Below are 57671 nucleotides of genomic sequence, written 5' to 3' on the forward strand. Positions count from 1 at the left end.
CAGCTCGTCACCTTCCTTGCCGTAGGTCGAGTAAGTGACAAACTGCGTGCCATCGGTCATCTTGACCGTGATCTGGTGATAGTCGGGATGCAGTTCGGCGTCTTTTTTCATGACCGGTGCTCGTTTATTGAGGGGCCGAGGGTCCAAAGCTGCACGAAACAATGCACAGCACGCCCCGAGAGCGGCGGGATGCCGGCACGGCACGACCCCGAATTTCTGGATGCGCTTCTATAATCGAGATGCCCCAGCCGCACAAGCGTCGAAAAAACGCGCCCTTGCGGTAACTTACCGGGGGCAAAGCCGCCAAATGCGGCGTTAGCGCTCGCCTCCCGTGATTAAAACGCGGCATTCCGCGCCATAAGGCCGGTTGACGTTGACGCAGGGGCCGGATGTCAAGCATGGTCCGGAAGATATTAGCCCCGAACGGGTGCTATTAAGTAAGGGATTGAGCGTGTTCGCCCGTTCGTCCCAAGTAGGAAGCAAAGCGGACGCTCTAGGGAAGCCCAACGCGAAAGACCAAGTCTTGAATTCGACTGAAAATACGCCCGCGCCAGCAAACAAAGAGGCTGCGAGCCCCCTATCGTCAGACGGCCAGGACGCCGCCTCGGGACGGCGCTCGCTGCGCCCCCTTCTTGCGCTCAAGCCTTACCTCCTGCGCTATCCTGCACAGCTAGCAGGCGCAGCCGTAGCGCTTGTGGTTTCGGCGATGGCCATGTTGGCCGTGCCGATGGCGGTACGCCGGATCATCGACCACGGTTTTGGCGCCCACGATAGCGCGATGATCAATCAGTATTTCATGATGATGATCGTCATCGGCTTCATACTTGCGGTCGCAAGTGCCTCCCGCTTCTACCTCGTCAACTGGATGGGCGAACGCGTTGTTGCCGATCTCCGCGCCGACGTTTTCGCCCACCTTGCCCGTCTCGGTCCCGATTTCTACGAACGGACGCATTCCGGCGAAGTGATGAGCCGTCTGACCGCCGACACGACCCAGGTCAAAGCAGTCGCGGGATCGGCCATATCCCAAGCCCTTCGCAATCTCATCATGCTTGTCGGCGCGCTGACGATGATGATCATCACCAGCCCGAGCCTCTCGCTTCTGGTTCTGATCGCCATTCCCGTCATCGTGCTGCCGTTGATCGGCTACGGCCGCGTTGTCCGCCGCCTATCGCGGCGCGCGCAGGACACCCTTGCGGAAGCCTCAGCCTACGCAGCCGAAAACCTCGCCGCCGTGCGCACGATGCAGGCTTTCGGTCACGAGGACGCAGTGGCCAAACGGTTCGCGAGCGCTGTTGAGCGCTCGTTCTCCGCCGCGCGCGAGCGCATGCTGGCACGCGCGGGCCTCACAGGTCTCGTCATTCTTCTCGTCGTATCGAGCATCGTTGCTGTGCTGTGGCACGGCTCCGCGTCCGTGATCAGCGGCGAAATCACCGGCGGGCGCCTCAGCCAGTTCGTCATCTACGCAGTGTTGGCTGCCGCTGCGCTCGGCGAGCTTTCGGAGGTGTGGGGTGAGACGACGCAAGCCGCAGGCGCCGCCGAACGCATCACCGAATTTTTGACGATAGAGCCCGAGATCAAATCGCCTGCGAACCCGATGCCCTTGCCGAAACCCGTCAAAGGCGAGATCGAGTTCCGCACCGTTCGTTTCGGATATGCAGCGCGACCGGGCGTCTCGGCCCTCGACAACGTCTCGTTCCGGGTTTCACCCGGTGAGCGCGTCGCCCTCGTTGGCCCGTCCGGTGCCGGCAAATCTACGATCCTCAACTTGATCCTGCGCTTCTACGATCCGACGAGTGGAAAGATCCTCATCGACGGCATCGATATCGCAACCGTCGCACTGGACGAGTTGCGCGCAACGACCGCTCTCGTGCCCCAGGAAGTCGCCCTCTTTGCCGATACTGTCGCCGAGAATATCCGTTACGGCACGCCGAATGCCTCCGAGACTGACATCATCCGCGCGGCAACAGCCGCACAAGCCGACGGCTTTATCCGCGCTCTTCCGCAAGGCTACAATACGCGGCTCGGTGAACGCGGCGTATCACTCTCGGGCGGCCAGCGCCAACGCATAGCCATTGCGCGCGCAATCTTGAAGAACGCCCCAATCTTGCTGCTGGATGAGGCGACCAGCGCCCTCGACACCGAAAGCGAAGTGGCCGTGCAGCGCGCCCTCGAAAGCCTCACCAAAGGCCGAACGACGATCGTGGTCGCACATCGCCTATCGACGGTCCAGAATGCCGACCGCATCCTGGTGCTCGACAACGGGCGCATCGTCGAAAGCGGTACACACCGCGAGTTGATCCAGCGCAGCGGACTCTATGCCCGGCTGTCCGAATTGCAGTTCGGCAGCGAAGCGGCAGAGTGATTTCCGGATACCACTCGCTAGCTTAGCTCACGGCGTCTCGGTATCCGGGGTCGCTACGGCCGCGGACTGCTGGCCGTGCCGCTGCAGTACGGCGCGCGCGCGCAGAACGACGGAATCCGCAATCGCCGCATGGCCTTCTGCCGTGGGATGGAAGGCCCCCGAATAGGTCGATGCGAGCAGAACCTGGAACCACGAGAAGCTTTGCAGCTTGAGCACCTTCTGCACCACCGAGCCAGCCACATGGAAGTTGCCGGTGAGAAACGCGTCGTTCGGCGTGCGGAACCACCTGAGACGCGCGGCATAGGGTTCGTAATGCGCGGGGTTGTACGGTTTCCAAACACCGTCGTGTCGCCGCGGTAGCCGGAGATCGTCGACCAGTGGCCCAAGGCCATTCGTATGTCCCGCGCACAGCCCGCGCCCGACGAATGTCTTGCGATGATCCTCGGCAAACGTCCAGCCATGCAGCTCGGCGCTCTTCTTCATGATCTGATCGAGCTTGTCGGCGAGCCATGAGCTCGAAAGCGCGGCCTTCTGCGTGATCTTGAACTCGCTGAACACCTCCATGCCAGCCGAGCCGTCGCGGCACATGTTGCCTTGGTCGTCGAGCAGCGCGAACGGCGGATAGGAAGTGAGGATGACGCGATCGCTCTCGTCCCACGGCACATGGAGAATGCCATGAATAGCGCGGTTCATGGCCTTGTAGCGCTGATCGAGACGCGTCAGCAGCTCCTGGCTTTCCTTGTTGCCGTGCACCTGGCCGAACCAACCGCCGAGGTTGCGCACAAGTGATTCATCGGACAGTACCGCGTTCGCCACGAGACGCGCGAAACCGATGTCATTGCCGCCAACCGACAAGAGAACCAGATCGATCTTGCGCGCCTGGTTGGGCGGACACTTCGAAAGAGTAAGACCACCCTGCAGCTCCGGGATGATCCCGTTCATGTGATAGGCTTCGGGCATGTCCACGACGGGAGCATCCCGCTTGCCGCATTGCGCATCCGCTGCCGCGGAGATCTGCGAGAGGTCCGGGGGATTGGGCACCCACTCGTTGCCCTTGTAGCGCAGGAACAGGCCCCACGTGACCTCGGCACCCGAGCAGGCGAACCCCGCAAACGTCACGGCCCGATGTGGATCTTCGACGGCAAGCTCGAGCGCGGCGCGCACCTGATACGAGTAGAGCGACCGGTGGCAAGCCTGATCGAGCCAGCGAGCGTTGCCTTCGACGAAGGCGTCATCCCCCACCTGCTTCCACGGACCGGCGCGCGCCGGATATCCTGTGAGATCGTCGGCCCCGCCGCCCTTGCCGTATTCTACCGTGCGCTCGGGCGAGAACCGCACCGGCACGTCTGGATTGCCTTCGCCGGAACCGAAGCTGTCGCCGATCCCGACGACGAAAATGTCTCGCACCTTGATCTCGGTCGACGCGACCGTGATGCCGCCAACCTCGACGCGCACACCGATCCCCGCGGGATAAGGTGCGGAGAATGTCATCGGTTCCCCACAGGGGCGGGTCACGGCGCTCTCAGCGCCAGGACTGGGGCCAAGCTCGGATGTGATCCATCGGCAATCGACGTTCGGCTCGGTCATGCCCTTGAGCGAGACGATGACCCGATGGCGATCCGGATTCACGTAGTCACTCTTGTCCGGACAAACGTGGCGATTGCGCCGGCCTGCCCAGCAGGTCTTGCGATACATGGTCTCCGCCCATCCGGCTTCGTGGCGCCGCGCGAGCGCGTGTTCGCTCGCAAGCACCGGTGCGGCCTCCCGTTGCTCGGGTGAAAGCGACAGGTACGTAGCGCGATGGACCTCGGTATCTTTGGCGTCAGCGAAGAAGCGGAAAGGATTTTCGACGCGCCAATCGATCTCCACAGACGTGAGCGGCAAGAGCCCGTCAATCCCGGGAGCAGCAGGCTGCGCCGTGTCCGGCAAAGCGTCTTGCGGAAAGGGCTGAGAAGGATCCGGCGGCGCTTGCGGGAACGTGCGGGGCGCAAGCAACGGATCGATCGCGTCGCCAACTGACGCGCGCGGGGTCGTCTGCGGAAATTGAGGCACTGCCGGTTGGGGCTCAACGCCTGGCTGCGCGGGCTCACCCTCGTACTGGCGAAAGCCGTCCGGCGTTTCTTGATCGATAGGCGGCAGCGGCGTACCGACAGACTGCGCCGCCGCAATGCCAACCATCATCGCGCACGACGCGATGAAGGAGACGAAGAGGTGCCGTGCGTAAAACCGAACCATTCGAGCAGGATCCCGATGATTGCTTTCGCGGCCGGAGCCGAAGCTACACACGTCCGCGCCAATGAGCGAACCACAGTCTCATGACACGTGAAAGTGGAGAAATATCAGCAGCGTCGCGCAAAACGTCTCGCTTGGGCTTGAGCACCGCCTTCAAATAAGGCTCAACCAGACAAAGCGGCAAAAATGCGGAGAATGCGCCTCTCGCCAGGTTCTGCTGCCCTGCCCGAAAAGTGGCCAGCTCCTGTATGGCGCCGTCCGCGAGCAACTCGGATAGCCTCCGCGCCGCTGCAGAAGCCTCTACAGGGCCCAAAGAGCGCGGATCTCCAGCTTGCTCTATGAAGTCGACCGGGAGTGGAAGGCGCCCGTGTGCAACGTGCTGCGGAAGCGTAAGCGCGAGACGCGTAAGAGCCAGTGCACGTCCCGCCGGCTCGATGGACGGCTCGGCAGAATTGTTTCCGTCATCTTCAGCTATGGCAAGTGCAAGGCGAATAGCCGCGCCGTCCGTCTCTTGCGCATACTGCGACAGTTCCGGGACGTCTGAAATACCATCCTCATAAAGCTCGCGGGAATAGCCCTCTATCGGAGCCAGTACAAGATCGCTGGAAAGGGACTTCCGTTCCGCGAGCGCAAGTACGGCGTCTGCCACGGGATGCCCGCTCGTTGCGCCAGAAGAAAGCGCATCCCGCCACCACTGGAACTTGATCTCACCGACTTCCGCCTGCCGCGTGCTCAACGGAATACGGGCCAGTTCTCCAAGGTAGGCCGCAAGAACGACGAGATCCTGTTGAGCATCGGCCGGCGCCAGCAGCGCCGACAGGTAGCGGTCTCGGCCATGAGTGCGCGCCGCTTCCAGTACAGGTGTTGCCTCATCCATCTCGTCCCCCTAGTCGACAGCGATCAACGCTGCCGCAATGGGACGGCCTTCGGCAAGGAGGATGTTGTAGGTCCGCGCTGCCGCACCGGTATCCATGATCTCAAGCCACAGGCCGGCTTCTTCCAAAGCCGCTCGCACGTCTTTCGACGGCCGGGCCAGGGCTCGACCTGTCCCCAGGATCAGGAAGTTGATCGTTCCGGCAAGGGGCAGCACATCGGCCAGCGCCGCGCGATCGAGAGCCTCGAGCGACGCAACCGGCCATTCCCAAATTCCCGACGGCAAACACAGGATGGAGCCACGATGGCTCATCCCTCCGAAGCGAAAGCCGCCGTTGCCGTACGCCTCGATTGAGACCTGCTGGGGAAGATGTGCACGCGCGGCCACGGGTCGCCGTACGCCGGACTAGGGGCGCACGGCTGCGCCGCCCGCCCCTGCCTTCGCCGGCTCGTCGCTCCAGTCGCGCTTGATGCCGAGGTAATCGATCAAAGGTGCCGAGATGAAGATCGACGAGTACGTGCCGATCAAAACACCGAACAGCATCGCGAACGTGAAGTTCTGAATCACATCACCGCCAAGGAAAAACAGCGCAAGCAGCACGGCGATCGTCGTCACACCGGTCAAAATTGTGCGCGAAAGCGTCTCGTTGATCGAGAGGTTCAACAGCTCGGTTAACGGCATCTTCTTGTACTTGCGCAAATTCTCACGGATGCGGTCGGCGACGACCACGGAGTCGTTGACCGAGTACCCGAGAATAGTGAGCAGCGCCGCGACAATCGAAAGATCGAAGGCCAACTGAAACAGCGAGAAGATGCCGGCGGTCACAAGCACGTCGTGGAAGAGCCCTATCACGACACCCGCTGAGAATTGCCACTCGAACCGGAACCAAACGTAGAGAACGATGGCCGCAATCGAGGCAAGAACGGCGATCAGGCCCGTCGTCCTAAGCTCACTGGACACCGCTGGCCCGACGACCTCGATACGCCGCTGCTCATATTTATCACCCAGAGTACTGAGAACCTTATTCGCGGCGTCCTGCTGCGCCTCTTCTTCTCCAGGCTGCTGTTCGACACGGATCAATACGTCGGCATCGGAACCGAAGCTCTGAATCTGCACTTCGCCTACGCCCAGCGCATCGAGCTGCTCGCGCATTGCAGAGATGTCCGCCGAACCCGACTTGGCGCGCACTTCGATCAGCGAGCCGCCCTTGAAATCGACGCCGTAGTTGAAGCCCTTGACCATGATGATGCCGAGCGACAGCAGCATCATTACGATTGAGAGGCCAACGCAAAGGTTCTTGTACTTCATGAACGGCAGCATCGTGCCGTGCGGGAAGAAGTCGTGACCCTTGAAGTCGGGCACTAGGAACATGGGAGCTGCCCTTCCTTAAATCGGAACAGTAATCGCGCGGCCTTTGCCCTTCGCGTTCTTGAGCCACATCGCAACGAGCAAACGCGTAACCGTGACAGCGGCAAAGACCGAGGTGAGAATGCCCAGTGTCAGAGTTACGGCGAAGCCGCGGATCGGACCGGAGCCGAGCCAGAACATGATCACGGCGGCGGCGAGCGTCGTGAGCTGGCTGTCGATGATCGTGACGAAGGCCCGCTGGAAGCCGTTTTCGATGGCCGCAATCGCGGTTCGCCCAGCGCGCAATTCCTCGCGTATGCGCTCATAGATCAGAACGTTGGCGTCCACCGCCATGGCGATGGTGAGCACAAAACCCGCGATGCCCGGCAGCGTGAGCGTGGTGCCGATCATCGACATCAGCGCCAGAATGAGCACGGCGTGAACGAACAGGCCGATGACCGCGTACACGCCGAACGTGCCATAGGCATAAACGGTCAGAAAAACGGTTGCCACCAAGCCGACAATGCCGGCGAGTTTGCCGGACTCAATGCTATCGGCGCCGAGCGACGGACCGACTGTACGCTCTTCCACGATCGTCAGCTTGGCCGGCAGCGCGCCAGAACGAAGCTGAATCGCGAGATTGTTCGCCGACTCGACGGTGAAATTGCCGGAGATCTGGCCGGAGCCGCCGAGAATGGCCTCGCGGATCACAGGCGCCGAGATCACCTTGTCGTCGAGAACAATCGCAAACGGCTCGCCGACATGATTTTTCGAGAAGTTGCCGAACTTGCGCGCGCCCGACTGGTTGAAGCGAAAGCTGATGATCGGCGCGTTCGTCTGGTGGTCGAAGCCCGGCTGCGCGTCGACGAGATCGTCGCCCTGCACGACCGGCGTTTCAGCCAGAACGTAGGCCGACTGGTAACCTTCTTCCTTCTCGTCCGCGTCATAGATGCGGTAACCCATCGGCGGACGCGAAGCTTTGGCTTCCTCCACTGAAATCGACGGGTGCACGGCGTGGAAGGACAGCTTTGCTGTCTTGCCGATCAGCTCCTTGAGCTGCTTGGTGTCGGACAAGCCAGGATACTGCACGAGAACGCGGTCGCGTCCCTGCTGCACGACCGTGGACTCCGCCGTGCCCATCGCGTTGACGCGACGATTGATCGTTTCGATCGATGCAGCCGCAGCATGCGAAAGCCGCTCTTGAATGCCGAACGAGGTCGGACGCATCAGGACGAGCCCCGGTTCGGCTCCCTTCTCGATTTCGCTGTCGCTGCCGCTGGTTCCCAGGAGGGGATTGCCGATCGGCTGTACAAGCTTCTTGAGCTCGGTGATCGCTCGATCGGTATCCTCCGGCTTCACCAGCCGCACTTGCACCGCATCGCCCGCGACGCCGATGCCCGAGAAACCAATCTTCGCGTCTCGCAAGGTCTTGCGCGCATCCTCGCGAAGGTTGTTCAGCCAATCGGTCTTGAGTTCCTTCTCGTCGAGCGCGAGCAACAGATGTGCACCGCCCTGAAGGTCGAGCCCCAACGGCATCTGCCGCTTCGGCAGCCAGCTCGGCCAGCTCGCCAGCGTTTCCTTCGACACGAAGTTGGGTAGCGCGAACAAGAAGCCGACGAAGATCGTTCCAACGATTGCGAAGATCTTCCAGCGCTCGAAATGCAACATGTCGGAGCGAACCCCTCCAGAAGGTTTCCTTGAGAAGACGCGCCGTTTCCAGCACGCCTTCCAGATGCGTGGCTTATTTCGTGACGGTGGCGTCCTTAACCGGCTCGCTCTTGGAGCGAACGTCGAGCAGCGTGCTCTTGAGGACCCGAACCTTCATTGTGTCAGTGAGATCGACTTCAATCTCATCCGAGTTTTCTGGCACGCGCGACACCTTACCGATGAAGCCGCCGGACGTGACGACTGTGTCACCGCGGCGTACCCGCTCGATCATTTCCTTGTGCTGCTTCTGACGCTGGTTCTGCGGACGGATGACGAGGAAATAGAAAATCAGCACCATTAGCAGCATGGGAATGAGCAAACCGCTGAACGGATCTGACATCGGGCTGCCTGACTGTGCGTAGGCCGAAGAAATAAACATGGGAAACAGGTCCTCGTCGGAGCGTCTGATAGGGTGCGATAACGCAAATCGCGGCCAGCCTCGACGGAGGAAAACTCCGCAAGCTCGTCCGCCTGAGATCGGCCGCGACTATAGTGCCCGGGCAACGCTTTGCAACCCTTGGAGAACGGGACGGAAACGTTGCTCCAGCGCAATCTGGCCCCCTCCGCCTCTACTGAGGTATAGAGGCGTCGAACGACGCCGGAGGCCGGTCCACGCTAGGATGCCCCACCGGAAACCGTCAGAAAATCAAGGCCAAGCCGATTATGAGCAACGACACTGATCTCTCCGCCCGCCTGGACCGCATCGCCGCCGCCCTGGAACGGCTCGCAGCTCCGCCACCGCCAGTCGCGGATTTCGAAACAGCCGATGCGTTCGTTTGGCACGCGGCAACCTTGTCGTTCCAGGCCGTTCCCGCTGTAAACCGCGTGCCCCGCGTACTTCTCAAAGCCGTCGAGGGCTCGGCACGCCAGCTGCTCGACAACACGCGACGCTTCGCGAAAGGCCTTCCGGCCAACAACGCGCTGCTATGGGGCGCGCGCGGCATGGGCAAATCGAGCCTTGTGAAGGCTGTCCACGCCGAAGTGCAAGAGCAGCTTACCAAAGCAGACAGCAAGTTGGGGTTGAAGCTCATCGAGATCCATCGCGAGGATATCGCTACGCTTCCGGCATGCCTTACGACGCTGCGTGCCTCTCCCCATCGCTTCATCGTGTTCTGCGACGACCTCTCGTTCGATCGCGACGATACAAGTTACAAGTCCCTCAAGGCCGTGCTTGAGGGCGGGATCGAGGGACGCCCCGCCAACGTGCTCTTTTACGCGACGTCGAACCGTCGCCATCTGATGCCGCGTGAGATGGTCGACAACGAGCGTTCGACGGCCATCAATCCATCGGAAGCCATCGAGGAAAAGGTGTCGCTCTCGGATCGCTTCGGCCTGTGGCTCGGCTTTCACAACTGCAGCCAGGAGGACTATCTCTCCATGGTGCAGGGCTACGCGGACTATTTCGATCTGCCGATCTCGCGCGAAAACCTCGTCCGTGAAGCGCTCGAATGGAGCATCACGCGCGGCGGACGCTCGGGCCGTGTTGCGTGGCAGTTCACTCAGGATCTTGCCGGCCGCCTCGGTAAGTCTCTCCCGATCTAAAAAATACGGGGCGCAGCAACCGCTGCGCCCCGCCGACCGCATTCAAATTTCGTAGATCCTAGAGGCGTTCCATGAACGGAGTCGGATCGACCGGCTTCTGGCCTTGGCGCACCTCGAAATGCACCTGAGGCTGATCAACCTGTCCCGTACGGCCTGCCTTCGCGATGACCTGGCCGCGCTTGATCTGATCGCCCCGCTTCACGAGGATCTCGTCGGCATGCGCGTATGCAGTCACCCAACCGTTGTCGTGACGAACCAGCACGAGATTGCCGTAACCCTTGAGCTCATCGCCCGCATAGGCCACGACGCCGCTCTCTGCCGCGTGGATATCGGTGCCCATAGGAGCAGCCAGGTTCACGCCATCGTTATGCGTGCCGTCCGGACGCGGTCCGAAACCGCTGATAATCTTGCCTGCAACCGGCCAGCGCAAACGCGATCCTGCGACCGAGCCCGAAACCTGAGCATTCGATGGCGAGACGGCATCGTTGGCCGAGCCTGGTGTCTCTGCTTTGGCAACGCGCTCGGGGGCCGCGGTGCCATTGCCGTTGAGCAAGGTCGGCTGCTGCGGCGTGGATGGTGCCGCCGATGCGGATGAAGCAGGCGGCGGCGTCACCTCGCCAAGGCGAACTTCACCCGGCGTCGGTGTCGGAGTTTGCTGAGCCAACTCGCGCTCGGGTGCCGCATAGGCGGGCGGCGGCGAGGCGCTTGCGACCGGTGCCGACGTCTCATTGCCGGGCAGCTTCAGAGTCGTGCCGGGCTTCACCTTCCGTGAGTCCGCGATACCGTTGTAGCGCTCGAGATCGGCGAGCTTCACGCCGTTCTGACGCGCAATGGCGTAAAGGGAATCGCCCTGCCGCACGGTGTACGTGCGGTTCCACTCGGACGGAGCCTCGACGGCAGCCTGTACGGGCGCAGCGGGAGTGGCCTCGTAGCTCTCACGCGGCGGCCGAGCAGTGACACTGGCGGAAGCCGACGTCGAGCTGGGTGCCGGGAGACGAAGCTGCTGGCCCGGATGCAGACCGTTGGACGTTAGGCCATTTGCCGACTTGAGCGCGTTGACCGAAACGCCGTGACGCCGCGACAGGCTATAGAGGGTATCGCCGGGGCGCACTTCGACCGTTTCGCCTGAAGCGGTGGCAGGCGCAGGCGGAGCAACGGCATAGCCACCTGGGCTGCCGCCCGAATAGCTATTGGGAGAGCTGTTCGCAGCCGGATAGCCGCCCTGAGGCGGAGCGTAGGCAGGCTGCTGCTGCGCGGCGCTGTAGCTCGGCTGACGCTGCTGACCGTAGCTGTTGTTGTAGGACGGCGGCTGTTGCTCCGGACGGAGCGCCGCCGTCGTGAGCGGAGCTTGGGGTGTCGGAGGCAAATCGGAGCGCGCGACATCGTTGCCGCGCGGCGCAGGCCGATCGTAACCCGCCGAGCCATACTCCGAGTTGTAGGGGCGGCCGCTTGTCCCGGACGAAGCATATCCGGAGCGAGCGCCCTCGGGGCTGCCGAGATCGAAGCGCGCAACATCCGCGCTGCAGCCCGCCAATACTGCGGTGGAGGCAAAGATCGAAACGACCTTTGCGCGCTCGACGCCGCGAATTAGATGACATTTACGCAAGGAACTTAACATGCCACACACCCTGACTACCCTCTCCAGGTAACCCTTAACGAGTTAAGAGAACCTTAACGGGGGCGCGAATCGCGATTCGAATCGCACGGGGATGGCAACGAAGGCAGCCCGGCCGCATGCCGATTAACCGGACCCCGCACACTGTCCACTTACGCTCTGATTGTGCTGCGATGACGGAGAAATCTCGGCGACTTGGCGGCCAAGTCAGTCCACGCACAATGATTGAGTGCGCCCAACAGGCAATCCGAAACAACACCGGGTGCACAAGGAAACGCCGACGTTCAGCCCGGACGATCAGCCGGCATCCTTTAGGCGGCGCGTGCTATCGAGCGAGAGCCTGTCGGCCAACGCTTCGCGCATCGTTTCGTCCGTCAGGTTGAGGTGAAGCGGCGTCACAGAGATGAAGCCGTCTGCAATAGCGCGAAGATCCGAGCCTTGCGGCGGGTCAGAACGGCGCCGCTCGAAGCCAACCCAGAAATAGGGATCGCCCCAAGTATCACTGCGCTCCTGAATGTGGAGTCCACCCTGGTCGCGGCGGCCCTGCCGTGTCGGCACGATCCCGCGTACATCGCCAGGCGCGAGATCGGGATAGTTGACGTTCATCAGCGTCATCGCTGGCCACTCTGTGGCCAGAAGCTGCTCGACGATGCGCGGGCCGTATTCCAGCGGTGTTTTCCAGTGCTGCTTGCCTTCGGGATCGAACCCAATCGTGAGGCTCATGGCGATGGAACGCACACCAAGCAGCGTTCCCTCCATCGCGCCCGCGATCGTACCCGAGTACGTCACGTCTTCTGCAAGGTTCGCCCCGTGATTGACACCGGACAGCACGAGATCCGGCGCCTTGTCCTTCAGCACGTGCTTGATGCCCATGATCACGCAGTCGGCAGGCGTACCGCGCACCGCGAAAGCGCGCTCGCCAACTTCACGATAACGCAGCGGCACCTGCAGCGTCAGCGCGTGCGAGGCGCCGCTTTGGTTCATCTCCGGCGCAACGATCCACACGTCGTCGGACAACGACTTCGCGATCTGATGCAACACGGAAAGACCGTGTGCCCCCGCTCCGTCGTCATTTGTCACCAGGATGCGCATCTTGAATTAGCCAGCTTTCTCAATTTTCGTCAGGCCGCCCATGTAAGGCTGCAAGGCCTCGGGTATTATGACGGACCCGTCGGCCTGTTGATAGTTTTCGAGCACGGCGACCAGCGTGCGTCCGACGGCCAGCCCCGATCCGTTCAGAGTATGGACGAAACGCACGTCCTTCGCGCCCTTGCTGCGGAAGCGCGCGCCCATACGCCGCGCCTGGAAATCCCCGCACACCGAGCAGGACGAAATCTCACGGTAGGCATCCTGCCCGGGCAGCCAGACCTCGATGTCGTAAGTTTTCTGCGAGGCAAAGCCCATGTCGCCCGTGCACAGCAGCATTGTGCGATAGGGCAGCCCGAGGCGTTTCAAGACTTCCTCCGCGCAGCTCGTCATGCGCTCGTGCTCGGCGAGGCTCTCTTCCGGCGTTGTGATCGAAACCAGCTCGACCTTCGAAAACTGATGCTGGCGGATCATGCCGCGCGTGTCGCGGCCGGCGGCCCCCGCTTCCGACCGGAAGCACGGCGTCCAGGCCGTCATGCGCATCGGCAGCTCGGCTTCGTCCAGAATGCGGTCGCGCACAATGTTCGTCAGCGACACTTCCGCCGTCGGGATCAGCCAATACCCGTTCGTCGTCTGGAACAGGTCCTCGGCGAACTTCGGCAGGTTGCCGGTGCCATAGGCGGCATCGTCGCGAACGAGAAGCGGCGGATTGGTTTCGGTATATCCGAACATGCCCGTGTGCAGATCGAGCATGAAAGACCCGAGCGCTCGGTCGAGGCGTGACAGCGCACCTTTGAGGAACACGAAGCGCGCACCCGACACCTTGCCCGCCGTCTCGAAATCCATGAGGCCGAGGCCTTCACCAATCTCGAAATGCTGCTTGGGCGCGAAGTCGAATTCGCGCGGCGTGCCGACGCGACGCACTTCTTTGTTGCCGGTCTCGTCCTTGCCGAGCGGAACATCCTCACGCGGCGTGTTCGGGATAACCGACAGCGCGTCCTGCTGCACCTTGTCGAGGTGCCGCTCCTCATCTTCGCCCGTGGCGATGACGTCCTTGAGCGCGGCCACCTCCGCCATCAGCTTAGAGGCCAGCGCTTCGTCCTTGGCGCCCTTGGCCTTCCCGATCTCTTTCGAGGCGGCGTTCCGGCGCGCCTGCGCCTCCTGCAGCTTCACGAGGTTGGCGCGGCGCTCCTCGTCGATCTTGATCAGCGAAGCCGATTGAGGCTCGAGCCCACGGTTTTTCAGCCCGGCGTCGAAAGCGTCGGCGTTGTCTCTGATCCACTTGATGTCAAACACAGGGATAGTCCTCGGTGGGCGTCGTTTGAGTTGCCCTGTCCTATAAGACCCCGCGCGGCCGAGGTCCAGGCAACCCGCTTACTCCGCAGCGTTGTCCCGCGCTGCTTGCGCCGCAGCCTGCTGTTTCTCGACCCAGGCCACGGCCCAAATCGAAAATTCGTAAAGCAGCGCCGTCGGAAGCGCCATGATGACCATGCTGAGAGCGTCCGGCGGCGTTAGGATCGCCGCAACGGCGAAAATACCGACGATTGCGAAACGCCGCGCACTCCTGAGAGAGGTCGACGTCACGACGCCCGCCCTCGCCAGCAGCGTCAGCACAACCGGCAGCTGGAAGCAAAGCCCAAAGCCGAAGATCAGCGTCATGATCAGCGACAGATATTCCGAGACCTTCGGCATCAGCTCGATCGTCGCCGGCCCGCTCGCGCTTGCCGAATGCGCGAGCCCGATGGAGAACTTGATCAGGATCGGCATCGCGACGAAGTAGACGACGGCAGCGCCCAGCAGGAAGAACACCGGCGTCGCGATCAGATACGGCAAAAATGCTTGGCGCTCGTTCTTGTAGAGCCCGGGCGCAACAAATTTATAGACCTGCGCCGCCACAACCGGGAACGACAGGAACGCCGCCCCGAACATGGCAAGCTTCAAGTGTGTGAAAATTTGCTCGAGGAAGTGCGTGGCAATCAGCCGAACATGATCGCTGCCCGACGCCCAAACGTAAGGCCACACCAGCACGTCGTAGATGTGCCGGGCGATCGTGAAGCACAGAATGAACATCACAAAGAAAGCGCCGACGGCGTAAATGAGCCGTTGGCGTAGCTCGACCAAATGATCGAGCAGGGGCGCTTTCGATGCGTCGATGTCCTCTTGGCCAGGACGCGGCAAACTCTCTTGCATTAAACCGACCCCGGCGAAGTAGAGGGAGGCGCCTTGTCAGGCGTTTCGGCCTCGCCCGAAGCGGCAGACACGTCATTGCCGGAACTGTTTGCGGCCGGCGGAAGTATCGAGGGAGCTGGCTCAGCCGCAGATGCCTCGGGCGCCGCAGGTTCCGACGCTGACGGCAAAGGAGCTGGCCCCGCGTCGAGATCGACTTTCGCGGCATTTTTCGCGGTGTCGATCGATCGCGTCGCCTCGTCGAGCGATGACTTCACGCCGTCGCTCATTGCGCGCATTTCTTTCTGGATTTGATCCATTTCGGCTTCGCGCATGGCCTGTTCGAATACCGCACGGAATTCGTTGGCCTGCCGCCGTACGACCCCGGCGTATTTGCCAAGCTGGCCGAGAAAACGCGGCAACTCCTTCGGCCCCACGAATATCAACGTGACGATGCCGAGGATGAGAAGCTCGCTCCAACTGACGTCAAACATCGGAACGTCCAGCCTAGATCAGGGCGCGCGACACCGCGGCTGGGAAATGAAAACCAAGCCGGCGAGCCTTCGCGTCAGCCCGCTTTTGTTTTATCGCGCTCGGCAGCATCCCGAGCGGCGTTGTCGATGACCTTCGGATCACCGGGGATCGGGTCTTCCTCACTGAGCCCCTTCTTGAAGCTCTTGATACCCTTGGCCACGTCGCCCATCAGGTCGGAGATCTTGTTACGGCCGAACAAGAGCACAACGACGACCAGCAGCAGCAAAAGATGGGTCGCACTCAACCCCATAGAGAGGCCTCCTCTTGGCCAGATCTGCGCAGATATTTTAGATCCGCGCATCGCGCGTAAGCTGAGGCACTATTGCAGAAACCCCTACTTGTCGCAAGCGCGGCCCAGACCGGGGAGCTAGGGATTAATAATATGAAATTCAAGATGTTTTGACGCCGTTCGACGGAAAGATCAGAACCTGCTCGGGGTCGATATGAAGTCGCACCTCGCTTCCCTTTCCGATCTGAAGGCCCGCCGCCGTCCGCACGTTGAGCGGTTGGTCGAAGCCCTGGACCCCGACTTCGTAACGCACGGCGTCGCCAAGAAACTTTGCATCGCGCACACGCCCCATGAGGCCCGTCGCGCTCCCGTAACCACCGTTGCTCGGCGCCGAAACCAGGCCTACGCCACGCTCCCGAATGCAGAGGATGGCGGACGCCCCGTTGTCCAGCCCCGGGGCGGCGACCACGCCGAACGGGGTTACAATTCGGCCAGCATCGACACGGGCTTCGATCTCATTGATCTCCGAAAAGAGCCGCGCGACAAAAAGCTCTGCCGGCCGCTGATAAAGATCCTCGGCCCGCCCCGTCTGGACCAGCTTCCCTGCGCGCATAACCACGATGCGATCCCCGAGACGCATCGCCTCTTCCGGGTGATGCGTGACGATGACTGAGGTCGCGCGCGTCTCCCGGATCAGCGCAAGTGTCTCCTGCTGCATGGCATCGCGGAGCTGCACGTCGAGACCCGAAAACGGTTCGTCCATGAGCATGACTGCGGGACGTGGCACGATGGCACGCGCCAGCGCTATGCGTTGTTGCTGCCCGCCCGACAGAATATGCGGGTATTGGTCGGCATAACGCTCGAGCCCTACGCGAGAAAGAATGGCGAGTGCCTCGCGACGCGCATCCTCCCGCGGCAGCGCCTTGAGACCGAAGGCGACGTTCTCCACGATCGTAAGATGCGGGAACAGCGCGAAATCCTGGAACATGAGCCCGACGCCACGGTCCTCGGGTTGCATGAACCTCTGAGATCCGGCGACCTCGAGATCGTTGATCAGGATCCGCCCGCCGGTCGGCCGTTCGATGCCGGCCGTAACACGCAACAACGTAGTTTTGCCGCAACCCGATGGCCCAAGAAGGCAAACCACTTCACCCGGCGCGACGACCAGGGAGAAATGATCGAGTGCGTTTCGCTCTCCGTAGGTTTTGACCACGTTGTCGAACGTGAGCTCAGCGGCAAACGTCGCACCCGCGCGTGCGCGCCGCGGAACGCCTGTAACGGAAGCGCTATCGGATTTTCTGAAAAGCCAGTTCGCCAAGCGGGACAAAACCTCAAGGGCCGGGCCGTCGCGCCCGGGGAATGATCGACTTCGTTCAAGTCGAGCGGCCTACGCGGGAGTAGCACCCGATCGAGCAACAGGCCGCAACATTCCCGACTTTGATCGTTAAGATCAAGCTTGGAGTGGCAAACAGACGTTAGGGGCGTTGATCGCCGTCCCCATCAGGAGGGCTGTCCTCGGAGGGTTCCTCCGCAGAATCCTCGATCTCCTCCCCGTGTTCGTCCTCGGCGGACGCCTCCTCCTCACCGCCTGCATCCTCAAGCGGCAATTCGTCCGGCATGAGCGAAGCCGCAATAGAGGGATCGGGCACGGTAAACCCGGGGGGCAGATGCCCGTCCAGCAGTCCCTGCGCCTTGAGATCTGCAAGCCCAGGCAGATCCTTGACGCTGTCGAGCCCGAAGTGAGCGAGGAAGCTGTCGGTCGTTCCGTACGTCAGCGGCTTTCCAGGTGCGCGCCGGCGACCCCGCGGCCGGATCCATCCGGCCTCCATCAGAATATCGAGCGTACCCGCTGACGTCGTCACGCCGCGGATTTCTTCGATCTCCGCACGCGTAACGGGCTGATGGTAGGAAATGATCGCCAACGTCTCGAGCGCAGCGCGAGATAGGCGCCGTTCTTCCACCGAGTGCCGTTCCAGCAGGTATCCGAGATCTTCTGCGGTGCGGAATACCCACTTTCCGGCAACGCGCACGAGATTCACGCCGCGCGGCGCGTAGACGGCGGCGATGTCCGACAAAACAGTGCTGATGTTGCTGCCGTGACGCAAGTGTTGCGCAAGCCAGGCTTCGTCGAGCGGTGACGACGAAGCAAACAGCAACGCTTCGACAATGCGCAGATCCTCGAGACGGCCCTCCGCACTCGGAGCCAAGCCGGCCTCCACGGCATCGACTTCAGACAGCGCCCGCGCGAGCTCGACAGCCTCCTGCGCCTCGGGCTCGTCGTGCGCGGGTTCATCCTCCACGCCGTCTCGTGTCACCAGTCTTAGTTTCGGCGGTTCCATGTCGCCTTCCCCATTCAAGTCTCACGCCTGGTACACGTCACGCGCCTGAGGGCTGAGACCCGCCAGCTATGATTTCCAGCCGCTGCCACTCTGCTCCAGCCTCGCAGCGACGCATGTAGATCGGTGAAAACGGCTCATCCTGCCTAAGCTCGACAACGCCTTCGCGCGCCATTTCGAGCGTTGCTCCGAAGGAGCTTGCAAGCACCGTCTTGTCTTCTTCTACGGTTGCCAGATACGTCCTGAGGCAAGCATCGAGTTCGACCCAATCGCCGATTGCCTGGCCGACGAGCGTCTCGAGCTTCGTACGCGCTTGCTTGATCGACCAGACGCGCCGCGCCTTGACGACGTGTGTCACCTTGATCGTGCGCCGGCGCAGATCCGAGTAAGCCTTGAGCAGATCGTAGATCTCCGCCGTCCAGCGCACTTCGCTGACCGTTGAGACCTGTTCCGGCATTCCGCGATGGAACACGTCCCGGCCGAGCCGCTTGCGCGTCATCAGCTCGCCGATCGCACGGCGCATCGCATCGAGACGCATGAGGCGGAAGGCGAGCCGCTGCGCCATCTCGTCGGCCGAAGGCTCGTCCGTGTTTTCCTTCTCGCGTGGCAGGATGAGGCGCGATTTTAGGAACGTGAGCCAAGCGGCCATGACGAGATAGTCGGCCGCGATTTCGATCTTCAGCCGCTGCGCTTCCGAAATGTAAGCAAGGTACTGGTCGACCAGACCCAGGATCGAGATCTTGGAAATGTCGACCTTGTGGGTCCGCGCAAGGGCAAGCAGAAGATCGAGCGGGCCCTCAAAGCCCGCGACATCGACGATCAGAGCTTCGGATGCTGCAGGCGCAAGGTCGCGGTCTGGCGCTTCCCAGCCCACATCTCCCTCAGCGCTCTGTGCGGTATCCTCGATCATTGGCCTCGCGCTCGTCAGGGCCACGCAAGGTAAGCGTGAGCCCAAATATCTTAGAGCGACAGACTACACTGATTCAGCATGACGTCTGCCGGTTCCAAGCGCCAGGGCAAGTTGTGCCTCCGCCCGTGCCGAATCGTAAGAATCCCGGCGTTTCAGGACATCCAGGGCCGTGCGGAAACGCCGCACCGCATCCCCCACAAGAGTCGGTGCTGCTGCCGCAACCTCTTCCATCTCCGCGAGCACACCGCTGCAGTGCAACGCCAGGTCCGACCCCGCCGAAAGCACGGCGTCCGTTCGTTCGGCGAACGTGCCCGTGAGCGCCTTCATGCTGAGATCGTCGCTCATAAGAAGGCCATCGAAGCCGATCTCGCCGCGGATGATATCTCGCGTAAGCTTGGGCGACGTGCTCGCCGGATGGCTCGCGTCGATCGCGGAGAAGACGACGTGGGCCGTCATCGCCGCAGGCATGTCGCTGAGCGACCGGAAGGGGGCGAAGTCGCTTGCCGATAGGACCTCGTGCGGCTCGTTCACGACCGGAAGCTCAAGATGGCTGTCAGCGGTCGCGCGCCCGTGGCCGGGGATATGCTTAATGACGGGCAGCACCCCGCCCGCCATGAAGCCTTCGGCCACCGCGCGCGCCAAAGCAGCCACCTGCACGGGATCACGTCCATACGCGCGATCACCGATGATGTCGTGCGCTCCTTCGACCGGCACGTCGAGAACGGGTGCGCAGTCCGTATTGATTCCAAGGCTCCTGAGATCGTCGGCGACCAGACGCGCAGCGAGAAAGGCCGCATCCTTGGCCAAGTCAGGATCTTCCGCGTAGAGTGACGCGTAAGCGCTGGCGGACGGCAATTCGCGCCCAAGCGGAGGACGTAACCTTTGAACGCGTCCACCTTCCTGATCGATCAGAACCAGAAAATCGTCGGTGCCAACCGCTTCGCGCGCATCACCGACGAGCCGGCGAATCTGATCATGACTGACGCAGTTGCGGCCGAAGAGGATCAGGCCTGCAGGCGCGGCAGATTTGAGAAACGCCGCTTCATCCGCGGAAAGCGTCGCGCCGGAAAGCCCGGTGATAAATGCCGAAGTCATAAGCCGATCAGTACGCCGTAACCCAGCAGCTGCTGTAGCCTTCGGCCTTGAGCTGCGAACAAACGGAATTTGCAGCTTCCCGCGATCCGGGCGGCCCCACAAGCAGCCTGTGGTAGGTGCCCTTCTCGCCGAGGTTGGCCTCCTGAATATCAGGCGTCTTGTTCTGCAGAATCACACCGTATTTTTGCTGCATGTCGGCGAACTGCTTGAGCGCATCGATGCGACTACTTCCCGATGCAGGAACAGAGGCGAGCACAGCCACGTACCCGGCCCCGGTCGGCTTGGGACCGCTCGCTGCGGGTGGCGCCGGATCGAGGGACGTAACCTTCTGCTTCTTGGGTGGCGCCGCTGCTGGAATATCGGCCGCATCGGCCTTGGCCTGCCGTACCGTACCCGTTTCAGACGGGTCCGCGTTTCCAACCAGATTGGACGGCGCTTTTTTCTGCTTCTGCGGCGGCACAACGACCACTGGATCGGCGTTCGACGAGGTCACCATCTGAACCGGCGGAGAGGCCTGCTGTTGCTGCGGCGCCTTTGGAGCAGCCGGACGTTCCGGCGAGGGACCGCCGAGACCGTCGATCACGGTGAGGCCCGGAACCGCTACGACGGCCCGTGTGTCTTCTTGAGATGGCGTTGGAGACGGCGCCTGGATCGAGCCGTCGCGTCCGACGGTCACGACCGACACTTTGCGCACGCCGCTTGGATCCGAGGGATCCTCTGAACCGCCTTCACCGAGGCGGCCCATGACTTTGCTGTCGGCGTGAGCGAATTGCTTCCCGCCCGGATCGGAAGGCTTCACCTTGGACGGGCCAGACGCCCCCTTCACCACCGGGGTGGACTCACCGTTGCCGGAGCCCATGATGCTACTGTAAGCGAATGTCAGCCCGCCTCCGAGAAGAACCGTGCACGCCATAAGCACGGCGACCTTTTTCCACCCCCCGCGGCGCGGCTCGTCCTCATAGTGCACATCATCTTCGGCGTAGCTCTGCTCGAAGGAGGCATGCTGAGCCTCCTCGCCTTGGTAGGCGGCCGAAGCACCGAGAGATGGATCGAGCTGAGCGTCCCCGTAATGATCCATGCCCCACTGGTCATGCGCCCCTTGGGCGGCGTTGCCATAGGCATGTCCGTAATCACGTGCGTCGACGGCGAGGCTTTGTCCCCCACCAAGTGTCTGCTGAGCACCCCACTGATCGGCAATGGGAGCATGGCCGTGGTCAGCCCGCTGGGTCGCGTATCCCACCTGTTGCGCGCCATAGCCGTTGCCGAATGGCGAACTGTGCTGCGGCGGCGATGCAGGCTGCGCATAGGCGCTCTGAGAGGCGCCGTAAGCATAGGGCTGTGCGGCCGCCGGAGGTTGCGCTGCATAAGGTGACGGGGCCGTGTGCCCGCCGAAAGGAGCTGGACCGGTTTGCGCGTAGCTGCCGTTGGCAGCACCATACGGATCCGCCGCCCCAAAAGGAGGCTGCTGCTGGGGCGATGGCTGATACGCGGTGGGCGCACCGTAGTGCTGTTGCGTGGAAGGGGCCTGCGGAGCCGTATAGCCGGAGAGACCATGGTTATCGGCTTGAGGCTGCTGCGGCTGAGAGTAGCCGTAACCGTCCGGCCTCAGTGCGGCATAAGGATCGTGTGCGCCAAGCTGATGGCCACCAGCCTGGAAATCAGGCGCATACCCGCCCTGATCGCCGTATGCGGAGGCTGTGGGGCGCGGGGCACGCGGCTGCGGCCATCCAGGAATTTCACCGTCGGGATAGGTATGTGCGGGCTGTTGGCCGGATCCGGCAGGCCGTCCCTGCGAATTCGGCACCTGGTTAGGCGGCAGAGGATTGCTATACCGTGTCATCTCTCGGAACCCCTCGTCGCACACCGCTCGGGTCGCGATCTCGGCACCAATTGGCCGTCATCCTCACGACGAAATTGCACCGTTGGCGGATGTCACCCGCCAACGCAATTCCGTTACCCCACACGCCGCAAGGCAGTCTTCGCCGACCGTTGCGCCTGACAGAGCCTCCCGAATCAAGACTCTAGCGCATTGCCTCGGGCGCTCCGACACCAAGCACCGTAAGGCCTGAGGATAACACCTGCTGCAGAGACGCGACGAGCGCGCACCGGGCAGATGTTAACGCCCGATCGTCCCCCTGGATAACGCGCAATTGTGGCAAATCATTGCCTCGCGTCCAATGGGCGTGAAAAGCGGAAGCCAAATCATAGAGATAGAAGGCGAGCCGATGCGGCTCGTGAGCGCGCGCCGCCCCCTCGATCAGGGTCGGGTAGAACGCCGCTTTCTTAACGAGGTCGAGCTCTCCTTGATCCGCAAGCAGAGAAAGATCCGCCGTCACCGTGCCGTCGCGACGGAACTCGAGGTCAGGAAACGCCTCACGGGCATTGCGCAGCACGGAGGCCGCACGAGCGTGCGCATACTGAACATAGAACACCGGATTGTCCTTCGACTGCTCCGTGACTTTCGCAAAGTCGAAGTCCAGCTGCTCGAGCTCCTTCCGGTAAAGCATCATGAAGCGCACCGGATCGCGCCCCACCTCGTCCACGACATCACGCAGCGTGACGAATGTCCCCGCCCGCTTCGACATCTTGAAGGGCTCGCCGTTCTTGAACAGCTTCACGAGGTTCACGACTTTGATGTCGAGATCGGCTGAGCCGCCATTCGTATGCCAATGCTTGAGCTTGCCTTTTGCGTCGCGCTCGACCTGCCCGTCGGCGAACGCCGCGACAGTTGCCAGCATGCGCGGGATGTAGCCGATGTGGTCGGCACCGAACACGTTGATCATGTGCCGGAAGCCGCGCTGCAGCTTGTCGAAGTGATAGGCCACATCACCTGCAAAATAGGTGTAGCTGCCATCCGCCTTCATGAGCGCGCGGTCGGCTTCGTCACCGAACTCGCTGGATTTGAACAGCGTCTGCTCGCGGTCCTCCCACTCCTCGTCATCGTGACCTTTGGGCTTATCGAGCCGCCCCTCGTAGATGAGCCCCTTCTTGCGCAGCGCGTCGACGGCCGCCTTGACCTTGTCCGTCCCGCCCTTCGTCAGTGAGGCTTCAGAAAAGAAAACGTCGTGCTTGATATTCAGCGCGGCGAGATCGTCCTTGATCATCGGCATGATCTGGTCGATCGCGAATGTGCGCACGAGTGGCAGCCACTCGGCCTCCGGCATATCGAGCAGCGACTTGCCGCGCTCCTTTGCCAGCGCTTCGCCAACCGGTTTCAGATAATCGCCCGGATAGAGGCCCTCGGGAATATCGCCGATGTTTTCGCCCAGCGCCTCGCGATAACGCAGAAGCACGGAACGCGCGAGCACATCCACCTGCCCGCCGGCGTCATTGATGTAATACTCGCGCGTGACATCGTAACCCGCGAAGACGAGCAGATTGGCCAGCGCGTCGCCGAACACCGCGCCACGGCAATGGCCGACGTGCATGGGGCCGGTCGGATTGGCCGAGACGTACTCGACGTTCGTCCGCCCACCCTTGCCCATGCTGGACGCACCGAAGCGATCGCCGGCCTTGAGAATGGCCACGATGACCGAATGCCAGAAAGAACTTTGCATACGCAGATTGAGAAAGCCCGGTCCCGCCACCTCGGCCGACACCACGTCCGGGTCGGCTTTGAGCGCAGCGGCCAGCGCCTCCGCGATGTCGCGCGGCTTCATCTTGGCGGACTTGGCCAACACCATGGCCGCATTGCAGGCCAGGTCTCCGTGAGACGGATCGCGTGGCTGCTCGACGGACACGGCCCCGAAGTCGAGCCCCTCCGGCAAAGTGCCCTGCTTCTGCAAAGTTGAAAGCGCGCCGAGCACCTTGCTCTCGACTTCCGCGAACACGTTCATGAACGGCGTCCAATCTCATCGTTGCCGCGCGACCACCTTAAGGTAGTGCGCGTATCGTTTCGTCCCGGTATAGGTGGAAAAGTACTGGCCCGGCTATCGCAATTCCGGCGTGGCGTCAAACAAGCGGCGGTGCTCGTCGATGGCGTACCGGTCCGTCATCCCAGCCACGAAATCAGCGATCACCCGCGCCCGGGCACGCTCCGAAAGGTCTCGCTGGGCGACCCGCCAGGTCTCCGGCAAGGTCGCCGGATCGCTGAGATACCGGCCAAAGAGGTTCGCAACCACGTCCTGAGCGTCGTCCATCACGTCCATCACGCGGGGGCTTCGGTAAACGCGCTGCATCAGGAAGGACTTGAGGCGCTTGATCTCCTCCATCACGGGGGTGGAGAAAGCAACCACACCCTCCCTCGCGGCCCGGATGTCAGTCGGCGATACCGGTGCAAGGTTCGCCAGCCGAACGCGGCTCTCGACCACCACATCGGAGATGAGGCGCGTAATCATCCGGCGTGTAACTTCGTAGGTCAGGCGGCCGCGCATTCCCGCGACCTCGGCTGCCGGAAGCGAGGCCACGATGTCGCCCGCCAGCGGCGCCGAGCGCAGGTCCTCAAGCGAGATCAGCCCCGCCCTCAATCCGTCGTCGATATCGTGGCTCACGTACGCGATGTCGTCCGCAAGTGCCGCCGCCTGCGCTTCGCCCGACGCCCAGCGCGCGGGTTCCAGGCTCTGCCACGCATCGAGCCTCCGGATCACCTTCCGTACCGGCTCATGCATCGCATCGACGATCGGGCCGTTGTGCTTGGCGAGCCCTTCCAGCGCCTCCCACGTGAGATTGAGACCATCGAACGCGAGATACTTGCGCTCGAGTGTCATCACGACACGGAGGCTCTGCGCGTTGTGATCGAAACCGCCGAAGTCGGCCATGAGCCGGTCGAGCGCCCGCTCCCCCGCATGACCGAAGGGCGGATGCCCCAGGTCGTGTGCGAGCGCGAGCGCTTCGGCCAGATCCTCGTCGAGCCGCAACTGCCGGGAGATCGTGCGTGCGATCTGCGCCACCTCCAGGCTGTGTGTCAGGCGTGTGCGGAAGTGATCGCCTTCGTGGAAGACGAACACCTGCGTCTTGTGAATAAGGCGCCGGAAGGCGGTCGAATGCAGAACACGGTCCCGATCTCGCTGAAACGGGCTGCGGGTCGGACAATCGGGCTCGGCGAAGTGCCGCCCCCGTGAAGGAATCGCACCGGCCGCGTAGGACGCGGGCGCCCGCTCGCCCGGGCGCAACTCCGCACCGTACCCGCCCGCGCTTGGCCTAATGCCTTGTTCTGCCTTGCCCATACGACCCTGGAAAGCTGAGCCTGCGCCCTCCCGAGAGGCACCGCACCGCATTTGACTTGAACCGCCCGATTACTATCTTCGTATCAGATTTTCATTACACGAGGCGGCCACCGCAAAGACCGCCCTCCGAGGATATCCGATGGCAGCAACCGCCAACGTCACCCTGACAGACCGGGCCGCCCGCCGCATCCAAGAGATCGTGGCCGGCGAGCCCACGAACACGATGCTGCGCATCTCGGTCGAGGGCGGCGGCTGCTCAGGCTTTCAGTACAAATTCGATCTCGTCAACAAATCCGCAAGCGATGACGTGGTGATCGAGAAGAGCGCCGCGCGCGTGCTCATCGATCCGGTCTCACTGGAATACCTCGCCGGCTCCGAGATCGATTTCGTCGATGATCTGATCGGCGCCTCGTTCAAGATCCAGAACCCGAACGCAACCGCATCCTGCGGCTGCGGCACCAGCTTCTCGCTCTAACTTCTCCTTCTCCCCGCCAGTGGGGAGAAGGTTGGGATAAGGGGCAGCAACTTGCCCTGAGTTCTGATCCGGCCCCTCACCCTGCCCCTCTCCCCGTGAGCACGGGAAGAGGGTAAAAGGCTCCCCATGAAAATCACGACCTGGAACATCAACGGCATCCGGGCGCGCATCGAAGGCGCGCTCGCTTACGTGCGCGACACGAAGCCCGACGTCCTGTGCTTCCAGGAGATCAAGACGGTCGACGAGGGCTTTCCCACTGACGCCTTTGTCGATCTCGGCTATCGCGTCGAAACGCATGGGCAGAAGGGCTTCAACGGTGTCGCGCTCCTGTCTCTGCATCCGCTAGAGGATGTCATGCGCGGGCTTCCGGGCGACGACTCCGACGTGCAATCCCGCTACATCGAAGCGACAGTGACGTCGGGTACGCTCTCGGTCCGCGTGGCCTCGATCTATCTGCCGAACGGCAATCCGATCGGCACGGAAAAATTCCCCTACAAGCTCGGCTGGATGGGACGCCTCGAAGCCCGTGCGCGCACCCTCCTCGACACCGAGATGCCGGTCGCGCTCGCGGGCGACTACAACGTCATTCCCGAACCCATGGACGCAAAACGGCCCGCCGCCTGGGTCAATGACGCGCTCTTCCAACCGGAGAGCCGCGGCTCCTATCGCGCACTGGAAAACCTCGGCTATCTCGATGCCATCCGAGCCTGCCATCCAGAACCCGGTCATTACACGTTCTGGGATTACCAGGCAGGCGCCTGGCAAAAAGACGACGGCATCCGCATCGATCACCAGCTTCTTTCTCCGCAAGCCGCCGACCGCCTGGCCGCAGCAGGGATCGATCGCTTCACACGGAGTTGGGAGAAGCCGTCCGACCACGTGCCCGTCTGGATCACGCTCAACTAGACCGTCGCTGGCCGCACCAAAAAGAAAAGGCGGACCGTTAGGCCCGCCTCGTCTCCAAATCGCAATGCCGTCGGCCTAGCGCACCTGAACCTGAGGAGCCGGAGCCGGCGCATTGACATCGCGCAGCTGCGGAGGGTCTCCGCTCATGGTGCTGTAGTTGAAGGTCCGCGACGCGGGAAGCTTCGGCGTCGTCGAAGCTGCGGGCAACACCTCAGTGCGAGACTGAGTTGAGATCACGTCTACCGGCTCTCCATTCTTGCACGTGCGGATCGGGCCGGAAGCAAGTTGCCCAAGACCAGTCCGATCGAAGGTTTCCGTCGGTTTGCGGCCATAGCGGTCACCCCACTGAGCCACGATACCTGTCGCCTGCTTACGCGTACCTTCGCCCGCACCACAGAAGATGTTCTGGTAGATGTCCTCGATCCACATGGCGTCCTGCACGGGCGCGTTGTCGACCGCAACAGCGATCAGGGCCAGCGCGCGAGCCGGATCAGGCTCCACGTGTTTACCACGCCAGAGCAGGTCGGCGAAAAACGCCTGTGCACCAGCGTGACCGTTCTGGCTCAGAACCGACAGCCAATGACGGCCCAGGGCAACGTTCGTCTCGACGCCCTCGCCCTTGAGCTGAAGCTTTGCGAGCTCGAACTGAGCATCCTCGTCGTTGAATGTCGTCGAGGCGTTCTTGAGGTAGAACACTGCCCGCTCGGCGTCCGGAGCAAGACCGATCTCCGGCAATCCGCGCAGCACATAGCCCGCGAGAGCAGTCAGCGCCTTGCCGACATACTTTGCGCGAGGATCATCGGGGTCCGCATCCAGATGATCATCCGCAATCTTCTCGAACAGCGCGTAGGCCTTTGCATGATTGGTGAGAGGCCCCGTGTTATCCTGGTAGATCCTGGCGAGATAGTAGTTCGCCATGAACTCGTCGGCCGCCGCCGCATATTCCAGCGCCGGAACCGCAATTTCGTAGTAGCCGCCCTGATACGCGCTGACGCCCTGTCGGAGCGCTTCGCGCGGAGAGCTGAAGGACGTCGCCGACTGCGCCGCTGCCGCAAGCGGCGCGAGGGCGATCAAGATCATTCCGAGTACCAGCCTAGATGTCCGCATAGCAAACAACTTCCGCCTTCCCGCCTGCGTGGGTGACGGCGCCGTAGCGGGCCGGTCCCACTTGATCCGCGAATTTTCTTATCGCCCCACTCTGATACGCATTTGGCGGGACTTTCCACGCTTTACGCCGGCGCTCGAGCTCGGCCGCATCGACTTCGAGGTCGAGCGTCCCGGCTTCCGCGTCCATCACAATAATGTCGCCGTCCTGGATGAGGGCGATCGGGCCGCCGACGGCGGCCTCGGGCCCCACGTGACCGACGCAGAACCCGCGCGTCGCACCTGAGAAGCGCCCATCGGTGATGAGCGCAACCTTGTCACCCGCGCCCTGGCCATAGAGCGCTGCCGTCGTCGCCAGCATCTCGCGCATGCCGGGGCCGCCCTTGGGTCCTTCGTAACGGATAACGAGAACTTCGCCTTCCTTGTAGGCACGCGCGTCGACAGCGGCGAACGCATCCTCCTCGCAGTCGAAGCAGCGAGCGGGGCCACGGAACTTCAGGTTTTTCAGGCCGGCGACCTTCACAATCGCGCCATCCGGAGCAAGCGTGCCCTTGAGGCCCACGACGCCGCCCGTGGGCGTGATCGGGTTCGAGACCGGATAGACGACCTTCTGATCGGTGTTGAACGTCACCGACTCCAGGTTCTCGGCCATGGTCTTGCCGGTCACCGTCAGGCAGTCGCCGTGCAGGATACCGCCTTCGAGCAGGGCTTTGAGGATCTGCGGCACGCCGCCGATGGCATGCACGTCGGTCGCGACATACTTTCCGCCGGGCTTGAGGTCGGCGATGTAAGGCGTCTTCTTGAAGATCTCGGCCACATCGAAAAGATCGAAATCGATGCCGCACTCATGTGCCATCGCCGGAAGGTGCAGCGCGCCGTTCGTCGAGCCGCCCGTGGCGGCGACCACAATCGCGGCGTTCTCGAACGCCTTCCGCGTGCAGATATCACGGGGACGGATGCCCTGGGCGATGAGCTTCATCACGGCTTCGCCGCTCGCGCGCGCATACTGGTCGCGGCTTTCGTAAGGTGCAGGTGTTCCAGCCGACCCCGGCAGGGCGAGGCCGATCGCTTCGGACACGCAGGCCATTGTGTTGGCGGTGAACTGCGCGCCGCACGCGCCCGCGCTCGGGCACGCGACGCACTCGAGCTCGTGCAGCTCCTTGTCGGACATGCGACCGACCGAATGCATGCCGACGCCCTCGAAGACGTCTTGCACGGTCACATCGTGACCCTTGAATTTACCCGGCAGGATTGACCCGCCGTACATGAAGACCGACGGCACGTTGAGGCGCAGCATCGCCATCATGGTGCCTGGCAAGCTCTTGTCGCAGCCCGCGATGCCGACCAGCGCGTCGTAGCTGTGGCCGCGCATGGTGAGCTCGATGGAATCAGCGATGACCTCGCGCGAGACGAGCGACGACTTCATACCCTGGTGACCCATGGCGATGCCGTCGGTCACGGTAATGGTGCAGAACTCGCGCGGCGTTCCACCGGCTTCCTTCACGCCGGTCTTCGCCGACTGAGCCTGACGCTGCAGCGCAATGTTGCACGGCGCAGCCTCGTTCCAGCACGAGACGACCCCGACGAACGGACGGTGGATCTCTTCTTCCGTAAGACCCATGGCGTAGTAGTAGGAACGATGGGGCGCACGCGACGGCCCCTCCGTCACGTGCCGGCTAGGTAGCTTTGATTTATCGAACGTCTTCGCGTCCATTACTTCACGTCCATTCGCTCTGACTTCTCCCGATGGCGGACGCGGCATGAATTGCCGGCGCGATCGCCAGTCAAGAGCGGGAATTCAATTGTCTTCGGTAAAGCCGCTTCTGGATCGGCGTCGCCCGCAAAAAACGAACGTCCCGCCAGTTCCGAACCTGAAGCCCCCGCAGCTCCCGTTCTCTCCGATCTTTCGTTGCGCTTATTTGTGGCCCAAACGAGGCACGTACGCCTGGATTCCGTTGCGCTCAGGCAACATACCCCATTTGCAGAGCCCAAATTCAGAGCTATCCCTCAGACGTTGCTTTGCGATCACAGTTAACGCCGCACCAATTGGGCGGCAGTCTGGATCTAGCATCTGATCCCGGCCGATGATGGGCCCCAGTGGGGCCGTTCGAGGACCGATTGTGGGACGCCGGTCAATTATTTGGCGAGCCTGCGGCAATCTTTGAAGGGGTCAGCCTGGACTGCCATGTTCTGACGCCGTTCGGCGAAGGCGGCGGCGAGCCAGCCCGAACAGCGCCCTATTGTTGAGGCTTCATCGTCTCGACGCCGGGCTCGGAGGGCCCAAGCACAAACGATGAAGAAATTTCTGATCGCCGCCTCGGCCGCAGTTGTCTTGGCAGCTGCCTACATTGCATCGCCCTTCCTGACGGCTTGGACGATCCGCGAGGCGATCCGGACCGGGAACTCCGACTATCTTGCCGCCAAGCTCGAATGGGAGACTGTACGCGTGTCCCTACGGGACTCATTGACTGAGTACGCCATCGGTCCAACGCCTGTTGCCGCTCCAGGAATTCAGGCGAAGCAACCCGGCTTCTGGCAGCGCATCAAAAACGGGTTGAGCAAGCGCGCAGTAGACAACATCGTCGACGCCTACGTGACACCGGAAGGCCTGCCGCAACTCTTCAACATGCGCCAGCTCTACCGCGAGAACATCTCGAACAACACCGCTGCTCTCGACGCGCTTCCCTGGCACGAACGCGCAAGGAATTTCTGGACGCGCATCAAGCGCGCGGAATTTCACTCCACGTCTGAATTCGAGATCGAGATGGCGGACCGGAATGACCCAACCCGCCACTATATCGGCCTTCTGAAACTCAGGGGGCTGCAATGGAAGCTTGTCGAATTGCGCCTGAAGACGGTTCGCCAAGCAGCCCTTCCTCTCGCGACCGACCCGGCGTAACCGCTTAAGCCTCGATCCGTTTCAGCGCTGCCGTAAGGCGGACGATGCGATCGCTCGCTTCCGTGACCCGCTCGCGGTTGAGCTCCACAACATGCTCCGGCGACTTGGCGACGTTTGCCTCATTCGATAGCCAAGTCGCAGCCTTGTTGCGGTCGCCCTCGGCTTTTTCGATCTCCTTCTGGAGACGGTTGCGCTCGGCACTCATATCGATGACGCCTTCGAGCGGCAGAGCGACAGTGGCTTCCCCGATCACGATCAGAGCTGCACCCTTGGGCTGTACGGCGGCGAACGAAATACCGTCCAGCCGCGCGAGCCGCCGGATGGTTTCATCATGAGCGCGCGCACGCGCCACCGTTGCGTCGCTCGCGCCGGAGATGACCAGCGGGATCTTTGCACCCGCAGGGATGTTCATCTCGGTGCGCACAGAACGCACCTCCGAGACGAGGTTTACCACCCAACCGATTTCCTCGTCGGCGTCGGCGCTGGCAAGGCCGCTGAGCTTGGGCCATTCGGAGAGGCAAAGCAGCGACTGACGCCGCTCGCCGTGCTCGACCATGTGCGCCCATAGTTCTTCCGTGATGAACGGCATGAACGGATGCAGCAGCTTGAGGCACTGGTCGAGCACCCAAGCGGTGCAAGCCCGCGTCTCGACCTTCGCCTGCTCGTCGTCGCCCGCGAGGATCGGCTTGATCAACTCGAGATACCAGTCGCAGTAGACGCCCCAAACGAATTCGTAGATCGCACCGGCCGCTTCGTTGAACTTGTAGGCCTCCAAGCCCGCCGTCACGGCATTTGCGGCGCGCTCGGTCTCACCGACGATCCAGCGGTTCAGCGTGTGCTTGACCTTGTGCGGATCGAATTCGAACTGACGCACGCACTCGTTCATTTCGCCGAAGCGAGCCGCGTTCCAGAGCTTGGTCGCGAAGTTGCGGTACCCCTCGACGCGCGCCGGAGCGAGCTTGATGTCGCGGCCCTGCGCCGCCATCGCCGCTAGCGTGAAGCGCAACGCATCCGCGCCATACTTGTCGATAAGCGCCAGGGGATCGATGACGTTCCCCTTCGACTTCGACATCTTCTGCCCCTTCTCGTCGCGGACGAGGGCATGAATGTAGACGTCGCCGAACGGCACCTCGTCCATGAATTCGAGGCCCATCATCATCATCCGGGCAACCCAGAAGAAAATGATATCGAAACCGGTGACGAGCACGCTCGTCGGATAGTAGCGCTTGAGCTCCGTCGTCTCATCCGGCCAGCCCATGGTCGAGAACGGCCACAGCGCCGACGAAAACCACGTATCGAGCACGTCCTCGTCACGAACAAGCTGGAGGCCCATCGGGCTCGCGAGCAAATCATCGAGATCTGCGCTCGTTTTGAAAACCGCTCCGGGCTTTCCGGCCGTTTCCCTGAATTGCTTTACGGCGAGACGCTTTGCTTCCTCCTCGTTTTCAGCAACGAAGAAAATGCGATCCGCCGGATTTCCGAAGTACCACGCCGGGATCTGATGCCCCCACCAGAGCTGGCGCGAGATGCACCACGGCTGGATGTTGCGCATCCACTCGAAGTAGGTCTTCTCCCAGTTCTTCGGCACGAACTGCGTCTTGCCGTTTTCGACGGCGGCAATGGCGGGCTTCGCCAGCTCGGCTGCGTTCACGTACCACTGATCCGTCAGCCACGGCTCGATGACGTCGTTCGAGCGGTCACCATGCGGAACCGTGTGCGTCGTCGGCTCGATCTTGGCGAGCAGACCCAGCGCTGCAAGATCGGCAACGATTCGCTTTCTCGCTTCGAAACGGTCGAGCCCGCGATAGGCTTCCGGCACGTCGTCGGTGAGACGGCCGAAGGCATCGAGCACGTTGATCTTTTCGAGATCGTGCCGCTTGCCGACTTCGAAGTCGTTGAAGTCGTGCGCAGGCGTGATCTTCACCGCGCCCGTACCCTTCTCCGGATCCGAGTACTCGTCGGCAACGATCGGGATTTCACGTCCGACCAGCGGCAGACGCACCTTTGCGCCAGCCTTGATCAGCGCTTCGTACCGCTCATCCTTGGGATGTACCGCAACGCCCGTATCGCCAAGCATCGTCTCGGGCCGCGTCGTTGCGACGATGATGTACTCCGCGTCATACCCCGGCACCTTCTGCGCCAGCGGATAGCGGAAGTGATACATGTGCCCGGAAGGATCTTTCTTCAGAACCTTCGCCAGCGCGTCACCGTCGAAGGGTTTCTCGGGGTCGCCATCGACCCAGGAGAACGAGCCCTTCTTCTCGACCTGCACGACCTCGAGATCCGAGATCGCGGTCTGGAACTTGGGGTCCCAGTTGACGAGTCGCTTGTCCTTGTAGATGAGGCCCTTGCGGTGCAGGTCGACAAACACCTTGATGACCGCACGCGAGAGCCCCTCGTCCATGGTGAACCGCTCGCGCGACCAATCGCACGATGCCCCGAGACGGCGAAGCTGATTGAAGATTTTCGATCCGCTCTCTTCTTTCCATTCCCAGACGCGGCGCAAGAACTCTTCGCGGCCGAGCTCGCGGCGGCTCGGCTGCTGCCGCTCCATGAGCTGGCGCTCGACGACCATTTGTGTCGCGATACCGGCATGATCCATGCCCGGCTGCCAGAGCACGTCACGCCCACGCATGCGCTCAAACCGCACGAGCACGTCCTGCAGCGTGTTGTTCAGCGCATGCCCCATGTGGAGCGAGCCCGTCACGTTTGGCGGCGGAATGACGATCGAGTAGGGCTTCGCATCCTTGCGCTCAGGGCGCCCGCTCTTGAAGGCGTCCGCCTTGTTCCATTCATCGTTGATGCGCGGCTCGATCTCTGCGGGCTGATAAGTCTTCTCGAGCATGGGTCGCGCGGGCCTTTGCGGAATGGATGGATGCGTTCGGAAAGCGGAAGAGGGTTCTCCAGCTTCAACACTCGGAAAACCAAAAAGGGCGTTGCGGTCCTACGAACCCCCTTGCCGCATGTCAATTGGTCCGGGCGTAGCGGCACGGGCACGGCCCAGTCCTGGAGGGGCGGCGCAAACGCGCCAATACCGTTTCGGCTGGAAAAGCTTAGGAATTCGAACCCGGCTTGGTCGTCTTGGCAACCTCGACGCGCAGCGCCCGCTCGATGATGCGGGGCATGTTCTCGGAGACCCATTGCTGCAGCATGGGCCGCAGCATGTCGGCGACCGCGTCTTCGAGCGTCCGCCCGGTCTGAGGCGCCGTCGCTGGAAACGGCGCACTGGCAGGCACGTCTCTGGCGACAGGCACGGGATCGACGAGGGGCGTCAGAGCAACTGCCGGTTGGCCCGTTGCAGCCGACACGGCGGAAGCAGCCGCCGAGGCCGCAAGGCCCTGCGCCAGCGCATCAAGCGCCTGCGAGGCCACGGTGCTGCTCGGCCCAGGGCCCGCCGCGAAACGCGGCTCAGACCGGCCTATCGGCTGAGAATTCGCAAACGAAGCAGGCTCGAACACCGCATCGGTAACGGAAGCCGTTGGCGCGGAAATGGGCGACGGTTTGGTTTCGAACGTACTGGATGTGAATGGTTTCGACACCTCGCCGATCGCATCGGCCGCAGTCTCTTTGAAGCTTGCGGGCGTGGACAACGACGGCACGGCGTCCGTCTCGATCACGCGTGTCTCGGGGCTCGCCTTGACCGAGGCCTCAGGAGCACGCGGCGCCTGCATCGCGGCAGCGGAAAAAGCGGGCGCTCCGAAGAGCCCGTTGCCCGCGGACTTTACGGCCGCGATTTCCCCTGGAACCACGGATCCAAGCCCAGAGAGACCTCCTAGCGTGTCAAGCGTGTCGGATGCGAAAGCGCTTGATGGCGCTGAAGAAGCGGGTGCTGCGGCCACGCCATTGAATGCGGGCTCACTTGGGATTGGCGGGAGAGTTGGCGTCGACTGCGGAGGAAAGAAGCCCTGCTTTCTCAGCGGTGGAAACCCGAACGTGCGCGGCGGCGCAGGCGTCTCGGACTTGACCTCGCTACTGCCGCCGAATGGAGGTGACGACGTCGCAGACGACGGCGTGAATGGCGGAGGAGGCAGCACGGATGAAGCGTCAGTCAGCTTCTGAGCGTCTACCGTCGCCGGAGACGTGCTCCCGTTCGTCCCTGTCGAGGTGAGTTCGGAAGCAACCCGCATATCCGGCTTCGGTGCAGAGGCCGCGTCGTTCGGTTGCTGCTCATCGAACATGTCGGCGAGATCCTGGTCGAACGAAAGCGGACGCTTCGACCCGAGTGGACTCGTCGGCGGCAGCGCACCGTTCTTCAGGACTCCGCTAAGCCGATCCGCCAGCGCCGGTTTGGGAGCTTCAACCTTGCCCCCAGGAGAAGGCGGAGGCAGCGGCGAACTCGTCTCCACCACGGGAGCCGGCCGCTCAGCCTTCGGATCGTCGGCGATGATCTGGCGGATCGACGCCAGAATCTCTTCCATGCTTGGCTCGCCGGCTTTATCCGGTCTGTTCATAACCTACCTGCCGCCCGATGAGCGCCCACCCCCTGCTGCGAGCCTCTGGCCCGTGCGTCGGCAGTGCGCAACCAGTTTCGCCTCAAGGACAGACCTACCGCGACGCCGAACAGGGTTCAATGCGTCTCGGCCAAGCTATCCGCATTTCGCTTGCGCTTATGCTCACGCGCGCATGCGACGTTTTCGAGGCAAAACCCCGACTGACGGAGCCAAAGTGTATCGCTTCGATGGATTAAGGCTTTTTGGGCCCTTTAACGCTTTCCGCAATTTCTATGTGGAGCGCCTTCTCAACCATGCGGGGCATGTTGTCGGCGAGCCAAGCCCGTAGCATCGGACGCAGCAGATCGGCCGTGGTGTCCTCGATCGTTCCGCTTGCTTCCTGACCAACCGGAGGGACAACCACGAGGGCATTGTGCTCGGCCTGCGGCAGCGGCGGCGGCGGCGGCATGGTGACGACTGTCGGGGATGCCATCGCCGGTTGATCCGCGTTGAACGGAGGCGGCGACGCGAGCGTGGCTTCAACAGGAGAGTGCTCGATCGAAGCCGGTGCAACCGACTCGAAACCCATCGGGGAAGGCGCAGGCGCGACAGCTTCCACCGGAGCGGGCAACGGGGCGGCTGTTGGCACTGCCGCGGCCGGAGCAGACATGCGCAGGAAATGCGTGTCCTTGAATGGCGCCATGACGCGCCTCGTATCGGCACCGGAAGTTGCGGCGGCCGTCACCGGAGGAAATGCCCCTGAGGCGGGCGAAGCAGCGGGGGCCTCATGAGAGAGCGGCGACCCATTGACCGGACGCAACGGCTCGGTCGGGCCAGCTTCGAGGTGGCGAACCGGCTTGAGTGAACTCAGGCCCGAATGTACGGGCTCCGAACTTGCTGCGGAAGCAGCCTGATCGGCGTGAGCGGAATCGCCGTTCACACCATTCCGCGTCTCAGGTTGAGCAGTCGTCGCGCCGCGGATTGCGTCCGTCAGCCGTCCAAGCAGCGGCGTCTGCCGATCCGTCGCCGGCGGCGGCGAGGAACGGAAAATCGCAGGCAGGTCGAAATCGCCGGCATCCTCGAGAAGACCATCACCCTTCAGCATAATCGGTGTACCGCGCAACTCCCCGTTGTGCGGATAGCCCGACGGTTCCTCGGCGATGATCCTACGGATCGACGCCAGGATTTCCTCCATGCTCGGCTGGCCGTTCTTTTCTGTCATGTTCATTACGCCACTCCCTACGCACATCACGACAAGAACTACCGGCACCCCCCCGTGTGATGGGCGCCGTCCCCGACTTGCGACGCCGAAAAAGGCGTCTTGACCTCGCTGCGCACACAGAGAGGCGTTCGTAGAGCTGACGTATGCCAAGAGCCACCCGCGCCCCGGCAGACGCAGCATTCCGCTTTAGCAACAAGTTGTGTGTGGGACTCCCACCGCGCAAAAGTTACGCGCGATAAAGGGCGACGATGTGGCAAAGCCACAGGACAACACAAATCGACGAGCGGTTAGCCTCAGCTAACCCATCGATTGCAGGTCACTCAAGGATTTTATTTTACGGGGGCAGCGCTTTCAGGCGGCGGCGGGAGCTCTTCGCGACGGCCATCCGAATGGGTTATCGAAGTTCCCCAAGGCTTACGCTTCACTTCTTCATAATGAGCTTCAGGATCATAAGCGACGCCGGTGAATCCAAGATTCACAGCATCGAGCCGCCCAACCGCGGCAAGCACCGCGTAACTCGCCACCACGACGTTGCGCCGCGTCGTGACAAGGTTCACCTGCGAATCCAGCAGCTCCAATTCCGCGTTGAGCACGTCAAGCAAAGTGCGTTGACCGACGCGCTCTTCCTCACGAACGCCCGTGAGCGCGGTGGTATTCGCATCAACCTGCGACTTGTCCGATTGAATCTGCGCTCGCGCGGCAAGAAGTTGCGACCACGCCGAGACCACCTGCGATTCAGACTGGCTACGCGCCTGTTCGATCTCCTGCAGACGGCTCACGTGGATATGCTTCTGCTGGCGAACGCGCGCGTAGACTTCACCGCCCTCGTAGATCGGGACGGTCAAACGGCCGGTCACGAGAGCCTGTTCGGCCTCGTTGACGAGCGGAGAAGGCTCGAAGCGGTTTTGATACGAGGCCTCAAGTTGCACCTGCGGAAGCAACTCACCGCGAATTCTGTCGACGCCGAAGCGGGCGGCCTGCTCGAGATACAGCGCTCCCACAACAGCTGGATTTTCATGCGTGCCGACGTTCGTCGCTTCTTCGAGCGAATTCGGCAGCCACCTTTCGTAGCCGACCGGCTCGATGAGGTTCCCCGGCGCATGACCGACCACGCGCTCAAAAACAGCACGGCTCGTCTTGAGATTAGCCTTGGCCAGATCGAGGTTCGAAACAGAGCCCGCGCGGCGGGCCTGCGCTTGCGCGACGTCCGTGCGCGTCACCTCGCCGACCGCGAAGCGGTCCTCGGTGGCCTTCAATTCGCGCGACAGAACATTCACGTTGTTTTCGCGAAGACGGACGATCGCTTGATCGCGTAGCACGTCCATGAAAGCCGTCGCGGCATCGAACAGAACGGACTGCTCGACGCCACGGAGCGTCTCACGCCCCGCGCGGACGTTGGCTTCTTGCTCGTTCACCGCATTGATCGTACGGAAGCCGCTAAATACGGGCTGCACGACATCGACCGAGTACCCAGAGGGCTTGAGTTCCTGCTCGGTCTTGCTTGCGCTCGTCTTCTGGTTTTGAAACTGATAGTTGAGGTCAGCGTTGCCGGTAATAACCGGCCTGAACCCGGAGCGCGCGCGCGTCACTTCTTCGTCGACGGCGCGCAGCCGGGCGCGCTCAGCATCGAGCTGCGGATTGTATTCGTAAGCGGCGGCAAGCGCCTGGTTGAGGGTCTCGGCGCGAACGTCTGTTGGCAAACAAATAATTGCCACCCCGGCCGTCAGTGCGACGGCGAGAGAGACGAACCGCAAACTCGGTTTGAGCTCTAGCAACTTCGGCTCCAAGACTGCTTCAACGCTTTGAACTCGGCTCCGACGCCTGCACGTTCAAACTCAGCACCGCACGGCAACACGGTTTTAACGTCTTAGAGCAGCAGCATGATTCGTAGAAGCAGACAGAACACCCTTTTCCCACATGCCCGAACTGCCGTGGCGCCATTCCCACACAGTCCCAACCTATTCCGGCACCCAGCCGTGAATCCGCGATTGACAATAAGTCCGCCAATCCACTGATTCAAAACCACTATTTGCGCGAACCGTGCACAGAGCCTCAGCCCGCCGCTGGTCAGCCGGGTAAGCTCACAGACAGAAGATGCAAGACAGAGCGCTCGACTTTTTTTCAGAAAGCGAAGGCGCGCGCCTTCGCGAAACCGGGAAGCACATCGGCAGCTGCGTCGAAGATCGCAGTAGCGCCATAGGTCGAGCCATCACGGCGCCAGACGGTCGCCCGCCCCGCTGCTCCGCCTCCCGAAATGGCGACCAGACGGCCTCCGTCCTTAAGTTGATCAAGCAGCTCTGGCGAGACGACCTCGGCCGCCCCCTCGACGATGATGGCATCGTAGGGGCCTTCAGCTGCCCAGCCGCGCGCGAGGTCCCCCTCCACAATCGTCACGTTTCCGACCCCGCTGGCGGAAAGCGCCGTCTTGGCGATGGCAGCGAGCCCTCCATCGCACTCGAGAGCAACCACCTTGCCAGCGAGGCGAGAAAGCACGGCGGACGAATAGCCTGTCGCGGCCCCCACATCGAGCACCGCCGAAGACGCGTCGACCTCGGCAGCCTGGACGATCTTCGCGAATGTGCGTGCGGCAAGCAACGCCCGACGCCCGTCACCCGTCGCAGTGGCAAGCGGGACCGAACCATCCATATAGGCCAACTCACGCACGCGCTGAGGAACGAAGTCTTCACGCGGCAGCTCGAGCATCGCGCGGATGATTCGACGGTCCGTCACGTCGCTGGGGCGCACTTGAGATTCGACCATATTCTTACGTTGAATGGCGTAGTTCACTTCGTCCTCCCGAGGCCACTGCGCGGGCCGAGCGAGAGGCCAGTCGCAGAGTACGAGCCGGAACATACTCAAAGTCGCGAGGTCCGGCCACCTCCCCCGCGCCGCAACGCCGCCAGCTATCACAGCTTTGAGTTCGGCCACAGCACCCAGACCGCGAGCCCGGCCGCCCCCGCCCAGACCAGCAGAATGAGGACCGCCCCAAGCGTGCTACGCGGACGCGCGGCGAGCCGCGAGGCCTCCGCTCGGAGCTCAGCCATGATCTCCGGATCGACCCACCGCACGATCACGCCGACCAGGAGCGGCAAAAGAATAAGTTCATCAAGGAACCCAATCACCGGAATGAAATCGGGAATCAGGTCGATCGGTGACAGAACATACGCCCCCACGAGAAGGGCGAACGCTTTGACGCCCCAGGGAACCCTTGGGTGCCGGGCCGCCAAATACAACGCGATGCCGTCGCGTTTGGCGCGCTGAGCCAGGTCCCTGAGGCGCGTTAATCCCCCGCTTACCGTCTCCCGCATCTGGTAGCCCCAGCAGCCCCCGTTACTCACCGCTCGCACTATGCATATGCTTGTGCTCGCCTTCATCTCTATGATAGATGCGTCCGGCACGCCAAAAACTGGCCGTGCTGGCCGTTTCGATTTCGGCCCCAAGCTCGACAATGGGATTACCTCCCGTCAGTGCGAGCAAAACGACCCAGAGGCCACGTGGCGGAGTGGTGACGCAGCGGACTGCAAATCCGCGTACCCCGGTTCAATTCCGGGCGTGGCCTCCAACAATCCCAACAAAACCGCTTTTGTTCTTGCACCGCCACGGCTGGCCTGCGAAAGCCATCCTCTTCGATAGCGACTGACGCAACTCGCGCGCATGACGCGCAGGCTACCTGGGCCTTGCCGTTCTCAAACCTTGACTGGCGGCGTGCTCGCGAACGACTTGGCCAGTTTCTGCATCATCGCCTTCACGTCGGGATGCTCTTGAGTGTCCCAATCCGCAAGCATTTCCGCCAGATCCTCTTCGCGCCTGCGCAGGAGCTGCTCGTACCCCGCGCGCCCGGCACGGGAAAGCTCGTAGATCCCCGCAGGGCTGCGGGTGGCCATGCCGTCGGCGACCAGTCGGTCGAGGAGGTGCTGACATGGCTCGCGGCGAATGTGCAGGCGGCTTTCGAGATCATCGATGCTGGCTCGTCCATGGTTCTCGCCGATACGCGCGAGCAGCCAGAGCACATCGGGCTCGATGTTCAGCCCGATGCGCTCTGCGGACCGTTGATAAACGCGCCACCTGTTCTCACGCGCCGTGATACGAGTCACGATGCGGGCCAGCTCTTCGAGCGACGTCGCATCGCGCGGCATTTGGAAGGCGTCGCTTAGCGGCTCCGGTGCGATCGTGGCCCGCAAAGGCACCTCGCGGATGGCAAGCGTCAGCAGAAAAGCCAACGAAGCCAGCACCGCAGCAGTGTGGAAGACGGGATGCAGCGCGGTTACGAACTCGGAGAGGTACGCGGAGCGCATCGGCTCGGCGATGTTGGCAATCTCGCCTGGGCTGAGCAGATGCCCGCCTCCAGGAATGGCTTGGCGCAGGTTGTTCTCCAGGACAAAAGCGAAGATGCCCCCGAACAGCGCGGCCCCCACCGATCCGCCGATCGAACGGAACAGCGTCGTCCCTGACGTCGCTACGCCGAGACGCTCGTAAGGCACGGCATTCTGCACGGCCATGACAAGGATCTGCATCACCATACCCAGCCCAAGGCCGAGCAGCAGCAGATAGCCAGAGGCCAGCATTGGCGGCGTGTCGACCTCGAGCGTCGACAACAGAAGCAACGAAACGGTCATCATCGCCGTGCCGAACACCGGAAACATCTTGTAGCGTCCAATCCGGGTGATGATCTGACCGCTCGTAATCGAGCTTGCGAACACGCCCAGCATCATCGGCGTGAGGTGCAGTCCGGCACTTGTCGGATCGAGGCCCTTCACCACTTGTAGGTAGACCGGCAACAGCGTGATGGATCCGAACAGCGCCATGCCGACGATGAAGCCGACGGAGGTGCCGATAACGAACGCGCGGTTGCGGAACAACGACAGCGGGATCAGCGGATCCGGCACTTGCGTCTCGACATAGAGAAACCCAGCAAGCGACAGCACGGCAAGCAAGGTCAAGGCAAAAAGGCTGACCGGCGCTTCCGTGATGAGCGTCGCTCCCAAACTCGTGACGAGAACGATTGCCGTTAAAGCCAATGCGAGCAACCCAGCGCCGACGTAGTCGATCTGCACCGACGACTCCTCGCGCGCGTGTGGCCGGAACGTGCGATTGATGACCACGAGGGCAAGCAGACCGAGCGGCAGGTTGATCAGGAAGATCCACCGCCAGGAAAATTGATCGACAATGAAGCCTCCGAGGAGCGGGCCGAGCACGGTCGAGAGCCCAAACACGCCGCCAAAGAAGCCTTGGTAGCGCCCCCGCTCCCGGGGCGGGACAATATCGCCAACGACGGCAATGGCCGTGACGATCAACCCGCCGCCGCCAAGCCCCTGCAAGAAGCGGAACGCGATCAACTCAGGCAGATTCTGCGCTAGGCCACACAGCAGCGACCCGGCGAGAAAGATGCACACGGCCGACTGAAGCACGACGCGCCGTCCATAGAGGTCGCCAAGCTTGCCGTAGAGGGGCACCACGACCGTGCTCGACAGCAAGTAGGCTGTCACAATCCACGACAGGTGCGAGAGGCCACCGATCTCGCCGACGATGATAGGCAGAGCCGTAGCAACAATCGTCTGATCCAGCGAAGCCAGCAGAAGAACGAGGAGAAGCGCGGAGAAAGTCGCGATCAGCTCCCGGTTGCCCGCTCGGGTACTGGTGTACTCGGAGGATGTGTCCTGCATGGGGAGTGAACGTGCCCGTTGCCGCGTGCCTCAGAGAAATCACAGGAACAAACAATGGACACAAGGCCCACAAGCTGCAATCCCTCGAAAGGCGAACGAAGCGCTTCCACGCGCAGGCCGCAATCGGCTAAGCTTTGCCACAATGACAAGGCCACCGCGAAAAAAAACGGCGTGGCCCTTCCACGGGGGAAATACATCGATGGCAGCCGATGCCGTCGCGCTGATCGACAAGGTCAAACGCGATCCTGAATTTCATGCGCTCCAGAAGCGGCGCGCGCGCTTGGCCTGGACCCTGTCCGCGGCCATGGCCGCCATCTACTTCGGGTTTATCCTACTCGTTGCCTTCGCCCCGGCTTGGCTCGCAACGCCGCTCGGGTCCCACACGACGACAGTTGGCATCCCACTCGGACTGGGCGTTATCCTAAGCGCGTTCGTTCTGACCGGCCTCTATGTGCGCCGCGCGAACACCGAATTCGACGTCACGACCCAACGCATCATCGAGAGGCTGTCGTGAACTTCGCCAATCTGAACGTCGAAGCCGTCGTCATGTTTCTCATTTTCGTGGCGACGACACTCCTCATCACGCGATGGGCGGCAAGCCGCGCGCGCACGGCAGCAGATTTCTATGCGGCCGGCGGCGGCATCACCGGCTTCCAGAACGGCCTGGCCATCGCGGGCGACTACATGTCGGCCGCGTCGTTTCTCGGCATCTCGGGGCTTGTCTTTGCGTCGGGCTTTGACGGTCTCATCTACTCGGTCGGCTGGCTTGTCGGCTGGCCGATCGTGCTCTTCCTGATTGCGGAACGGCTTAGAAACCTGGGCCGCTACACGTTCGCCGACGTTGCTGCGTTTCGCCTTAAGGCAACACCCATCCGGACGATGTCCGCTGTCGGCACGCTCGCGGTCGTCGCCTTCTATCTCATTGCCCAAATGGTCGGCGCCGGAAAGCTGATCGAACTCCTCTTTGGCCTGCCCTACGTCTACGCACTGATCATCGTTGGCGTACTCATGGTCACCTATGTCGCAACGGGCGGCATGGTGGCCACCACTTGGGTCCAGATCATCAAGGCTTGTTTGCTTCTGGGCGGCGCCACGTTCATGGCGCTGATGGTCCTGCTCCACTTCAGCATGTCACCCGACGCGATGTTCAAATCCGCGACCGAGACGCATCCGGACGGCCTCTCGATCCTCGCACCAGGCAAACTCGTAACCGACCCGATCTCTGCGATCTCGCTCGGGCTAGCGCTCATGTTCGGCACGGCGGGATTGCCTCACATCCTGATGCGCTTCTTCACCGTGCGCGACGCCAAAGCCGCGCGCAAATCGGTATTCTATGCCACCGGTTTCATCGGTTACTTCTATATCCTGACATTCATAATCGGCTTCGGCGCAATCACACTGCTGATGAATGATCCTTCCTACTTCAAGGTCGGCGAAGGCGGTGTCTACGACAAGATCAACGGCATGATCGGCGGCACCAACATGGCGGCCGTTCACCTCTCAAAGGCGGTCGGCGGCGATCTCTTCCTCGGCTTCATTTCGGCCGTTGCCTTCGCCACCATCCTTGCCGTCGTCGCAGGCCTGACGCTCGCCGGCGCCTCCGCCGTCAGCCACGACCTCTATGCAAACGTCTTTGCGCGAGGACGCACGTCGGAAACAACCGAAGTGCGCATCTCGAAGGTCAGCGCAGTCGTCATTGGCATCTTCGCCATATGGCTCGGCTACGTGTTCGAGAAGCAGAACGTCGCGTTCATGGTCGGCCTCGCGTTCGCAGTGGCAGCGAGCTGCAATTTCCCGGTCCTGCTCATGAGTATTTTCTGGAGCGGCACCACGACGCGCGGTGCGGTTGTAGGAGGCTTCCTCGGCCTGGCGTCCGCCGTGGGGATGGTGCTGCTGAGCCCTGCCGTATGGGTGAAGACCTTCGGCTTCGAAAAAGCGATCTTTCCCTACGACAGCCCTGCTCTCTTTTCGATGACGCTGGCCTTCCTCGGCATCTACATCGTGTCGAAACTGGATCGCAGCGCATCGGCTGCAGCCGAGCGCGCGGCTTTCGAATCTCAGTTCGTCCGATCGGAGACGGGAATCGGCGCCGGATCCGCGACCGCCCACTGAACCGCAAGCGCGCCTTTCCCTAGCGACACCAATAAGTCGCACCCGCGCAATGCCCGAATTTTCGTGGCGAGGACGCCACCTGTTCGCGATTTGGTGAGATTTTTCGTTTAGCCTCTGGCTCTTGCTGCAACCTTCTGCTATGAGCCCGGCTCTCGGCGCAGGTTACGCCGTATTCCGTGGTAGCTCAGTGGTAGAGCATCCGACTGTTAATCGGACGGTCGTAGGTTCGAATCCTACCCACGGAGCCAATCTCAAGCACCTCTGTCATTGATTTTATTGAAAAAACTTCGCCCGGGATACGCTTAGGTACCCCAAGAGACGCCCCCTTACATGGCTTCGCCGGCGGCTCTTGCGCAATCTTGTTTTTTTGATCCAGACCAGCCGCAATAACGGCTACAGCCGATCATAAGGTTCACTACCTCGTGAGCCGTGACCGGATGGAATGGGCCAACGCTCGGTGTCGGCGCTGCAGCGGAGAATTTCCGCTAGTGATCCAGAGCTGAGCCAACCTTCGGGCGACCATCGGATTGGCGCCTGCTGCTTGCTGGGCATTGAAAGAAACAAACAAGCCCACACAGTGGGTCACCGTTTCAGTACTTGTCACCCAACTTGCGCAATGCCCGCAACACTGGCCCTAGCTCGTGCCCCTTCCCCGTCAGCACATACTCGGCGCGTGGAGCGTGCTTCTCAAATCGCCCGCAAACGCGGAGCGGCAAGGAGAGGCGCGAGCTTCGGAAGCGAAGGCAACGGGTGACGTCTCCACCAGCGAAAAAACACGAAACGAGGCATGCCGAGCCGTTTCGATTTGAGGGCAAGAACCGGAGTTTGCCACGCTCGATCATCACCTATTCCTCGCGCCGGTCCAGCGGGATGATTGGTGGTCCTGCGGATCGACATAACGGTTTTGCAATTCAATCTCGAGGATTCCACATGTCGACGCACCTGAGCGTAGAGCCGGCGATTCTGTATTTGGGCACACCAGTCGTTCTCGTCAGCTCCACAAATGAGGACGGATCACCAAATCTCGCACCCATGTCTTCGGCCTTCTGGTTAGGTTGGAGGTGCATGCTTGGCTTTGAGGCTGTTTCGAAAACGCCCAACAACATCATTCGTACCGGCGAGTGCGTGTTGAACCTGCCGTCGATGGATCAGGTGGATGCCATCAATCGCATATCTATGGTCACCGGATCGAACCCCGTGCCTTCGGGCAAGACCCAGCGCGGCTATCGCCATCACGCGGATAAATTCGGAATAGCGGGCCTGACACCCATCGCATCGGAAACTGTTTCCCCGCCCCGCGCTCGGGAATGCCCCATTCAACTCGAGGCGGAACTCGTGCGCGTCAATCCAATGATGACCGATGTCTACGACTACAGCCAGCATGAACGCGGCGCCGAATGCACCCTTGAGGGAATTGTCGCCCTCGAGGTGAGGATCAAGCGTGTCCACGTCGCGCCGGAACTTCTCATGAAAGGGAAAAAGAACCGGATCGATCCGGATCTCTGGAAGCCGCTTATCATGAGTTTCTGCCGCTACTACGGACTCGGATCGGAGCTCGTCATGTCCAAGCTCGCCGAAATTCCCGAAGGGCAGTACCGGACACCGGATGTCGACCGCGCCAAAGTGGAAGTGCCCGCCTAGGACCGGCACGTCAAAAGTCCTGGCGCCCCGTCGGGGCGCCAGGACCACGGCCGTTCCTGACTGCCCCTTCAGCCGCGTAGTGTCGCCTATTGGGCAAACAGAATTTGCCTTTCCGCCGATCAGGTTGAAACGGGCAGTCGAATTCGGAGCCCGTCCAGTTCTGAAGTAAGTAAGATCTGGCACGAGAGCCGCGACGTTCGCGTCACTCCGAAGGCTTGATCGAGCATGTCCTCTTCTTCGTCACCAGGTGGCCCGACTTTTTCGTAGTCGGCAACCGAGATGACGACGTGGCACGATGCGCAGGCGAGAGATCCCCCGCAAGCGCCTTCGAGCTCGAGACCAGCCTTACGGATCGTCTCCATGAGGCTAGTTCCTACCCTGCCGCGGACGGTCACCGGATCGTTCGCAGCAACGCTCTCAACTAGGATTTCGATGTCAGACATGATGGCCTAACTGAATGGCGCTTCGAGCCATGCTCATAAACGCGGCATAGATTTGAAAAGCGTCGCCGTTGAAACGCTCGAGGCGCTCGGCAACAGCGGTTTCCAGGTTTTCGACTGCGCCTGGACCGAGCGCTTTCTCGAGCGCTGCGGCGTAGACCGGAATAGCAGCCCAATCGGCCACGGTTTTGTCCGTGAGCTCGACGTGGAACTGAAATCCGTAGGCGTGAGACCCATAGCGGAATGCCTGAATGGCGCACTTGTCCGATGAGGCCAGCACCGTGCTTCCAGGTGGCGCTTCCAGGACTTCAGCGCCGTGCCACTGCAGCACCGTTGTCGTGTCTGACAGCCCCGCGAGCACAGGGTCACGCTGTCCTTCAGCTGTCTTTTTGATCGTCATGACGCCGACCTCAGGAGACTGGGCGGGACCGACTTTTCCGCCGAGGGCGTCCGCCAGCAGTTGATGACCGAGACAGATGCCGAGAAACGGGCGGCCCAGTTCGACCACGAATTTGCGAATGGCCAGCTTCTCGGTCTTCAACCAGGGGTGCGCATGTTCCTGCCAGACGTCTTGCGGTCCACCCATGACCATCATGAGATCGTAGCGGCTGAGATCCGGGATGACGCCTCCCTCGTCGAGTTCAACGGCCTCCCACCTGAGGCCGTCGTTTTTCATGAAGTTGCGAAATACGCCGGGGTGTTCGACGTCGACGTGTTGGAAAACAAGAATGTTCATCCGCTCCATCCACGGTTTGAGGTCTCGACCGGAGCGCCGCGATCGGTCGAATGCTGGAAATGGTAGGGTCGCTCGGGATACGCGTAGGCCAACGCGGAGCGCGCAGCGCGCGAAGCTTCGGCAAAACCGGTGACGATCAGTTTTTCCTTATGGGGATAGGTGGCGACGTCGCCGATCGCGAACAGACCCGGCGCCTTGGTCTCCATCGTGAGAGGATCGGTCGGGATCCCATTGTCGACCACGGTGAAACCGAACTGGTCCAATGCGCTGAGGTCCGACGAGAGTCCGAAGAAGGGTAGCAGTACATCGGCTGCGAGCCGTTCCTCACGTCCATCCAGGTCTGCCACCACGACGGCAGCAAGCTTACCGTTGTCGATAGCAAGGGACTCGAGTTGATAGGGCGTAAGAACCCGAACCTTGCCGCAATTCGCCAGCCGCGCCAGCTCGTCGAGCGAAGACGGAGTGGCTCGGAATCTCTGCCTGCGATGAACAAGAGTGAGAGAAGCAGAACCGGGGGAAATAAGATTCGCCCAATCGACGGCTGAATCCCCACCACCTGCGATAACCACATGCTTTCCCCGGAACGCATCCGGATCGCCGACCCAGTAATGTACGGATGATCCTTCGAGAGCCTCGATACCCGCGAGTGGTGGGCGATTGGGGCCGAATGCACCAGCGCCGGCAGCAACGATCACGGCTTTCGACCGAAGCGTCTCTCCACGCGTTGTGCGAAGGATGATGTCGGAGCCAATACGCTTCAGTCCGTTGACCAAGGTACCCAGACTGAAAGTGGGTTTGTACGGATGCGCCTGCTCTTTCAGACGTGAAATGAGCTCACGTCCCAGAACTTTGGGAAACCCGGGAATGTCGTAGATCGGCTTTTCCGGATACAACGCGGTACATTGTCCGCCGGGTTCGGACAGTGCGTCGACGACATGGCAGCGCAATCCGAGCTGCCCGCAGGCAAACACAGCAAAGAGCCCGACAGGTCCGGCACCGATTACGACGACGTCCGTCGTGTGTTGCGACGTCATAGGCGGATCAACTCCGCTTCGACACCGTGCACCGCTGTGCTTTCGGCAATGTCCGTGCGAAGTCCAGGATTGAGGATATTGACGTTGGCAGCGCCTCCGGCATGCCGCGGCCAGTGACCTTTGTGCACGAGGGCCACGCCGGCCGGGACACTCTCCGAAACCGAGACCTCCAGCGTAAGCTGCCCGGCGGATGTTCTGAGCGTGACCTGCGCGCCGTTCTCGAGCGCGTAGCCTCTCGCGTCCTCAGGACTGAGGAACACCTTAGGCTCGCCGATGCGTTGGCGGATACGGTCGTCATTCCCATAGCTTGAGTTCATCAGCCATTCGGAAGAAGGCGAGATGACGCGCAACCATCCGGTCTTCGGAGGCGCGTCGGCATGAGCGAACGGCACGCGGGGATGTCCTTCGGAGGCGAGGCGCTCACTTGCCACCTCAATCCGTGTGGAAGGAGTTGCAAAGGTCAGGTTTTCGAATTGAACCAGGGGGGTGTCGTAGAGCTTCGCCGTACCCATAGCCTTAAGGTCTTCAAACGGTCGCCCGAAGCGCGTTTGGCTCAGAAGCTTGTCGATGAGACTTTGGTCACATTCGAACAGCGACGGTTCCGTATAGCCCATGGCTGCCGCCAGCCTCCGGAAGATCTCCTGGTTGGGCAACGACTGACCGAAGGGCGCGACCGCTTTGCCCTGCGCCGACACTGTGTTGTGGAAGTAAGGGAATACGATGTCGTCGAACTCGAGAAAGCTCGCAGCGGGCAGGACATAGTCGGCGAAAAGCGCGGTGTCCGTCATGAAGATGTCGGTGACGACGGTGAACAAGTCCTCGCGTTGCAGGGATTGACGCACCTTCAGCTGATTTGGGCTCGACGCTGCGATGTTGTTGTTCCAGGTGAAGAGCGCCGAGACCTTGGCCGCGTCAGCGAGGTGATCTGCGAGATCGATGTGACTTACGGTGGCGCCGTCGTCAGCGCGCAATTCGCTTCCCATAAGAAAGCCCATGTCGACGCCCCGGGTTTCAGGGCCGTTCATGTAGCAGAACCCGGCGCCCGGCTTCCCGATGTGGCCGGCAGCCACAGACAGGAGCGCCAGAGAGCGGAAGACGTTGCCACCCATAGGTTGGCGCTGCACGCCCTGTCCAAGCCAAAGCATCGAAGGCCCTGATCCGAATTGAAGCGCTGTCTCACGTATGAGTTCGGCGGGCACACCGGTGAGCTTCGCTGTTCGGTCAGGCGTCGCCTGCTCAATCTCGCGGTCGAGTTCGTCGAAGCCGACGACGTAGCGTTCGATGAAGGCCCGATCTATCAAATTTTCCGACTTCAAGACGTGGAGCAATCCGAACGCCAGCGCGGCATCTGTCCCCGGTCGCGGCTGCAGATGAAGGGCCGCGATCTTGGCGGTGTCGTGGGCGATTGGATCGACCACGATCACCTTGGCGTTCGTCCGCCTGACCCACCGCATGTGCATGTGAGGCGCGCTGTGGGATGGATTTGCACCCCAGATCAGCAACGTTTTAGCGTGTTGGAGCTGATCGGGATCGAACCCCGTGAGGGACGTGCCAAACATGTCGGCCAGCACGACATGGCCGGCCTTGTTACAGACCGTGTCGGGATCAACCTCCGTCGCCCCCAGGCGATTAAAAAACCGCAACGGAAACCAGCCTGCGATCATTGAGACCGTGCCGGTGTAGTGCGTGTGATAGATGGAGCGTGCTTCGCGCGTGGCGAGAATGTCTTTTAGTCTCTCCGAGATGTCGTGGAGAGCAACATCCCAGGAAACCGCTTCGAATTCACCAGCTCCCTTCCTGCCCACACGGCGCAAGGGAGACGACAAACGTTTGGTCGGATCGAGATAGATCCCGTTGTAGGCGAGCGCACATTTCCCGCATAGACCGCCTTGGCTGACATGGTGCTCCTTGTCGGCGAGAACCTTCTGGACGATGCCATCGCGTACGATGACGGACAGGCCGCAGGCGTCGTAGCAATCCCTAGGGCACGTCGATTTGATGACCGTCTTTTCTACAGACATCTACTGCTCCAGACCCGTGCCGCGCTCGTTGATACATATTGATTACCGGGAAATTGGATTGCATGATCCCTCCACTTTGCAGACGTGGAGCAGACCACTTTCATGCGCGATAAATTTGCTGGGTCGTTGATCGCTTTGCTCGATGAGCAGGAGGGCGTTGATTTGCTCCTGACTCGGCGCGTTCAGAACGCCATCAGGGATCAGATCTCGTCCGGCGTATTGCGACCGAAAGAGCGCTTGCCGTCCTCACGGACTCTGGCCGCCGAACTCGGCATAGCGCGAGACACCGTCGAGACAGCATTTCAGCAGCTGGAAAGCGAGGGTTTCCTAACGCGAATGCGCGGTAGTGGAACGTTCGTAACCGAGGCCAGCTTGGACCTGAGATCTGGCACGACAAAGAGAGACGGAGCCCAGGGAAGGAAAATGTCCTTTGGCGCACGCGGGCGGCACGTAGAACAATTCGGAAAAGTGCACGACCCTGCTCTTCGAGCTTTCAATGCGGCCATGCCTGACGTCCGCGCGTTTCCGGTTCAAACGTGGAACCGTACAGTGGCGCGCGTCTCTCGATCACTAGGGGCACACGCCCTCGACTATTGCGATCCACAGGGCTATCGGCCGCTGCGCGAGGAAATTGCGCGCTACCTTGCAGCCCATCGCGGCGTCCGCTGCGGAGCGGACAATGTGATCGTCCTAACGAGTTCGCAGCAAGGTCTGGCATTGATTTCATCTCTGATGCTGGACACCGGGGATGCGATCGCGGTCGAGGATCCCGGCTACCCCGGCGTCAAATCAGCTCTTCGCATGGCGGGAGCCACTCTGGTTCCTATCCCCGTTGACGGCTCGGGTATCAAAGTCGAACTCCTGGAGCGTCGGCAGGGAAAGATCCGTGGAGTCTACGTGACACCATCTCACCAGTATCCTACCGGCGTCACGCTGAGCCTTGAGCGCCGGCTGAGGTTGATCGAATGGGCCAGGAGGCATGGAGCGTGGATTGTCGAGGACGACTACGACAGCGAATACCGCTACGAAGGGGCGCCGATCTCCTGCATTCAAGGATTGGATGATAGCGGATGTGTTCTGTACGTCGGTACGTTCACAAAGACGCTCTTCCCGGCCTTGCGCCTCGCGTATCTGGTCGTTCCCACTCATTTGGTGCGCTCATTCGTTGCGGCCCGCACACTGTTGGACGGGCATTCGTCCCTCCTTCCGCAGGTCGCTGTTGCGGAGTTTATGAGCGATGGACACTTTACGGCGCACATCCGGCGAATGCGGCATCTGTACAAAGGACGGCGGGATTCATTCTTGAAAGCGTTCGATCGCTATCTCGGCCACTATGCCGACCATGAGCCTCAAAACGGCGGATTCCACATTGCATGCTATCTTGAGACACAGCGCCAGGAGGCTCAATCAATCGAGGTCGCGGCGTCCGTTGGTATCGAATTGCCACCGTTGGGAGCGCTATATTTGACGCGACCGGCACGGCCAGGCTGGGTCCTCGGTTATGTAGCCCTCACACCCGCCGAGGCTGAAAGCTCGCTGAGAAAATTGGCCCGCGCTCTTGCGCAGAAAACTTGATCGCTCAGGACACGTTGGATCGGAAATGGCCTGATCACAATCTCCCAGCCTTGTGGCACAGCGAGCCGCGAAAGCCCGGCAGGAGCCATTCCGATTTGAAAGCAAGGATCGGAGTGTCAACAACGCAGATCAGAGGCACAATCCGCGAACGACAATCTGAGAAGACGAAAATGACGCCAAACAGAAAAACTCGCGGCCAGACCTTTTCCGTTGCGGACGATCCCCGCTGGGCGCGTATCGTCGCGCGAGACAAAGGCGCCGATGGCCAGCTCTGGTATTCCGTCTCGACAACAGGAGTCTACTGCCGCCCCTCGTGTCCGTCGCGCACGGCAAACCCGAAAAACGTCACGTTGCACGATACGATTGAAAGTGCGCGCGCGACGGGCTTCCGCCCGTGTCTGCGCTGCAATCCGGAAGGACCTTCACTGGACACAGAGAATGCCGCGCTGGTCGCCAAGGCCTGCCGCATCATCGAAGCGGGCGATGAGGAACCATCGCTGGAAGAGTTAGCAGCCGCGCTCGATCTCAGTCCGAGCTATTTCCATCGCATGTTCAAAGTTGCAACCGGATTAACGCCCAAAACGTACGCCGCAGCCAATCGCGCAAAAAAAGTGCGCGAGGGCCTCGAGATTGGCAACAGCGTCACCGAGGCAATCTATGATGCCGGGTTCAATTCGAGTGGACGCTTCTACGAGAAATCGACCGGCATGCTCGGCATGACACCCACTCAATATCGAGCGGGCGGCGCCAACGAGGAGATCAAGTTCGCGGTCGGCCAGAGTTATCTGGGCGCGATCCTCGTAGCCTCCAGCACCAAGGGCGTAGCTGCGATCTTGCTCGGCGACGATCCAGACGAGCTGGTCCGTGATTTACAGGATCGTTTTCCAAATGCACGCCTGATCGGCATGGATCGCGATTACGAAACGTTGATCGCCCGCGTCGTTGGTTTCGTCGAGAACCCATGCATCGGTCTCGATTTGCCACTCGATGTCCGTGGCACGGCCTTCCAGCGCCGCGTATGGCAAGCACTGCAGGAGATCCCGGTCGGCGAACGTGTTTCCTACGCAGAAATCGCCCGCCGCATTGGGTCTCCGAGTTCGACAAGGGCGGTCGCCGGTGCGTGCGCGGCGAACAATCTGGCGGTTGCCATTCCCTGCCATCGCGTGGTTCGCAACAACGGTGATCTTTCGGGCTATGCCTGGGGTGTCGACCGAAAACAGGCGCTACTCGATCGCGAGACGTCACAATCTGCGCCAACCGGCGAGTAAGTACAGCGGTCGAATGAACCTGCTTTTTCGCTACGATGTCTCTGTGGCATTTCTTGCGAAGCACGACGAGGATTGGGCGAGGCTGATCGCACAAATTGGTCCGTGCCGACACGACCCCAAGGCCGCCCGCGAGCCCTACGAGGCACTGGTGCGGGCGATTGCCTACCAGCAACTTACGGCAAAGGCCGGTGATGCCATCATCGGACGCCTGAAAGCGCTTTTCGGCGATCGTGAGTTTCCGAGCCCGAATGATCTCATTGGTGCCGACTTCGATCTGCTGCGGACGTGCGGCTTCTCAGCCCGCAAGATCGCCACCATCAAGGCGATCGCGCAGGGAACCCTCGAAGGCACAGTTCCAACGCGCAAAATCGCAGTCACCATGGACGACGAGACGCTGATCGAGCGGATGGTCGCCATCAAGGGTATCGGCCGCTGGACGGTCGAAATGCTGCTCATGTATTCGCTGGAACGGATGGACATTCTGCCCGTCGATGATTTTGGCGTACGCGAAGGCTATCGTATGCTGAAATCTCTGCCCGAGCAGCCGAAGCCAAAGCAATTGCGCGAGCTTTCGCGAGCCTGGTCACCGCACCGAACAGTGGCCACCTGGTATCTCTGGCGCATCCCGCGCGATCGCGAAAACGTCCAAAAGTAATGGGGTCGACGTCGGAATTTGACGCCAAGAGTCGGAGTGCGGGCGACCTGACCACAACGCATGATGCTGAGAAGCACAAGAGACCCGTCTCCGCGGCCACGGCTCGGAAGGAAAACCATGCACCTTCAGAACCGCGTTACACCCTTCGGCGAGATCGTCGCTATCTCGCAGCGAGGTTTGTTCACAGGCAATCGCGGCATCATTCACGATCCGGCAAGGAAGATCTTGCTGACCAAACGCTGGGCGACGCGGACGTGGCTCGTCTGCACCTGCCAGTTCAAAGGCCGTCACCGCGAAGTAATGGCCCGCCGAAGCTGGACCGAACTGTTCTTCCTCGACGAGGCCGTGGCACTCGCCGCCGGCCATCGCCCCTGTTTCTTCTGCCGACGTGAATCTGCAGAACGATTCCGCGCTTGCTGGGCGTCCGCGAAACGCGAGCCGCACCCTTCGGCGGACCATATGGATACCGTGCTTCACGCGGAGCGCCTCGACAATGGCCGCAAGCGACTGCACCCCATCTCGCTCTTGCTGACCGATCTGCCCGACGGCGCGGTCGTCGCGGTTGGAAATGAGGCGTACGTGCTGCGTGCCGGCCTGGCGCATCGCTGGACAAACGACGGCTACGACAGACCCAAAATCCTTCATGACGCGGATTGGTTACTGACGCCACCTTCGACAGTCATGGCGCTCTCTGCGGGCTATCGGCCCGTGCTCCACTTTTCGATAAACACAACATGCAAGGAGCAACACAATGCTCGATCTGTTTGACACACCCGCCATTAGCAAACCAGAAACCGAAATCATGGCCGAGGGAGCCATGTTGTTACACGGTGCGGCTCTTCCCTATGAGAAAGACCTCCTCGTCGCACTCGATAGCATTACATCCCAATCTCCGTTCCGGCATATGGTGACGCCCGGCGGGTTCACCATGTCGGTCGCCATGACGAATTGCGGCGCGGCCGGCTGGGTCACGGACCGCACCGGCTATCGCTACGATCGCAATGATCCTGAGACCGGACGGCCTTGGCCGTCCATGCCGGCTTCCTTCTTTGAGCTGGCCGTCGAAGCCGCGACACGGGCTGGCTATCCCGACTTTCGCCCCGACGCTTGTCTGATCAATCGCTACGAGCCCGGTGCTCGCCTCTCGCTTCATCAGGACAAGAATGAGCGCGACTTCGCGAATCCCATCGTTTCAGTCTCGATTGGCCTTCCGGCGACCTTTCAATTCGGCGGCCTGAAGCGAAATGACCCGATCAAAAAGTTCGCGCTGCGGCACGGAGATGTCGCGGTCTGGGGAGGTCCCTCGCGGCTGTTCTACCACGGCGTCTCTGTGTTGAAAGACGGCCACCATCAGACCGTCGGGCGCATGCGGATAAATCTCACGTTCAGAGGAGCACTATAACGCCCGCCTCGATTTTCGATTTGACGACAACAAACGGAGTGCGGCTAGAACAGCCGTGCTGCCAAATGTATTATCGTTCAGATAATCGATATGCGGATTTCATGGCCGGTTAGCCGCCGCGACTTCAGCAAGGACACGCACATCCATGTTCTCGCGCGGCGGATTCGAAGAAAAAGCGAGACGGCGCAATTTACCTGGATCCGAGGCAGCCACCGTCGCACTTTCTCAGGCTAACCCGGACAAAGCGCTCGTCATGAAGTACGTCGGCCAGCTCGTGGCTGATGGCTACGCAGAATGGGATGTACTCGGCAACGGAGAGGTCGAAGTCCGCTTCACTTCCGGTGAGACCTATCTGCTCGCAGAAACCACCATTCTACGCCTCACTTGATCGGCATTCTCCAAGAGCGCCGCGCGTTCGTTCGCAGCCGGGTACCCAGGTGCCCGGCAATTTTTGTACTTTCCACTCTAGGTCGAGCAAAGTTTCGATTTGAAAACAAGGATCGGAGTTTGATTGCGCCGCCTTCGAGGCATTCTCCCTCAATGACAGACCAAGGAGGCAGAACAATGAATCTCATGATCAAGACCGACGCGCTGCGATCACCCTCGCGGACAATGTCCACGCCGACTACTGCCGAGGTTATTTCCTACACAGTGACCGACAGTGAGATCGGCAAGGTGCTGGTTGCGCGCAGCAGGAAGGGCGTCTGCTCGATCCTGCTCGGCGACAATGCCGAACAGTTGGCAGCAAATCTCGTCGAGCGTTTCCCACATGCCATGCTCATTGAGGACCAGGACGCGGTGAAGAACGGTATCGCAGACGTACTGCGCTACCTCAAAAAACCCTCCAAGGGACTAAATCTGCCGCTCGATATGCGCGGAACGTCGTTCCAGCGTCGCGTGTGGGACAAGTTGCGGGAGATCGCCGCCGGAAGGACCGTGAGCTACAAGGAACTGGCGCATCGGCTCAAGCCATCGGCAAATCCGCGAGCCGTCGCCGCCGCCTGCGCGGCCAATCCGATCGCTCTGGCCATCCCCTGTCATCGCGTCGTCCGCACTGACGGCGATCTCGCGGGCTATCGCTGGGGCATCGAGCGCAAGCGCGCCCTCATCCAGAAGGAAGCAATGGCATGAGCAAACCCGCGCGCAACGCGGTCCCAACATCTGCGGATACGTCCCCAGAGGCGCGGGTTTCCGCCTACGACTGGAATGCGCTGGTCAGAGAACTCGACAGCTACGGCTGCGCTGTCCTGCCCCAGCTTCTTACGCCGGAGGAATGTGGCGACATCGCCGCGCTCTATCCCGACGAAAGCCATTTCCGCAGCCGCATCATTATGGCCCGGCACGGCTTCGGAAAGGGCGAGTATCGCTATTTCAAGTATCCGCTGCCTGATCTTCTCGGCGGTATCCGAACGGCGCTCTATCCGCGCCTGGCCGGCGTCGCGAACGAGTGGAACAAACGGATGGGAATGGGTCAGCGCTTTCCCAACGATCACGCCACCTTCTTGCAACGGTGCCACGATGCCGGCCAGACCCGGCCGACGCCACTCCTGCTTCAGTACGTCCCGGGCGACTTCAACTGTCTGCACCAGGACCTGTACGGCGACCTGTGGTTCCCGATCCAGGTCGCGATCCTGCTCTCCGAGCCCGGACGCGACTTCACGGGCGGTGAATTCGCACTGACAGAACAACGGCCACGTATGCAGAGTCGTGTTGAGGTGGTTCCGATGCGGCAGGGCGACGCCGTTGCCTTTGCGGTCCACAATCGGCCGGTGCACGGAACGAAGGGCAATTATCGTGTCAACTTGCGTCACGGCGTCAGCCGCATCCGGTCCGGCATGCGTCACACCGTCGGGATCATTTTTCACGACGCGCTCTGAGCGGAGAATGCTGGCGCCGCGGAGGACGCTGCGCCGGTATTCATGACCCCACCAACCAGGATAGAGCGCGTACAATCACGCCCAGTCGTCAAGCGCTCAAGTGGCACTCATACATGAGGTCGCATCGAGAACTGATACGCGCACCCGGCATCTCAGTGCGCCGTCACCCGTTGCTCGCGGGCCAGAAGCGCGCGCTTGCGCCGGACGCCCCAGCGATATCCGGAAATCGAGCCGCCCTTTTTGAGGACGCGATGGCACGGCACGATCACCGCGATCGGATTGCTTGCAATAGCCGCCGTAACGTCCCGCGCATCGCGAGAGCCGAGCTTGACCGCCATTGCACCGTATGTCGTGGTCTGGCCGGCGGGAATCTCCCGCAACATGCTCCAAGCCTTCACTTCATAGGCCGTGCTACCTTCTGGGTTCGTTGTGCGCCGAACATAGAAGCTGGTGTGATGCATCTCGCTCCGGTCTTTGCTTTCAAAACGAAATCGTCTACTGCGGCGAACGCTTCGATTTCAAACGACGCCAACGAGTGGTCGCTACCAGTTGCGCCATGCGAAACGTCGCCGGATACCGGCAAATCACTCTCAAATCCGGATTTACTGAGAGTGAGGCGCATCCTTGCAAGCGCCGACGCGCCGTCCCTTCTGGCGCTCGGTCATCGTCATGTTCTTGCCGCCCATCTTCATGTCGAAGGCGCCATCGAAACGGTCGTGCCGCAGGCGAAACTTGGCCCGCGCGACGGCTTGGTTGTGTCCTTCGCATACGAGGTCGAAGGTAAGCTCATCGGCTTCCTGACTGACGTTTGAGACCGGACAGCGCACCAGCGGATTGTTCTCGCTCAGGACCACGATGCCGCGCGAGCCGCCACCGGTGAGGCACACCCTTGCAGTCTTCTGCACACCCATGTCCTCGACGTACGGAAGCTCCAGCCGCATCTCGACTTCATATTCGCCAGGCTCGAGAACGGTATCACCAGCACTTGCCGTCACCGGGGCGGCAAGAAGC

Annotated in this window: 50 protein-coding genes, 2 tRNA genes and 2 pseudogenes (2 of these 54 cut by a window edge); 19 read left to right on the forward strand and 35 right to left on the reverse strand. The window is 61.5% G+C overall.

The window, feature by feature from the left end:
- Nucleotides 1-111 carry the beginning of a 50S ribosomal protein L31 gene (gene rpmE / locus VHO05_RS19915; RefSeq protein ID WP_329648380.1) on the reverse strand. It extends 120 nt beyond the left edge of the window, so 111 of the gene's 231 nt are visible here — the first part of the coding sequence; the start codon lies at nucleotides 109-111; its stop codon lies off the left edge, out of view.
- A gap of 412 nt (nucleotides 112-523) precedes the next feature.
- Here rpmE and VHO05_RS19920 point away from each other — a divergent pair, with 412 nt between their 5' ends.
- Entirely contained in the window at nucleotides 524-2362 is a 1839-nt protein-coding gene (locus VHO05_RS19920; RefSeq protein WP_329648381.1) for an ABC transporter transmembrane domain-containing protein, read from the forward strand.
- Between the two features lie 27 nt (nucleotides 2363-2389).
- Here the strand turns inward: VHO05_RS19920 and VHO05_RS19925 are convergent, their stop codons facing one another.
- The 6 genes from VHO05_RS19925 to yajC form a co-directional block, all read right to left on the reverse strand.
- A complete protein-coding gene (locus VHO05_RS19925) occupies nucleotides 2390-4597 on the reverse strand; it encodes a hypothetical protein (protein WP_329648382.1) in 2208 nt (735 codons plus the stop codon).
- 43 nt (nucleotides 4598-4640) lie between these two features.
- Nucleotides 4641-5471, reverse strand: coding sequence for a squalene/phytoene synthase family protein (locus tag VHO05_RS19930; protein ID WP_329648383.1), 831 nt, complete (start codon nucleotides 5469-5471; stop codon nucleotides 4641-4643).
- Nucleotides 5472-5480: 9 nt separating this feature from the next.
- The gene (locus VHO05_RS19935; protein WP_329648384.1) at nucleotides 5481-5855 is read right to left on the reverse strand and encodes an Mth938-like domain-containing protein; all 375 of its coding nucleotides are present in this window, start codon (nucleotides 5853-5855) and stop codon (nucleotides 5481-5483) included.
- Nucleotides 5856-5873: 18 nt separating this feature from the next.
- Nucleotides 5874-6839, reverse strand: a complete 966-nt coding sequence (secF, locus tag VHO05_RS19940) for a protein translocase subunit SecF (RefSeq protein WP_329648385.1) — start codon at nucleotides 6837-6839, stop codon at nucleotides 5874-5876.
- A gap of 15 nt (nucleotides 6840-6854) precedes the next feature.
- Nucleotides 6855-8483 carry a protein translocase subunit SecD gene (gene secD / locus VHO05_RS19945; RefSeq protein ID WP_329648386.1) on the reverse strand — a complete coding sequence of 543 codons (1629 nt, stop codon included), beginning with the start codon at nucleotides 8481-8483 and terminating at the stop codon, nucleotides 6855-6857.
- A gap of 73 nt (nucleotides 8484-8556) precedes the next feature.
- The gene (gene yajC, locus VHO05_RS19950; protein WP_329648387.1) at nucleotides 8557-8901 is read right to left on the reverse strand and encodes a preprotein translocase subunit YajC; all 345 of its coding nucleotides are present in this window, start codon (nucleotides 8899-8901) and stop codon (nucleotides 8557-8559) included.
- 284 nt (nucleotides 8902-9185) lie between these two features.
- On the opposite strand from yajC, the gene VHO05_RS19955 reads away from it, so the two are divergent.
- Entirely contained in the window at nucleotides 9186-10064 is an 879-nt protein-coding gene (locus VHO05_RS19955) for an ATP-binding protein (protein WP_329648388.1), read from the forward strand.
- 58 nt (nucleotides 10065-10122) lie between these two features.
- Here VHO05_RS19955 and VHO05_RS19960 read toward each other — a convergent pair whose 3' ends face one another.
- From VHO05_RS19960 to VHO05_RS20020, 13 genes are all read right to left on the reverse strand, one after another.
- Entirely contained in the window at nucleotides 10123-11682 is a 1560-nt protein-coding gene (locus VHO05_RS19960) for a peptidoglycan DD-metalloendopeptidase family protein (protein ID WP_329648389.1), read from the reverse strand.
- A 294-nt stretch (nucleotides 11683-11976) separates the two neighbouring features.
- The gene (surE, locus tag VHO05_RS19965; protein WP_329648390.1) at nucleotides 11977-12771 is read right to left on the reverse strand and encodes a 5'/3'-nucleotidase SurE; all 795 of its coding nucleotides are present in this window, start codon (nucleotides 12769-12771) and stop codon (nucleotides 11977-11979) included.
- Between the two features lie 6 nt (nucleotides 12772-12777).
- The gene (serS, locus tag VHO05_RS19970) at nucleotides 12778-14061 is read right to left on the reverse strand and encodes a serine--tRNA ligase (protein ID WP_329648391.1); all 1284 of its coding nucleotides are present in this window, start codon (nucleotides 14059-14061) and stop codon (nucleotides 12778-12780) included.
- 78 nt (nucleotides 14062-14139) lie between these two features.
- Nucleotides 14140-14955, reverse strand: a complete 816-nt coding sequence (gene tatC, locus VHO05_RS19975; RefSeq protein ID WP_329648392.1) for a twin-arginine translocase subunit TatC — start codon at nucleotides 14953-14955, stop codon at nucleotides 14140-14142.
- The gene (gene tatB / locus VHO05_RS19980; RefSeq protein WP_329648393.1) at nucleotides 14955-15425 is read right to left on the reverse strand and encodes a Sec-independent protein translocase protein TatB; all 471 of its coding nucleotides are present in this window, start codon (nucleotides 15423-15425) and stop codon (nucleotides 14955-14957) included. Before tatB ends, tatC begins: the two co-directional genes overlap by 1 nt.
- Before the next feature lie 74 nt (nucleotides 15426-15499).
- The gene (gene tatA / locus VHO05_RS19985) at nucleotides 15500-15715 is read right to left on the reverse strand and encodes a twin-arginine translocase TatA/TatE family subunit (RefSeq protein ID WP_329648394.1); all 216 of its coding nucleotides are present in this window, start codon (nucleotides 15713-15715) and stop codon (nucleotides 15500-15502) included.
- 139 nt (nucleotides 15716-15854) lie between these two features.
- Nucleotides 15855-17012, reverse strand: coding sequence for an ABC transporter ATP-binding protein (locus VHO05_RS19990; RefSeq protein ID WP_329648395.1), 1158 nt, complete (start codon nucleotides 17010-17012; stop codon nucleotides 15855-15857).
- Nucleotides 17013-17169: 157 nt separating this feature from the next.
- Nucleotides 17170-18033 (reverse strand): SMC-Scp complex subunit ScpB, encoded by an 864-nt coding sequence (gene scpB, locus VHO05_RS19995; RefSeq protein WP_329648396.1) that lies wholly within the window; start codon nucleotides 18031-18033, stop codon nucleotides 17170-17172.
- Nucleotides 18034-18070: 37 nt separating this feature from the next.
- Nucleotides 18071-18940 carry a ScpA family protein gene (locus VHO05_RS20000; RefSeq protein WP_329648397.1) on the reverse strand — a complete coding sequence of 290 codons (870 nt, stop codon included), beginning with the start codon at nucleotides 18938-18940 and terminating at the stop codon, nucleotides 18071-18073.
- 63 nt (nucleotides 18941-19003) lie between these two features.
- Nucleotides 19004-20035, reverse strand: a complete 1032-nt coding sequence (gene nagZ, locus VHO05_RS20005; protein ID WP_329648398.1) for a beta-N-acetylhexosaminidase — start codon at nucleotides 20033-20035, stop codon at nucleotides 19004-19006.
- Between the two features lie 7 nt (nucleotides 20036-20042).
- Nucleotides 20043-21875, reverse strand: a complete 1833-nt coding sequence (locus VHO05_RS20010) for an SPOR domain-containing protein (protein ID WP_329648399.1) — start codon at nucleotides 21873-21875, stop codon at nucleotides 20043-20045.
- Between the two features lie 181 nt (nucleotides 21876-22056).
- Nucleotides 22057-23871, reverse strand: coding sequence for an arginine--tRNA ligase (gene argS, locus VHO05_RS20015; protein WP_329648400.1), 1815 nt, complete (start codon nucleotides 23869-23871; stop codon nucleotides 22057-22059).
- Nucleotides 23872-23964: 93 nt separating this feature from the next.
- The gene (locus tag VHO05_RS20020; protein ID WP_329648401.1) at nucleotides 23965-25200 is read right to left on the reverse strand and encodes a deoxyguanosinetriphosphate triphosphohydrolase; all 1236 of its coding nucleotides are present in this window, start codon (nucleotides 25198-25200) and stop codon (nucleotides 23965-23967) included.
- A gap of 139 nt (nucleotides 25201-25339) precedes the next feature.
- Here VHO05_RS20020 and erpA point away from each other — a divergent pair, with 139 nt between their 5' ends.
- Both erpA and xth read left to right on the forward strand, forming a co-directional pair.
- Nucleotides 25340-25675 (forward strand): iron-sulfur cluster insertion protein ErpA, encoded by a 336-nt coding sequence (erpA, locus tag VHO05_RS20025; protein ID WP_329648402.1) that lies wholly within the window; start codon nucleotides 25340-25342, stop codon nucleotides 25673-25675.
- 126 nt (nucleotides 25676-25801) lie between these two features.
- Nucleotides 25802-26581, forward strand: coding sequence for an exodeoxyribonuclease III (gene xth, locus VHO05_RS20030; protein ID WP_329648403.1), 780 nt, complete (start codon nucleotides 25802-25804; stop codon nucleotides 26579-26581).
- Nucleotides 26582-26656: 75 nt separating this feature from the next.
- On the opposite strand, the gene VHO05_RS20035 is transcribed toward xth, so the two are convergent.
- Together VHO05_RS20035 and ilvD are read right to left on the reverse strand one after the other, a co-directional pair.
- Nucleotides 26657-27661 carry a tetratricopeptide repeat protein gene (locus tag VHO05_RS20035; RefSeq protein ID WP_329648404.1) on the reverse strand — a complete coding sequence of 335 codons (1005 nt, stop codon included), beginning with the start codon at nucleotides 27659-27661 and terminating at the stop codon, nucleotides 26657-26659.
- A gap of 13 nt (nucleotides 27662-27674) precedes the next feature.
- Nucleotides 27675-29399 (reverse strand): dihydroxy-acid dehydratase, encoded by a 1725-nt coding sequence (gene ilvD / locus VHO05_RS20040; RefSeq protein WP_329648405.1) that lies wholly within the window; start codon nucleotides 29397-29399, stop codon nucleotides 27675-27677.
- A gap of 579 nt (nucleotides 29400-29978) precedes the next feature.
- On the opposite strand from ilvD, the gene VHO05_RS20045 reads away from it, so the two are divergent.
- Nucleotides 29979-30584 carry a DUF2939 domain-containing protein gene (locus VHO05_RS20045; protein ID WP_329648406.1) on the forward strand — a complete coding sequence of 202 codons (606 nt, stop codon included), beginning with the start codon at nucleotides 29979-29981 and terminating at the stop codon, nucleotides 30582-30584.
- 4 nt (nucleotides 30585-30588) lie between these two features.
- On the opposite strand, the gene VHO05_RS20050 is transcribed toward VHO05_RS20045, so the two are convergent.
- From VHO05_RS20050 to VHO05_RS20075, 6 genes are all read right to left on the reverse strand, one after another.
- Nucleotides 30589-33429 carry a valine--tRNA ligase gene (locus VHO05_RS20050; RefSeq protein WP_329648407.1) on the reverse strand — a complete coding sequence of 947 codons (2841 nt, stop codon included), beginning with the start codon at nucleotides 33427-33429 and terminating at the stop codon, nucleotides 30589-30591.
- A gap of 208 nt (nucleotides 33430-33637) precedes the next feature.
- Nucleotides 33638-35002, reverse strand: a complete 1365-nt coding sequence (locus VHO05_RS20055) for a DUF2497 domain-containing protein (protein ID WP_329648408.1) — start codon at nucleotides 35000-35002, stop codon at nucleotides 33638-33640.
- A 265-nt stretch (nucleotides 35003-35267) separates the two neighbouring features.
- Nucleotides 35268-36242: a DUF2497 domain-containing protein gene (locus VHO05_RS20060; protein WP_329648409.1), complete on the reverse strand. Its 975-nt coding sequence runs from the start codon at nucleotides 36240-36242 to the stop codon at nucleotides 35268-35270.
- A 323-nt stretch (nucleotides 36243-36565) separates the two neighbouring features.
- Nucleotides 36566-37936 carry a TolC family outer membrane protein gene (locus VHO05_RS20065; protein WP_329648410.1) on the reverse strand — a complete coding sequence of 457 codons (1371 nt, stop codon included), beginning with the start codon at nucleotides 37934-37936 and terminating at the stop codon, nucleotides 36566-36568.
- Between the two features lie 421 nt (nucleotides 37937-38357).
- On the reverse strand, nucleotides 38358-39023 hold the full coding sequence (locus VHO05_RS20070; RefSeq protein WP_329648411.1) for a protein-L-isoaspartate O-methyltransferase: 666 nt from the start codon (nucleotides 39021-39023) through the stop codon (nucleotides 38358-38360).
- A 119-nt stretch (nucleotides 39024-39142) separates the two neighbouring features.
- Nucleotides 39143-39544, reverse strand: a complete 402-nt coding sequence (locus VHO05_RS20075; RefSeq protein ID WP_329648412.1) for a YkvA family protein — start codon at nucleotides 39542-39544, stop codon at nucleotides 39143-39145.
- A 180-nt stretch (nucleotides 39545-39724) separates the two neighbouring features.
- Between VHO05_RS20075 and VHO05_RS20080 the strand changes: the two genes are divergently transcribed.
- Nucleotides 39725-39798, forward strand: a tRNA-Cys gene (locus tag VHO05_RS20080).
- A gap of 124 nt (nucleotides 39799-39922) precedes the next feature.
- On the opposite strand, the gene VHO05_RS20085 is transcribed toward VHO05_RS20080, so the two are convergent.
- Nucleotides 39923-41899, reverse strand: coding sequence for an MDR family MFS transporter (locus tag VHO05_RS20085; RefSeq protein ID WP_329648413.1), 1977 nt, complete (start codon nucleotides 41897-41899; stop codon nucleotides 39923-39925).
- 199 nt (nucleotides 41900-42098) lie between these two features.
- Here VHO05_RS20085 and VHO05_RS20090 point away from each other — a divergent pair, with 199 nt between their 5' ends.
- From VHO05_RS20090 to VHO05_RS20105, 4 genes and pseudogenes are all read left to right on the forward strand, one after another.
- The gene (locus tag VHO05_RS20090) at nucleotides 42099-42413 is read left to right on the forward strand and encodes a DUF485 domain-containing protein (RefSeq protein ID WP_329648414.1); all 315 of its coding nucleotides are present in this window, start codon (nucleotides 42099-42101) and stop codon (nucleotides 42411-42413) included.
- 14 nt (nucleotides 42414-42427) lie between these two features.
- Nucleotides 42428-44011, forward strand: a pseudogene (locus VHO05_RS20095) (cation acetate symporter); the annotation flags it as partial.
- 173 nt (nucleotides 44012-44184) lie between these two features.
- Nucleotides 44185-44259 (forward strand) — tRNA-Asn (locus tag VHO05_RS20100).
- A gap of 682 nt (nucleotides 44260-44941) precedes the next feature.
- Nucleotides 44942-45652, forward strand: coding sequence for a flavin reductase family protein (locus tag VHO05_RS20105; protein ID WP_329648415.1), 711 nt, complete (start codon nucleotides 44942-44944; stop codon nucleotides 45650-45652).
- Nucleotides 45653-45771: 119 nt separating this feature from the next.
- Here the strand turns inward: VHO05_RS20105 and VHO05_RS20110 are convergent, their stop codons facing one another.
- Genes VHO05_RS20110 through VHO05_RS20125 form a run of 4 tightly spaced genes read right to left on the reverse strand, consistent with a single transcriptional unit; the run spans nucleotide 45772 to nucleotide 49883 of the window.
- Nucleotides 45772-46095 carry a 2Fe-2S iron-sulfur cluster-binding protein gene (locus tag VHO05_RS20110; RefSeq protein ID WP_329648416.1) on the reverse strand — a complete coding sequence of 108 codons (324 nt, stop codon included), beginning with the start codon at nucleotides 46093-46095 and terminating at the stop codon, nucleotides 45772-45774.
- Nucleotides 46088-46828 (reverse strand): type 1 glutamine amidotransferase, encoded by a 741-nt coding sequence (locus VHO05_RS20115; RefSeq protein ID WP_329648417.1) that lies wholly within the window; start codon nucleotides 46826-46828, stop codon nucleotides 46088-46090. Before VHO05_RS20115 ends, VHO05_RS20110 begins: the two co-directional genes overlap by 8 nt.
- Entirely contained in the window at nucleotides 46825-47862 is a 1038-nt protein-coding gene (locus VHO05_RS20120) for an NAD(P)/FAD-dependent oxidoreductase (protein ID WP_329648418.1), read from the reverse strand. Before VHO05_RS20120 ends, VHO05_RS20115 begins: the two co-directional genes overlap by 4 nt.
- Nucleotides 47859-49883: a molybdopterin-containing oxidoreductase family protein gene (locus VHO05_RS20125; protein ID WP_329648419.1), complete on the reverse strand. Its 2025-nt coding sequence runs from the start codon at nucleotides 49881-49883 to the stop codon at nucleotides 47859-47861. The genes VHO05_RS20120 and VHO05_RS20125 overlap by 4 nt, the downstream gene beginning before the upstream one ends.
- A 102-nt stretch (nucleotides 49884-49985) precedes the next feature.
- Here VHO05_RS20125 and VHO05_RS20280 point away from each other — a divergent pair.
- The 9 genes and pseudogenes from VHO05_RS20280 to VHO05_RS20165 all read left to right on the forward strand — a co-directional run.
- A pseudogene (locus tag VHO05_RS20280) lies at nucleotides 49986-50231 on the forward strand (GntR family transcriptional regulator); the annotation flags it as partial.
- A 156-nt stretch (nucleotides 50232-50387) separates the two neighbouring features.
- Nucleotides 50388-51458: a PLP-dependent aminotransferase family protein gene (locus VHO05_RS20130; protein ID WP_329648420.1), complete on the forward strand. Its 1071-nt coding sequence runs from the start codon at nucleotides 50388-50390 to the stop codon at nucleotides 51456-51458.
- A gap of 170 nt (nucleotides 51459-51628) precedes the next feature.
- Nucleotides 51629-52726: a bifunctional DNA-binding transcriptional regulator/O6-methylguanine-DNA methyltransferase Ada gene (gene ada, locus VHO05_RS20135; RefSeq protein ID WP_329648421.1), complete on the forward strand. Its 1098-nt coding sequence runs from the start codon at nucleotides 51629-51631 to the stop codon at nucleotides 52724-52726.
- 13 nt (nucleotides 52727-52739) lie between these two features.
- Nucleotides 52740-53381: a DNA-3-methyladenine glycosylase gene (locus tag VHO05_RS20140; RefSeq protein ID WP_329648422.1), complete on the forward strand. Its 642-nt coding sequence runs from the start codon at nucleotides 52740-52742 to the stop codon at nucleotides 53379-53381.
- A 117-nt stretch (nucleotides 53382-53498) separates the two neighbouring features.
- Nucleotides 53499-54149, forward strand: coding sequence for a hypothetical protein (locus tag VHO05_RS20145; protein ID WP_329648423.1), 651 nt, complete (start codon nucleotides 53499-53501; stop codon nucleotides 54147-54149).
- Nucleotides 54133-54783 (forward strand): DNA oxidative demethylase AlkB, encoded by a 651-nt coding sequence (gene alkB / locus VHO05_RS20150; RefSeq protein WP_329648424.1) that lies wholly within the window; start codon nucleotides 54133-54135, stop codon nucleotides 54781-54783. The genes VHO05_RS20145 and alkB overlap by 17 nt, the downstream gene beginning before the upstream one ends.
- Before the next feature lie 145 nt (nucleotides 54784-54928).
- Entirely contained in the window at nucleotides 54929-55171 is a 243-nt protein-coding gene (locus VHO05_RS20155) for a hypothetical protein (protein ID WP_329648425.1), read from the forward strand.
- A gap of 176 nt (nucleotides 55172-55347) precedes the next feature.
- Nucleotides 55348-55914 (forward strand): methylated-DNA--[protein]-cysteine S-methyltransferase, encoded by a 567-nt coding sequence (locus tag VHO05_RS20160; RefSeq protein WP_329648426.1) that lies wholly within the window; start codon nucleotides 55348-55350, stop codon nucleotides 55912-55914.
- On the forward strand, nucleotides 55911-56660 hold the full coding sequence (locus VHO05_RS20165) for a 2OG-Fe(II) oxygenase (RefSeq protein WP_329648427.1): 750 nt from the start codon (nucleotides 55911-55913) through the stop codon (nucleotides 56658-56660). The genes VHO05_RS20160 and VHO05_RS20165 overlap by 4 nt, the downstream gene beginning before the upstream one ends.
- Nucleotides 56661-56812: 152 nt before the next feature.
- Here the strand turns inward: VHO05_RS20165 and VHO05_RS20170 are convergent, their stop codons facing one another.
- Both VHO05_RS20170 and VHO05_RS20175 read right to left on the reverse strand, forming a co-directional pair.
- Nucleotides 56813-57121 carry an MGMT family protein gene (locus tag VHO05_RS20170; protein ID WP_329648428.1) on the reverse strand — a complete coding sequence of 103 codons (309 nt, stop codon included), beginning with the start codon at nucleotides 57119-57121 and terminating at the stop codon, nucleotides 56813-56815.
- A gap of 141 nt (nucleotides 57122-57262) precedes the next feature.
- Nucleotides 57263-57671 carry the 3' portion of a DUF3617 domain-containing protein gene (locus VHO05_RS20175; RefSeq protein ID WP_329648429.1) on the reverse strand. 23 nt of this gene lie beyond the right edge of the window, so 409 of the gene's 432 nt are visible here — the last part of the coding sequence; the start codon falls outside the window, past its right edge; the stop codon is at nucleotides 57263-57265.

Source organism: Hyphomicrobium sp., from assembly GCF_036262015.1.
GTDB lineage: Bacteria > Pseudomonadota > Alphaproteobacteria > Rhizobiales > Hyphomicrobiaceae > Hyphomicrobium_C.

Coding starts and splice junctions, on each gene's coding strand:
- VHO05_RS19925 (WP_329648382.1), bottom strand. CDS start 4,597: ATGGTTCGGTTTTACGCACGGCACCTCTTCGTCTCCTTCATCGCGTCG.
- VHO05_RS19930 (WP_329648383.1), bottom strand. CDS start 5,471: ATGGATGAGGCAACACCTGTACTGGAAGCGGCGCGCACTCATGGCCGA.
- secF (WP_329648385.1), bottom strand. CDS start 6,839: ATGTTCCTAGTGCCCGACTTCAAGGGTCACGACTTCTTCCCGCACGGC.
- secD (WP_329648386.1), bottom strand. CDS start 8,483: ATGTTGCATTTCGAGCGCTGGAAGATCTTCGCAATCGTTGGAACGATC.
- yajC (WP_329648387.1), bottom strand. CDS start 8,901: ATGTTTATTTCTTCGGCCTACGCACAGTCAGGCAGCCCGATGTCAGAT.
- VHO05_RS19955 (WP_329648388.1), top strand. CDS start 9,186: ATGAGCAACGACACTGATCTCTCCGCCCGCCTGGACCGCATCGCCGCC.
- VHO05_RS19960 (WP_329648389.1), bottom strand. CDS start 11,682: ATGTTAAGTTCCTTGCGTAAATGTCATCTAATTCGCGGCGTCGAGCGC.
- surE (WP_329648390.1), bottom strand. CDS start 12,771: ATGCGCATCCTGGTGACAAATGACGACGGAGCGGGGGCACACGGTCTT.
- tatC (WP_329648392.1), bottom strand. CDS start 14,955: ATGCAAGAGAGTTTGCCGCGTCCTGGCCAAGAGGACATCGACGCATCG.
- tatB (WP_329648393.1), bottom strand. CDS start 15,425: ATGTTTGACGTCAGTTGGAGCGAGCTTCTCATCCTCGGCATCGTCACG.
- tatA (WP_329648394.1), bottom strand. CDS start 15,715: ATGGGGTTGAGTGCGACCCATCTTTTGCTGCTGCTGGTCGTCGTTGTG.
- scpB (WP_329648396.1), bottom strand. CDS start 18,033: ATGGAACCGCCGAAACTAAGACTGGTGACACGAGACGGCGTGGAGGAT.
- VHO05_RS20000 (WP_329648397.1), bottom strand. CDS start 18,940: ATGATCGAGGATACCGCACAGAGCGCTGAGGGAGATGTGGGCTGGGAA.
- nagZ (WP_329648398.1), bottom strand. CDS start 20,035: ATGACTTCGGCATTTATCACCGGGCTTTCCGGCGCGACGCTTTCCGCG.
- VHO05_RS20010 (WP_329648399.1), bottom strand. CDS start 21,875: ATGACACGGTATAGCAATCCTCTGCCGCCTAACCAGGTGCCGAATTCG.
- argS (WP_329648400.1), bottom strand. CDS start 23,871: ATGAACGTGTTCGCGGAAGTCGAGAGCAAGGTGCTCGGCGCGCTTTCA.
- VHO05_RS20020 (WP_329648401.1), bottom strand. CDS start 25,200: ATGGGCAAGGCAGAACAAGGCATTAGGCCAAGCGCGGGCGGGTACGGT.
- erpA (WP_329648402.1), top strand. CDS start 25,340: ATGGCAGCAACCGCCAACGTCACCCTGACAGACCGGGCCGCCCGCCGC.
- xth (WP_329648403.1), top strand. CDS start 25,802: ATGAAAATCACGACCTGGAACATCAACGGCATCCGGGCGCGCATCGAA.
- VHO05_RS20035 (WP_329648404.1), bottom strand. CDS start 27,661: ATGATCTTGATCGCCCTCGCGCCGCTTGCGGCAGCGGCGCAGTCGGCG.
- ilvD (WP_329648405.1), bottom strand. CDS start 29,399: ATGGACGCGAAGACGTTCGATAAATCAAAGCTACCTAGCCGGCACGTG.
- VHO05_RS20045 (WP_329648406.1), top strand. CDS start 29,979: ATGAAGAAATTTCTGATCGCCGCCTCGGCCGCAGTTGTCTTGGCAGCT.
- VHO05_RS20050 (WP_329648407.1), bottom strand. CDS start 33,429: ATGCTCGAGAAGACTTATCAGCCCGCAGAGATCGAGCCGCGCATCAAC.
- VHO05_RS20055 (WP_329648408.1), bottom strand. CDS start 35,002: ATGGAAGAGATTCTGGCGTCGATCCGCCAGATCATCGCCGACGATCCG.
- VHO05_RS20060 (WP_329648409.1), bottom strand. CDS start 36,242: ATGAACATGACAGAAAAGAACGGCCAGCCGAGCATGGAGGAAATCCTG.
- VHO05_RS20075 (WP_329648412.1), bottom strand. CDS start 39,544: ATGCGGGAGACGGTAAGCGGGGGATTAACGCGCCTCAGGGACCTGGCT.
- VHO05_RS20085 (WP_329648413.1), bottom strand. CDS start 41,899: ATGCAGGACACATCCTCCGAGTACACCAGTACCCGAGCGGGCAACCGG.
- VHO05_RS20090 (WP_329648414.1), top strand. CDS start 42,099: ATGGCAGCCGATGCCGTCGCGCTGATCGACAAGGTCAAACGCGATCCT.
- VHO05_RS20105 (WP_329648415.1), top strand. CDS start 44,942: ATGTCGACGCACCTGAGCGTAGAGCCGGCGATTCTGTATTTGGGCACA.
- VHO05_RS20110 (WP_329648416.1), bottom strand. CDS start 46,095: ATGTCTGACATCGAAATCCTAGTTGAGAGCGTTGCTGCGAACGATCCG.
- VHO05_RS20115 (WP_329648417.1), bottom strand. CDS start 46,828: ATGAACATTCTTGTTTTCCAACACGTCGACGTCGAACACCCCGGCGTA.
- VHO05_RS20120 (WP_329648418.1), bottom strand. CDS start 47,862: ATGACGTCGCAACACACGACGGACGTCGTCGTAATCGGTGCCGGACCT.
- VHO05_RS20125 (WP_329648419.1), bottom strand. CDS start 49,883: ATGTCTGTAGAAAAGACGGTCATCAAATCGACGTGCCCTAGGGATTGC.
- VHO05_RS20130 (WP_329648420.1), top strand. CDS start 50,388: ATGCCTGACGTCCGCGCGTTTCCGGTTCAAACGTGGAACCGTACAGTG.
- ada (WP_329648421.1), top strand. CDS start 51,629: ATGACGCCAAACAGAAAAACTCGCGGCCAGACCTTTTCCGTTGCGGAC.
- VHO05_RS20140 (WP_329648422.1), top strand. CDS start 52,740: ATGAACCTGCTTTTTCGCTACGATGTCTCTGTGGCATTTCTTGCGAAG.
- VHO05_RS20145 (WP_329648423.1), top strand. CDS start 53,499: ATGCACCTTCAGAACCGCGTTACACCCTTCGGCGAGATCGTCGCTATC.
- alkB (WP_329648424.1), top strand. CDS start 54,133: ATGCTCGATCTGTTTGACACACCCGCCATTAGCAAACCAGAAACCGAA.
- VHO05_RS20155 (WP_329648425.1), top strand. CDS start 54,929: ATGTTCTCGCGCGGCGGATTCGAAGAAAAAGCGAGACGGCGCAATTTA.
- VHO05_RS20160 (WP_329648426.1), top strand. CDS start 55,348: ATGAATCTCATGATCAAGACCGACGCGCTGCGATCACCCTCGCGGACA.
- VHO05_RS20165 (WP_329648427.1), top strand. CDS start 55,911: ATGAGCAAACCCGCGCGCAACGCGGTCCCAACATCTGCGGATACGTCC.
- VHO05_RS20170 (WP_329648428.1), bottom strand. CDS start 57,121: ATGCATCACACCAGCTTCTATGTTCGGCGCACAACGAACCCAGAAGGT.